Origin of the sequence: Winogradskyella sp. A2 (assembly GCF_046762865.1) — a bacterium.
Taxonomy (GTDB): domain Bacteria; phylum Bacteroidota; class Bacteroidia; order Flavobacteriales; family Flavobacteriaceae; genus Winogradskyella.
The window spans coordinates 86,495-144,165 of record NZ_JBKQXM010000003.1 but is presented as its reverse complement, the minus strand read 5'-3'; the positions used below and the strand labels follow the sequence as shown (position 1 = coordinate 144,165).

59 protein-coding genes (1 of these 59 cut by a window edge) are annotated in these 57,671 nt (G+C 33.2%); 21 read left to right on the top strand and 38 right to left on the bottom strand.

The features are described 5' to 3' along the window. The 3 genes from ACFWV9_RS06590 to hypA form a co-directional block, all read right to left on the bottom strand. Nucleotides 1–184, bottom strand: partial view of a 2Fe-2S iron-sulfur cluster-binding protein gene (locus tag ACFWV9_RS06590; protein WP_411894452.1) — the start only. 1,085 nt of this gene lie to the left of the window's left edge; the window shows 184 of its 1,269 coding nt (coding positions 1–184); it begins with the start codon at nucleotides 182–184; its stop codon lies off the left edge, out of view. Continuing rightward, the gene (locus ACFWV9_RS06585) at nucleotides 177–2,003 is read right to left on the bottom strand and encodes an NAD(P)H-dependent oxidoreductase subunit E (protein ID WP_411894451.1); all 1,827 of its coding nucleotides are present in this window, start codon (nucleotides 2,001–2,003) and stop codon (nucleotides 177–179) included. Before ACFWV9_RS06585 ends, ACFWV9_RS06590 begins: the two co-directional genes overlap by 8 nt. Before the next feature lie 164 nt (nucleotides 2,004–2,167). Then, nucleotides 2,168–2,512: a hydrogenase maturation nickel metallochaperone HypA gene (hypA, locus tag ACFWV9_RS06580; RefSeq protein WP_411894450.1), complete on the bottom strand. Its 345-nt coding sequence runs from the start codon at nucleotides 2,510–2,512 to the stop codon at nucleotides 2,168–2,170. A gap of 166 nt (nucleotides 2,513–2,678) precedes the next feature. On the opposite strand from hypA, the gene hypF reads away from it, so the two are divergent. From hypF to hypE, 3 genes are read left to right on the top strand one after another with little or no spacing between them, the layout of a single operon-like run. Beyond that, complete coding sequence (hypF, locus tag ACFWV9_RS06575) at nucleotides 2,679–4,946, top strand: carbamoyltransferase HypF (RefSeq protein ID WP_411894449.1); 2,268 nt, start codon at nucleotides 2,679–2,681, stop codon at nucleotides 4,944–4,946. Continuing rightward, the gene (gene hypD, locus ACFWV9_RS06570; RefSeq protein ID WP_411894448.1) at nucleotides 4,943–6,034 is read left to right on the top strand and encodes a hydrogenase formation protein HypD; all 1,092 of its coding nucleotides are present in this window, start codon (nucleotides 4,943–4,945) and stop codon (nucleotides 6,032–6,034) included. Before hypF ends, hypD begins: the two co-directional genes overlap by 4 nt. Before the next feature lie 5 nt (nucleotides 6,035–6,039). Next, on the top strand, nucleotides 6,040–7,065 hold the full coding sequence (hypE, locus tag ACFWV9_RS06565) for a hydrogenase expression/formation protein HypE (RefSeq protein WP_411894447.1): 1,026 nt from the start codon (nucleotides 6,040–6,042) through the stop codon (nucleotides 7,063–7,065). Here the strand turns inward: hypE and ACFWV9_RS06560 are convergent. Then, on the bottom strand, nucleotides 7,052–7,765 hold the full coding sequence (locus tag ACFWV9_RS06560; protein ID WP_411894446.1) for a hypothetical protein: 714 nt from the start codon (nucleotides 7,763–7,765) through the stop codon (nucleotides 7,052–7,054). The two genes, hypE and ACFWV9_RS06560, sit on opposite strands and share 14 nt — an antisense overlap. 345 nt (nucleotides 7,766–8,110) lie before the next feature. On the opposite strand from ACFWV9_RS06560, the gene ACFWV9_RS06555 reads away from it, so the two are divergent. Continuing rightward, nucleotides 8,111–8,899, top strand: coding sequence for a glycosyltransferase family A protein (locus tag ACFWV9_RS06555; protein WP_411894445.1), 789 nt, complete (start codon nucleotides 8,111–8,113; stop codon nucleotides 8,897–8,899). 56 nt (nucleotides 8,900–8,955) lie between these two features. On the opposite strand, the gene ACFWV9_RS06550 is transcribed toward ACFWV9_RS06555, so the two are convergent. Then, the gene (locus ACFWV9_RS06550; protein WP_411894444.1) at nucleotides 8,956–9,435 is read right to left on the bottom strand and encodes a hypothetical protein; all 480 of its coding nucleotides are present in this window, start codon (nucleotides 9,433–9,435) and stop codon (nucleotides 8,956–8,958) included. A gap of 160 nt (nucleotides 9,436–9,595) precedes the next feature. Between ACFWV9_RS06550 and trxB the strand changes: the two genes are divergently transcribed. Beyond that, on the top strand, nucleotides 9,596–10,579 hold the full coding sequence (gene trxB, locus ACFWV9_RS06545; RefSeq protein ID WP_411894443.1) for a thioredoxin-disulfide reductase: 984 nt from the start codon (nucleotides 9,596–9,598) through the stop codon (nucleotides 10,577–10,579). A 63-nt stretch (nucleotides 10,580–10,642) separates the two neighbouring features. Here the strand turns inward: trxB and ACFWV9_RS06540 are convergent, their stop codons facing one another. The 5 genes from ACFWV9_RS06540 to ACFWV9_RS06520 all read right to left on the bottom strand — a co-directional run bounded on the left by ACFWV9_RS06540 (nucleotide 10,643) and on the right by ACFWV9_RS06520 (nucleotide 15,153). Continuing rightward, the gene (locus ACFWV9_RS06540) at nucleotides 10,643–11,479 is read right to left on the bottom strand and encodes a GIN domain-containing protein (protein ID WP_411894442.1); all 837 of its coding nucleotides are present in this window, start codon (nucleotides 11,477–11,479) and stop codon (nucleotides 10,643–10,645) included. Nucleotides 11,480–11,668: 189 nt separating this feature from the next. Beyond that, nucleotides 11,669–12,397 (bottom strand): head GIN domain-containing protein, encoded by a 729-nt coding sequence (locus ACFWV9_RS06535; protein WP_411894441.1) that lies wholly within the window; start codon nucleotides 12,395–12,397, stop codon nucleotides 11,669–11,671. A 128-nt stretch (nucleotides 12,398–12,525) separates the two neighbouring features. Then, nucleotides 12,526–14,304 carry a PspC domain-containing protein gene (locus ACFWV9_RS06530; RefSeq protein ID WP_411894440.1) on the bottom strand — a complete coding sequence of 593 codons (1,779 nt, stop codon included), beginning with the start codon at nucleotides 14,302–14,304 and terminating at the stop codon, nucleotides 12,526–12,528. After that, a complete protein-coding gene (locus ACFWV9_RS06525) occupies nucleotides 14,301–14,642 on the bottom strand; it encodes a PadR family transcriptional regulator (RefSeq protein WP_411894439.1) in 342 nt (113 codons plus the stop codon). The genes ACFWV9_RS06530 and ACFWV9_RS06525 overlap by 4 nt, the downstream gene beginning before the upstream one ends. 64 nt (nucleotides 14,643–14,706) lie before the next feature. Beyond that, nucleotides 14,707–15,153: a DUF4870 domain-containing protein gene (locus ACFWV9_RS06520; protein ID WP_411894438.1), complete on the bottom strand. Its 447-nt coding sequence runs from the start codon at nucleotides 15,151–15,153 to the stop codon at nucleotides 14,707–14,709. Nucleotides 15,154–15,298: 145 nt separating this feature from the next. Here ACFWV9_RS06520 and ACFWV9_RS06515 point away from each other — a divergent pair, with 145 nt between their 5' ends. The 3 genes from ACFWV9_RS06515 to ACFWV9_RS06505 all read left to right on the top strand — a co-directional run bounded on the left by ACFWV9_RS06515 (nucleotide 15,299) and on the right by ACFWV9_RS06505 (nucleotide 17,057). Next, nucleotides 15,299–15,754: a DUF4442 domain-containing protein gene (locus ACFWV9_RS06515; protein ID WP_411894437.1), complete on the top strand. Its 456-nt coding sequence runs from the start codon at nucleotides 15,299–15,301 to the stop codon at nucleotides 15,752–15,754. 66 nt (nucleotides 15,755–15,820) lie between these two features. Continuing rightward, entirely contained in the window at nucleotides 15,821–16,648 is an 828-nt protein-coding gene (locus ACFWV9_RS06510; protein ID WP_411894436.1) for a TIGR00266 family protein, read from the top strand. Nucleotides 16,649–16,859: 211 nt separating this feature from the next. Then, a complete protein-coding gene (locus tag ACFWV9_RS06505; RefSeq protein ID WP_411894435.1) occupies nucleotides 16,860–17,057 on the top strand; it encodes a hypothetical protein in 198 nt (65 codons plus the stop codon). Between the two features lie 27 nt (nucleotides 17,058–17,084). Here the strand turns inward: ACFWV9_RS06505 and ACFWV9_RS06500 are convergent, their stop codons facing one another. The 8 genes from ACFWV9_RS06500 to ACFWV9_RS06465 all read right to left on the bottom strand — a co-directional run bounded on the left by ACFWV9_RS06500 (nucleotide 17,085) and on the right by ACFWV9_RS06465 (nucleotide 24,905). Continuing rightward, a complete protein-coding gene (locus tag ACFWV9_RS06500; protein WP_411894434.1) occupies nucleotides 17,085–18,023 on the bottom strand; it encodes a LysR family transcriptional regulator in 939 nt (312 codons plus the stop codon). 134 nt (nucleotides 18,024–18,157) lie between these two features. Beyond that, on the bottom strand, nucleotides 18,158–18,574 hold the full coding sequence (locus ACFWV9_RS06495) for a DUF2141 domain-containing protein (RefSeq protein WP_411894433.1): 417 nt from the start codon (nucleotides 18,572–18,574) through the stop codon (nucleotides 18,158–18,160). A gap of 158 nt (nucleotides 18,575–18,732) precedes the next feature. Further along, nucleotides 18,733–20,064: a DUF58 domain-containing protein gene (locus ACFWV9_RS06490; protein ID WP_411894432.1), complete on the bottom strand. Its 1,332-nt coding sequence runs from the start codon at nucleotides 20,062–20,064 to the stop codon at nucleotides 18,733–18,735. 8 nt (nucleotides 20,065–20,072) lie between these two features. After that, a complete protein-coding gene (locus ACFWV9_RS06485) occupies nucleotides 20,073–21,068 on the bottom strand; it encodes an AAA family ATPase (RefSeq protein ID WP_411894431.1) in 996 nt (331 codons plus the stop codon). Continuing rightward, nucleotides 21,050–22,204 carry a DUF4350 domain-containing protein gene (locus tag ACFWV9_RS06480; RefSeq protein ID WP_411894430.1) on the bottom strand — a complete coding sequence of 385 codons (1,155 nt, stop codon included), beginning with the start codon at nucleotides 22,202–22,204 and terminating at the stop codon, nucleotides 21,050–21,052. The genes ACFWV9_RS06485 and ACFWV9_RS06480 overlap by 19 nt, the downstream gene beginning before the upstream one ends. 65 nt (nucleotides 22,205–22,269) lie before the next feature. Continuing rightward, nucleotides 22,270–23,004, bottom strand: coding sequence for a DUF4129 domain-containing protein (locus tag ACFWV9_RS06475; RefSeq protein ID WP_411894429.1), 735 nt, complete (start codon nucleotides 23,002–23,004; stop codon nucleotides 22,270–22,272). Then, a complete protein-coding gene (locus ACFWV9_RS06470) occupies nucleotides 23,005–23,892 on the bottom strand; it encodes a hypothetical protein (protein ID WP_411894428.1) in 888 nt (295 codons plus the stop codon). Then, complete coding sequence (locus ACFWV9_RS06465) at nucleotides 23,889–24,905, bottom strand: stage II sporulation protein M (RefSeq protein ID WP_411894427.1); 1,017 nt, start codon at nucleotides 24,903–24,905, stop codon at nucleotides 23,889–23,891. The genes ACFWV9_RS06470 and ACFWV9_RS06465 overlap by 4 nt, the downstream gene beginning before the upstream one ends. Nucleotides 24,906–24,940: 35 nt before the next feature. Between ACFWV9_RS06465 and ACFWV9_RS06460 the strand changes: the two genes are divergently transcribed. Together ACFWV9_RS06460 and ACFWV9_RS06455 are read left to right on the top strand one after the other, a co-directional pair. Next, nucleotides 24,941–25,657 carry an RDD family protein gene (locus ACFWV9_RS06460; protein WP_411894426.1) on the top strand — a complete coding sequence of 239 codons (717 nt, stop codon included), beginning with the start codon at nucleotides 24,941–24,943 and terminating at the stop codon, nucleotides 25,655–25,657. Further along, nucleotides 25,657–26,268 (top strand): trimeric intracellular cation channel family protein, encoded by a 612-nt coding sequence (locus ACFWV9_RS06455; protein ID WP_411894784.1) that lies wholly within the window; start codon nucleotides 25,657–25,659, stop codon nucleotides 26,266–26,268. Before ACFWV9_RS06460 ends, ACFWV9_RS06455 begins: the two co-directional genes overlap by 1 nt. An 11-nt stretch (nucleotides 26,269–26,279) precedes the next feature. On the opposite strand, the gene ACFWV9_RS06450 is transcribed toward ACFWV9_RS06455, so the two are convergent. From ACFWV9_RS06450 to ACFWV9_RS06425, 6 genes are all read right to left on the bottom strand, one after another. Next, on the bottom strand, nucleotides 26,280–26,627 hold the full coding sequence (locus ACFWV9_RS06450; protein WP_411894425.1) for a hypothetical protein: 348 nt from the start codon (nucleotides 26,625–26,627) through the stop codon (nucleotides 26,280–26,282). Between the two features lie 14 nt (nucleotides 26,628–26,641). Further along, nucleotides 26,642–27,022 (bottom strand): VOC family protein, encoded by a 381-nt coding sequence (locus tag ACFWV9_RS06445; RefSeq protein ID WP_411894424.1) that lies wholly within the window; start codon nucleotides 27,020–27,022, stop codon nucleotides 26,642–26,644. A gap of 7 nt (nucleotides 27,023–27,029) precedes the next feature. After that, nucleotides 27,030–28,136, bottom strand: a complete 1,107-nt coding sequence (locus ACFWV9_RS06440) for a Gfo/Idh/MocA family protein (protein ID WP_411894423.1) — start codon at nucleotides 28,134–28,136, stop codon at nucleotides 27,030–27,032. Between the two features lie 24 nt (nucleotides 28,137–28,160). Continuing rightward, nucleotides 28,161–28,472 (bottom strand): hypothetical protein, encoded by a 312-nt coding sequence (locus ACFWV9_RS06435; RefSeq protein WP_411894422.1) that lies wholly within the window; start codon nucleotides 28,470–28,472, stop codon nucleotides 28,161–28,163. A 75-nt stretch (nucleotides 28,473–28,547) separates the two neighbouring features. After that, a complete protein-coding gene (locus ACFWV9_RS06430; RefSeq protein WP_411894421.1) occupies nucleotides 28,548–28,967 on the bottom strand; it encodes a hypothetical protein in 420 nt (139 codons plus the stop codon). A 35-nt stretch (nucleotides 28,968–29,002) separates the two neighbouring features. Then, nucleotides 29,003–29,569 (bottom strand): hypothetical protein, encoded by a 567-nt coding sequence (locus ACFWV9_RS06425; protein WP_411894420.1) that lies wholly within the window; start codon nucleotides 29,567–29,569, stop codon nucleotides 29,003–29,005. A gap of 147 nt (nucleotides 29,570–29,716) precedes the next feature. Between ACFWV9_RS06425 and ACFWV9_RS06420 the strand changes: the two genes are divergently transcribed. After that, nucleotides 29,717–30,478, top strand: coding sequence for a DUF481 domain-containing protein (locus ACFWV9_RS06420; RefSeq protein ID WP_411894419.1), 762 nt, complete (start codon nucleotides 29,717–29,719; stop codon nucleotides 30,476–30,478). A gap of 12 nt (nucleotides 30,479–30,490) precedes the next feature. On the opposite strand, the gene ACFWV9_RS06415 is transcribed toward ACFWV9_RS06420, so the two are convergent. The 5 genes from ACFWV9_RS06415 to ACFWV9_RS06395 form a co-directional block, all read right to left on the bottom strand. Next, entirely contained in the window at nucleotides 30,491–30,841 is a 351-nt protein-coding gene (locus ACFWV9_RS06415) for a hypothetical protein (protein WP_411894418.1), read from the bottom strand. A 58-nt stretch (nucleotides 30,842–30,899) separates the two neighbouring features. After that, nucleotides 30,900–32,141, bottom strand: coding sequence for a serine hydrolase domain-containing protein (locus tag ACFWV9_RS06410; RefSeq protein ID WP_411894417.1), 1,242 nt, complete (start codon nucleotides 32,139–32,141; stop codon nucleotides 30,900–30,902). A 39-nt stretch (nucleotides 32,142–32,180) separates the two neighbouring features. Continuing rightward, nucleotides 32,181–34,658, bottom strand: coding sequence for an Ig-like domain-containing protein (locus tag ACFWV9_RS06405; protein ID WP_411894416.1), 2,478 nt, complete (start codon nucleotides 34,656–34,658; stop codon nucleotides 32,181–32,183). A gap of 126 nt (nucleotides 34,659–34,784) precedes the next feature. Further along, nucleotides 34,785–36,929: a M3 family metallopeptidase gene (locus tag ACFWV9_RS06400; RefSeq protein WP_411894415.1), complete on the bottom strand. Its 2,145-nt coding sequence runs from the start codon at nucleotides 36,927–36,929 to the stop codon at nucleotides 34,785–34,787. Between the two features lie 61 nt (nucleotides 36,930–36,990). Then, nucleotides 36,991–37,698 (bottom strand): peptidylprolyl isomerase, encoded by a 708-nt coding sequence (locus ACFWV9_RS06395; RefSeq protein WP_411894414.1) that lies wholly within the window; start codon nucleotides 37,696–37,698, stop codon nucleotides 36,991–36,993. Nucleotides 37,699–37,700: 2 nt separating this feature from the next. Between ACFWV9_RS06395 and ACFWV9_RS06390 the strand changes: the two genes are divergently transcribed. Both ACFWV9_RS06390 and ACFWV9_RS06385 read left to right on the top strand, forming a co-directional pair. After that, nucleotides 37,701–38,342 (top strand): NUDIX hydrolase, encoded by a 642-nt coding sequence (locus ACFWV9_RS06390; protein WP_411894413.1) that lies wholly within the window; start codon nucleotides 37,701–37,703, stop codon nucleotides 38,340–38,342. Nucleotides 38,343–38,390: 48 nt separating this feature from the next. Further along, a complete protein-coding gene (locus tag ACFWV9_RS06385) occupies nucleotides 38,391–39,191 on the top strand; it encodes a lysophospholipid acyltransferase family protein (RefSeq protein WP_411894412.1) in 801 nt (266 codons plus the stop codon). A gap of 2 nt (nucleotides 39,192–39,193) precedes the next feature. Here ACFWV9_RS06385 and ACFWV9_RS06380 read toward each other — a convergent pair whose 3' ends face one another. From ACFWV9_RS06380 to ACFWV9_RS06370, 3 genes are read right to left on the bottom strand one after another with little or no spacing between them, the layout of a single operon-like run. Then, nucleotides 39,194–39,826, bottom strand: coding sequence for a hypothetical protein (locus tag ACFWV9_RS06380; protein WP_411894411.1), 633 nt, complete (start codon nucleotides 39,824–39,826; stop codon nucleotides 39,194–39,196). A 4-nt stretch (nucleotides 39,827–39,830) separates the two neighbouring features. Then, nucleotides 39,831–40,325, bottom strand: coding sequence for an RNA polymerase sigma factor (locus tag ACFWV9_RS06375; RefSeq protein WP_411894410.1), 495 nt, complete (start codon nucleotides 40,323–40,325; stop codon nucleotides 39,831–39,833). Between the two features lie 38 nt (nucleotides 40,326–40,363). Further along, nucleotides 40,364–41,044 carry a lysoplasmalogenase gene (locus tag ACFWV9_RS06370; RefSeq protein ID WP_411894409.1) on the bottom strand — a complete coding sequence of 227 codons (681 nt, stop codon included), beginning with the start codon at nucleotides 41,042–41,044 and terminating at the stop codon, nucleotides 40,364–40,366. 152 nt (nucleotides 41,045–41,196) lie between these two features. Here ACFWV9_RS06370 and ACFWV9_RS06365 point away from each other — a divergent pair, with 152 nt between their 5' ends. Beyond that, entirely contained in the window at nucleotides 41,197–43,347 is a 2,151-nt protein-coding gene (locus ACFWV9_RS06365; protein WP_411894408.1) for a TonB-dependent receptor, read from the top strand. Nucleotides 43,348–43,439: 92 nt separating this feature from the next. Next, nucleotides 43,440–44,165, top strand: a complete 726-nt coding sequence (locus tag ACFWV9_RS06360) for an energy transducer TonB (protein WP_411894407.1) — start codon at nucleotides 43,440–43,442, stop codon at nucleotides 44,163–44,165. 71 nt (nucleotides 44,166–44,236) lie between these two features. Here the strand turns inward: ACFWV9_RS06360 and ACFWV9_RS06355 are convergent, their stop codons facing one another. Then, nucleotides 44,237–44,761, bottom strand: coding sequence for a GNAT family N-acetyltransferase (locus ACFWV9_RS06355; protein WP_411894406.1), 525 nt, complete (start codon nucleotides 44,759–44,761; stop codon nucleotides 44,237–44,239). Beyond that, nucleotides 44,758–45,312, bottom strand: coding sequence for a thioredoxin family protein (locus ACFWV9_RS06350; protein WP_411894405.1), 555 nt, complete (start codon nucleotides 45,310–45,312; stop codon nucleotides 44,758–44,760). Before ACFWV9_RS06350 ends, ACFWV9_RS06355 begins: the two co-directional genes overlap by 4 nt. 36 nt (nucleotides 45,313–45,348) lie before the next feature. Here ACFWV9_RS06350 and ACFWV9_RS06345 point away from each other — a divergent pair, with 36 nt between their 5' ends. Further along, complete coding sequence (locus ACFWV9_RS06345) at nucleotides 45,349–45,684, top strand: tRNA-binding protein (protein WP_411894404.1); 336 nt, start codon at nucleotides 45,349–45,351, stop codon at nucleotides 45,682–45,684. 29 nt (nucleotides 45,685–45,713) lie between these two features. Here ACFWV9_RS06345 and ACFWV9_RS06340 read toward each other — a convergent pair whose 3' ends face one another. The 3 genes from ACFWV9_RS06340 to ACFWV9_RS06330 form a co-directional block, all read right to left on the bottom strand. Next, nucleotides 45,714–48,224, bottom strand: a complete 2,511-nt coding sequence (locus ACFWV9_RS06340; RefSeq protein ID WP_411894403.1) for a M14 family zinc carboxypeptidase — start codon at nucleotides 48,222–48,224, stop codon at nucleotides 45,714–45,716. An 85-nt stretch (nucleotides 48,225–48,309) separates the two neighbouring features. Next, nucleotides 48,310–48,702 (bottom strand): PUR family DNA/RNA-binding protein, encoded by a 393-nt coding sequence (locus tag ACFWV9_RS06335; RefSeq protein WP_411894402.1) that lies wholly within the window; start codon nucleotides 48,700–48,702, stop codon nucleotides 48,310–48,312. A 58-nt stretch (nucleotides 48,703–48,760) separates the two neighbouring features. Further along, nucleotides 48,761–50,518, bottom strand: coding sequence for an ABC transporter ATP-binding protein (locus ACFWV9_RS06330; protein WP_411894401.1), 1,758 nt, complete (start codon nucleotides 50,516–50,518; stop codon nucleotides 48,761–48,763). Nucleotides 50,519–50,653: 135 nt separating this feature from the next. On the opposite strand from ACFWV9_RS06330, the gene ACFWV9_RS06325 reads away from it, so the two are divergent. From ACFWV9_RS06325 to yajC, 4 genes are all read left to right on the top strand, one after another. Next, the gene (locus ACFWV9_RS06325) at nucleotides 50,654–51,757 is read left to right on the top strand and encodes a Glu/Leu/Phe/Val family dehydrogenase (protein WP_411894400.1); all 1,104 of its coding nucleotides are present in this window, start codon (nucleotides 50,654–50,656) and stop codon (nucleotides 51,755–51,757) included. An 89-nt stretch (nucleotides 51,758–51,846) separates the two neighbouring features. Further along, the gene (gene nusB, locus ACFWV9_RS06320; protein ID WP_411894399.1) at nucleotides 51,847–52,791 is read left to right on the top strand and encodes a transcription antitermination factor NusB; all 945 of its coding nucleotides are present in this window, start codon (nucleotides 51,847–51,849) and stop codon (nucleotides 52,789–52,791) included. A 109-nt stretch (nucleotides 52,792–52,900) separates the two neighbouring features. After that, nucleotides 52,901–53,449 carry a DUF1573 domain-containing protein gene (locus ACFWV9_RS06315; RefSeq protein ID WP_411894398.1) on the top strand — a complete coding sequence of 183 codons (549 nt, stop codon included), beginning with the start codon at nucleotides 52,901–52,903 and terminating at the stop codon, nucleotides 53,447–53,449. Between the two features lie 10 nt (nucleotides 53,450–53,459). After that, entirely contained in the window at nucleotides 53,460–53,753 is a 294-nt protein-coding gene (gene yajC / locus ACFWV9_RS06310; protein ID WP_411894397.1) for a preprotein translocase subunit YajC, read from the top strand. 48 nt (nucleotides 53,754–53,801) lie between these two features. On the opposite strand, the gene ACFWV9_RS06305 is transcribed toward yajC, so the two are convergent. Then, nucleotides 53,802–54,401 (bottom strand): YdeI/OmpD-associated family protein, encoded by a 600-nt coding sequence (locus tag ACFWV9_RS06305; RefSeq protein WP_411894396.1) that lies wholly within the window; start codon nucleotides 54,399–54,401, stop codon nucleotides 53,802–53,804. Nucleotides 54,402–54,802: 401 nt separating this feature from the next. Between ACFWV9_RS06305 and ACFWV9_RS06300 the strand changes: the two genes are divergently transcribed. Then, nucleotides 54,803–57,671 (top strand): hypothetical protein (locus ACFWV9_RS06300; protein ID WP_411894395.1); only part of this gene is annotated, 2,869 nt, incomplete at its 3' end.

Below are 57,671 nucleotides of genomic sequence, written 5' to 3'. Positions count from 1 at the left end.
AGGTTGTTTTTCCATCTACTGATACAGTACAAATTCTGCAAGTACCTAGAGGTGGATTAACTTCACGAAAATGACACAGTGTAGGAATAAACAATCCGTTTTCCTTTGCAGCATCAACAAGGTTTTTGCCTGGTTTTACCTCATATTGTTTTCCGTCAATAGTAATATTTACTAGCTTATTCATAGGTGCTTTCTATTTCTTGGATGATGTTTTCGTACTCTTTAGTTGCGGTTTCAATGTTAAATTCACATTTGAAATTACCTTCCTCTTGAATATGTTTATTAAATTCGTCAGGAAACTTCAAGATAGCGGTCAATAAACAGTTAGTTGAAGTTTTTCCCAATCCACAACGACTAGATTGTTTGATGATTTGGCTCCATTCTTTAATTTCTTCTAAGTCTTTTCTACAGCCATTATTACTCATTATTTTAACCATCTTTCTAGATAACAAAAAGTTACCATTTCTGCATGGAATACAAATACCACAAGATTCTGCTACGAAAAACTGGATAATATTATTTAGTATAGAAATGATATCGCGATCTTTATTAAAAACCATAAATGAACCACCACTTCTTAAACCAATACCACTCATTTTTTGAGAATATTCTATAGGATCTTTAAATGAAAATTGAATATGTTCAGCCAATAAATTTTCACCAGAAATTTCTCGATTAAAATCGGCAGGGGAGAGACATTCTCCAGCAAAACCATTGTACAAAACTAGAAATGGATTTTTAGCGCCTACAAGGTCTAGGAAATCCTTCAATTTCATTCCCCATTCTATTTCGTAAATACCTGGTTTATCACAATCTCCAGAAACACTAAACATTTTTGTGCCAGGTGTTGCCTCTGTGCCAATAGAAAGATATTGCTGTAAATTCATAGTTAAAATTCTTGGCACAGCACAAAGGGTTTCTACATTGTTTACGATAGTTGGTTTGCCTAGATAACCTTTTTCAACAGGAAAATATTCTTTAGTTGTTGGTTCTCCTCTTTTTCCTTCCATGGAGGCAATAAGTGCTGTTTCTTCACCACAAACATAGGCGCCTGCACCCATGAAAAGATGCACTTTAAAATTGAATCCTTTTATACCTAAAATATTGGATCCCAGTAATTCTGCTTGTTCAAATCTTTTAATAGTATCTATTAATTTTTCTTTGAGATAGGTGTATTCTGCTCGTAAATAAATATAGCCTTCTGTGGCACCTACAGCATAGCCAGCAATTGTCATGCCCTCAATCAACAATTCTGGTTGTGTGTTTAGCAACACACGATCTTTGAAAGTTCCAGGTTCACCTTCATCCGCATTACAAATAATATATTTTTGATCTGATGCATTGTTGCGACAAAATTCCCATTTCGACCCTGTTGGAAAAAAGGCACCACCTCTACCTGATAATTTAGAGTCTTTTATTTTTTGAATGACATCTTCAGGTTTAAGTAAGGTTAGAGTTTTTAGTGCTTCCCCTTTGTTAAAGGGTTTGAAGAAAATTGTTTTATCCTCCGCTTTTGGCCTATATTGGATGTTGTCTTTTGGGTAATTGCAGAGCGATTTAAGAGAATGGCCTTCTTTAATTTTGTTAATAAGTAGCTTAACTTTTTCACCTGTTAAATTGGTAAAAGGATAAAAGTTTATGAGCGCAGAAGTCTCTTGGTCACTTAGTCCAATACAAGAAGTTTCAAATAAACCGAACATTTTGTCATTTGTGACATTACCTATTTTAATGTCCAATACGTCTTCAAGAGCTTCCTTTACTTCATCATACTTATGAAGTTTGGAAATTATTGAATTGTTAAGATAAATAGTGTATTTACCTGCGTCTTTTCTGTGGAAAAAATGATAAAAGGAAATAATACCCTCTAGTTCAATTTTAGACATGTTAAAAGCAGTTGCAATTTTTGTGATGTCATCATCACTTATGAATCTTCGCTTTTTTTGAATATCCCAAAGTACATTCATTAACGAAGTCCTTACCTTAATGTTATTATTGATTGTCATAAGCCAGACTTATAAAATAATTTACGAAGCTATTGGACAAAGCAGAAGCAGGCAATGACCACGGTCATTTTATGATAAAATATTAAGCTATTTTAAGGACTGTAATCTTTTTCGCTGAATACAGTTTACACTAAGTTTTAGTATCTAAATAGAATATATTTTATCTAATAAGACAATTCCATTGATTTTACCAGCATTTCTTTGCCTTTGACTATTGTTTTTAAATAACCATTACAAACTGGGCAAGCATCGTACATTTGGTTCAATTCAAAAAGATGTTTACAATCCTTACACTTCGCTTCACCATTTATTGTAATTATTTTTTTTAAAGCATCTTGAAGCACTGTGCCCTTAACTGCAGATGACCAAACAAAATTTAGGGCATCAATTTCAATACCGGATAAAGTGCCTATTTCAAGTTCGATTTTTTCAACCTTTTGAGCATTTACTTTCGCGCTTTCGTTTTCAGCGATTCGTACAATTCCCATAGCTATGGATAATTCGTGCATTATAGAATTGTTTAATTTCCTAATTCAATTTTAGTTCTATTTTTTGATTTTTTGTATGATAAAAGTCATTTATAAATTCAGAATACTAGTTTTAATTTACACTTATATTAGTAATGCTAACCGTTTAAAGTGTGCTTAAGCTAATATTGTATATTAAAGTATGATTTTGAAAACCTATAAAATAGTGATTACTGGTCAGGTTCAGGGTGTAGGTTTTCGTCCTTATGTGTATACATTGGCCAAGCAATTTAATCTTAAAGGTACAGTTTCCAACAATGAGGAAGGCGTTATTATCTGCGCTCATGGCTCTAAAGATGCAGTTAATGAGTTTTATGATACGCTTATAAATCATCCACCCAAAGTTTCTAAAATAGATGAGCATTACATAGTGGAATCTGAATCTATGATTTTTCAAGATTTTAGAATTATTCCTTCAAAAGTAGAGAGCAAACTCAACCTGCAGTTAACACCAGATTTTGCAATTTGTGAGAGTTGTCAACAAGATATAAGTGATCCTAAAAATAGAAGGTATAATTATCCATATACTACATGTGTAGATTGCGGACCTCGTTGGGCTATAACCAAAACTTTCCCTTTTGAACGACATCATACCAGTATGAAGGAATTTGACATGTGTAACCACTGCCAAGAAGAATATTCTAATCCTGAAAATCGCAGATTTCACTCCCAAACTAATTCATGTAGTACTTGTGGTATAGAAATGTATTTGATTGATATCACAGGAAAAAAATTAGAAATCGATAAAAATTCAATATTTAATAGCGTAAAAGAATTCTTATTGAATGGTAGTATTCTAGCCATAAAAAACACAAGTGGCTACTTGTTATGTTGTGATGCTAGAAATGAAGCTGTGGTCAAAAACCTTAGACTTAAAAAAAATCGACCTCAAAAACCTTTTGCTTTATTATATCCTTCTTTAAAATTACTAAAATCTCATTTTCAAATTACCAATAGTCAAGAATCTTCGCTTGTATCTCCTGAACGACCGATTGTCATTCTGCCAAAATTAGGTTCTGGTCATTCGGAAATTGCATCCTCAGTGGCACCAAATCTAAACCAATTGGGTATTATGCTTCCAAATTCAAGCTTATTGCAATTGATCGCTAATGAAATTGATTTTCCAATTGTTGGAACCAGTGGCAATATTAGCGGTTCTCCAATTCTTAGAGACAATGATGAAGCTTTCGAAAAGCTTAAATCCATTGCTGATTATTTTGTACAACATGATTTAGATATTATACATCCTCAAGATGATTCGGTTTTAAAGTTTAGTCAAAAATATAGTGAGAGGGTTTTATTTAGACGTTCAAGAGGCTATGCACCAAACTATTTTAATTTCAAGAATGATAGCGATAAAATTATTATGGCTGTGGGTGCTCATTTAAAAAGTACCATTGCATTTTTGCCTAATGATTATTTATATGTAAGCCAGTATCTTGGACATCTGGATAATTATGATAGTTACCAACGTTTCGTAGAAATAGCCTGTGATTTTATTAGCATTTTTAGAGAGGACCCACAGGTTATTTTGGTAGATAAACATCCAGCATATCAAAGCACATTATATGGTAAATCCTTTAGCAAGAAATTTAACGCTGAGGTGTATGAAATTCAACACCACAAAGCACATTTTGCATCAGTTTTGGCTGAGCATAAGCTATTTGAAGACTCACATGATATTTTAGGTGTGGTCTGGGATGGTACTGGTTTTGGCGATGACCAACAAATATGGGGTGGTGAATTTTTTAGATATCATAATCGAGGCATGCAACGGGTCGCACACTTTGAATATTATAATTGGTTGGCGAACGATAAGATGGCCAAAAATCCTAAACTGTCATTATTATCACTAATGGACAATCAAGATGAATCCGTGTTATCTAAAAAATTCACCACTAATGAACTGGATATTTATGAAACCTTAAAGGAGCGTAATAATTTGGAAACGTCTTCTGTGGGCAGACTTTTTGATGCTGTTGCCTCTTTGTTAGATATATGTGATTACAATAGTTATGAAGGGGAAGCGGCTATAAAACTTGAAAATTTAGTAACTCAATATGATTTGAAGAATTGTAAAGCTTATGTCTCTGTTTTGGAAGATGGAAGTATTCCAACCAAAATAATAATTAATAAAATCAAAGATGATGTTGAAGAAGGTATAGAAAATTCAAAAATCATTATTAATTTCTTGTACACATTGGCTTCTATAATTTTACAAATTGCAAAACAGCAACATATTACCAAAATAGCTTGTAGTGGTGGTGTTTTTCAGAACACCATGCTCATAGATATGCTAAAAGAACTCGCTAGGGATGATTTTGAATTATTTTTTAATCGTAACTTAAGTCCCAATGATGAAAATATTTCGCTAGGACAGATGATGTATTATTTACACGGTATAGATACTAAATGAAATACTTAAAAGAATATAGAAATTTAGAGGCTACAAAGCGTTATTTGCAACAAATAGAAAAAACCATAACTAAGCGTTGGAATATCATGGAAATTTGTGGTGGTCAAACCCATGGTTTAGTTAAAAATGGCATTTTGGACCTATTGCCTGAAAAAGTGCAGATGATTCATGGTCCAGGTTGTCCGGTTTGTGTAACGCCATTAAACCTTATTGACAAGTCTATTGAATTACTTGAAAATGGGATAATTGTTTGCTCATTCGGTGATATGATTCGTGTACCTGGAAGTAAGAAAAGCCTTTTAGAGGCTAAGGCAGATGGTGGTGATTTAAGAATTTTATACTCACCATTGGAAGCCGTAAATATTGCTAAAAATAATCCAGACAGAGAAGTAGTGTTTTTTGCTGTAGGATTCGAAACTACAGCACCTGCCAATGCCTTGTCCGTCTTGCATGCCGAAAAAGAAGGTCTTAAGAATTATTCAATTTTAGTCTCTCATGTATTAGTGCCACCAGCTATGGAAGCCATATTAGATGATGAGTTTTGTACTATTGATGCTTTTTTAGGCGCTGGTCATGTCTGTACAATAATGGGTTATCAAAACTATCATAAGTTAGCAGAAACTTATAAAATACCTATTGTAATTACTGGTTTTGAACCATTGGATTTAGTTGAAGGAATTTTTATGGCTGTTAAACAACTTGAAAATGAAACCTATAAAGTCGAAAATCAATATGCTAGAGCTGTAAAAGAAGAGGGAAATCTAGCGGCTATAAGTGTTATTGATCAGGTGTTTGAAATTGCAGATCGTGAGTGGCGTGGTATTGGAAAGATTTCGAATAGTGGTTATAGACTCACCAAATGTTATAAGCCTTTTGATGCCGAACTTAAGTTTGGAATTCAGAATATTGAGGTGCCTGAAAACCCAGCATGTATTGCTGGTGATATTTTAAAAGGCATAAAAAAACCACACCAATGCAAACAGTTTGGCATTACATGTAACCCTTCCAATCCGTTAGGAGCACCCATGGTATCGTCCGAAGGAGCTTGTGCTGCATATTATCATTTTTCTAATTGTCTTATTAATTAATCCTTATGAATGAAATAAATTTAGGATCTGACACCATTAATTTAGGTCACGGAAGTGGAGGTCTTATGACAAGAGCACTTCTTGATACTATTATTTTTAAAGCTTTTGATAATCCTATTTTAAACGAAAAGCATGATGGTTCTATAGTGAACATTGAAGGTAAAATAGCCATATCTACAGATAGTTTTGTGGTTTCACCAATTTTTTTCAAGGGTGGAAATATTGGTGAATTGGCCGTACACGGCACTGTTAATGATGTTGCGATGTGTGGCGCTATTCCTAAATATCTTTCTTTGGCATTTATTGTTGAGGAAGGTCTTAAAGTTGAAGAATTTGTAACTATAGTAAATTCTATAAGAAAAGCAGCAGAAGCAAGTGGTGTATCTGTTATAACAGGAGACACAAAGGTGGTAGAACGCGGTAAAGGGGATAAAATATTTATTAATACTACAGGGTTTGGTGCGGTACATCCCAAGGCATGTATAGCTTCACGCGAGATAAAAGTTGGCGATAAAATCATAATCAATGGTAACATTGCCCAGCATGGCATGGCCATAATGTCCCAACGCGAAGGTTTAGAATTTGATTCTACTATAGAAAGTGATTCTACAAATTTAAATTTTATGGTTGAAGCACTCTTAGACAAATTCGGTCATAAAATTCGACTATTTAGAGATCCAACGCGTGGCGGTTTAGCAAGTGCATTATCTGAAATTGCTACTGATATTGAAAAAGGAATTGTTATTCATGAAAATCAGTTACCACTGGAGAAGCAAGTTGCTGCAGCATGTGAAATTTTAGGTTTAGACCCTTTGTATGTTGCCAATGAAGGGGTTTTAATAGCTATTGTGGATGCTACAATTGAAGCTGAAGTAATTGCGTTAATGCAAAAAGATACCAAAGGAAAAAATGCAGTTTGTATAGGAGAATTTACCGCAGAGCACCCTAGTAAAGTTGTTATGCATAGTCTAGTTGGTGGTAAACGGATTGTGACCCCTTTGATTGGTGAGCAGTTACCTAGAATATGTTAGTCGTAAAAATCCAATAAAAACCAATAATAATAGCAAATAATCCAGCTGCTAAATTGATGCCTTTAAAGAAAATAGGATTGTGCTCATTTTTTGATAGAGTGGCTACTTTTCCAATTACAAAGGCAAATGCAGTCATAGCTATTATGATTCCTATGCAAGACCCGACAACATAAAGAATGGAATCTAAATGTTTGTCAAAACTAAAAACAGGCAGAAATAATAGAAAATGAGCAACTCCAGCTAAACCATGTAAAAAACCAATAGAAAATGATGCAAAATGACTTTGTTTCAAATCCTTTGCATGGCTGTGCTCATGATTGTTTTCTACTCTATGTGCATGCTTATGACTATGTATAATAGGTTTGTTATTACTATGTACATGTAAATGTTTATGGGTCTTATTAGTGTAGAAAATTTTATATAGTGCCCATATTCCTATACCAACAAGGACCACTCCTACGAGTTGTTCACTGTAATTAGAAATCCTTTCAACTGGAATAAGAGTTTTAAAAAACATAAATAAAACTCCTATGGTTGTCATCCCAACAATGTGGCCTATGCCCCAGGCTAATCCTATTTTCCAGGCTTTCTTCTTAGATTTAATTACAAATGGCGTAACTGCCGCCAGATGGTCTGGCCCTGTTAAAACATGAAGTGCTGATGAAAGTATACCGGCTACTAAAGAAAATTCGGCAATCATAGGTTCGCTTTGTACAGCGTTAAACAAAAATATTTTTGATATTTCATATTTTGAACGCCTCTTTAAGAAGGCTAAATTGCCACTTTTTATATTAATAAATTATGATGGAAGTCATAATAGAGCTAAATTATTTTTATTCTATCCTTACATAATTTTTAGAGTAAACACGGTTATCTTCCTCATCAATTTTTATTTGTTCAAATCGGTCTGGTTCAGGCTCAAATTGAGATATAAAACTTTAATGTTCTGACTAATGGTAGATAATCAATTATTGAAAGCTCTTTATCGAATATATTAAATACGTGTGAATAATATTACTAGTTTTAAATTTCAAGCTATTAATTTATGTTGTCATTTATTGTTCCTGTTAAAAGTAAGAGAGTATCCCGTGATTGGCCAAGTTTTTGTAAGTTATTTGAAGGTACATTAAAATCTATTTGTAAACAAACAGACGAAGATTTTAAGGTTATAGTGGTGTGCCATGAAATGCCAGAAATAAATTTTACTCACAAAAATATTCATTTTGTTCAAGTTGAATTTGAACCTCCTATAAGGGAAGAAAATGAAAGTAATAATAGTATAAACAAACGCAGGGAAATTGATAAGGGTAAAAAGCTTAAGATCGGTACGGCTTATGCATTAGAAAATTTCAATACGGACTATGTTATGACTGTTGATTCAGATGATTTTATAAGCAATCGTATTGCTGCTCACGTTAATCAAAGCGCAGGAGATGTACCTGGTTGGTACGTAAAGCATGGTTATATTCATATGGATGGTAAAAAATTTTTAATATCAACACGTAAGTTTAGTTATTTATGTGGGAGTTCTGTAATCGTAAAACCTAATTATTTAAAGTATTTCTTTGAAGTAGATCCAATTTTATATTTTGATCATAGATTAACTGTACTTAATAATGAAATTAGTCTATCAATCCTCCCGTTCTATGCAGGAATTTATAGCATTGCTAATGGAGAAAATCATCTTATGACTGTTTCTAACGTAAAGAAATCTAATAATCATAAGGGTTGGTTAGGTATGAGTGGAATAAAAAGAATAATTCATAGAATTAGCACCTACAGATTTAAGTTTATTACTAAAAAAATAAGAAACGAATTTAGTTTTAATATCTAGTCCAAGTTACTTTTCACCTTTTTTAATTGAAATCTTCAGTGAAAATTGCGTTTTTTCTATTCTATTCTAATATAGTTTTCAGAGTAAATACGGTTACCATCCTCATCAATTTCTATTTGTTCAAATCGGTCTGGTCCAAGTTCAAACTGAAAAACAAATTCTTGTTGTTCGGCAATAACATCGTTCATAAAAGCAGATCCAAATTCTAAAGTTTCAGTTAAAATACCGTCCTCATATTTGTAAGAGCCATAACCAAAAAACTCAATCGAATCTATTTTTAAAAGTTTACACCACATAACTTTAGTGTCTGTGTACATCTTAATCTGCCTAGAAAGCGTGTTATTTTCAAATGAGTCTACAATTACATTATCTTGATAATTATAAAACCCTTTAAGCTCCCATGCACCTTTAAGTTGGTTTAATTTAGTTGCAACCGCTTCAACCTCCTTAGAGCTGTCCATTGTAGATTCTGCAGTATCCTTACATGAAGATATAAACACAAAAGCGAGGCAAATAATAATAAATTTAATTTTCATGATTTTGATGATTTAGCTGTTAAACCCTTATAAATTACAAAAATAAATGCAGATATATATAGTATTTACCAAATTTATAATGTCATAACCAGTGTTAATAACTTCTCTGTAAGGATTTGGACAAAAATCCTACTTTTGCTACACAATAAAAAAGGAATATATGTCTGAAATGATTGAAAAAGTTAAATGCTTAATTATAGGTTCTGGACCTGCAGGTTATACTGCCGCGATTTATGCTGCAAGGGCGAATATGGCTCCTGTTTTATATCAAGGTGAGCAACCAGGTGGACAATTAACAACCACTAACGATGTAGAGAATTTTCCGGGTTATCCTGATGGAATAACTGGACCTGAAATGATGATACAACTTCAAAAGCAGTCTGAACGCTTTGGTACAGATGTTCGTCACGGTTGGATAACGAAAGTTGATTTTTCTGGGGATGTCCATAAGGTTTGGGTAAATGAAGAAAAAGAGATACATGCTTCTACAATTATTATATCTACTGGTGCTTCAGCCAAATATTTAGGTTTACCATCTGAGCAGAAATATCTACAATTGGGTGGTGGAGTTTCGGCATGCGCTGTTTGTGATGGATTCTTTTACAGGAACCAAGAAGTTGTAATAGTTGGCGCAGGAGATTCTGCATGTGAAGAGGCGCATTATTTATCTAAGCTATGTAAAAAAGTAACAATGCTTGTGAGGCGAGATGAATTTAGAGCTTCTAAAATAATGCAAGCTCGTGTTAGAAATACAGAGAACATTGAGATTTTATTAAATACTGAGACTATTGAAGTTCTAGGCGATGGGCAAGTTGTAACTGGAGTGCGTGCAAAAAACAAAGTTTCTGGTGAAGTATTTGATATTCCTTCTACAGGATTCTTTGTTGCTATTGGCCACAAACCAAATACGGATATTTTCAAGGATTATTTGGATTTAGACGAAACCGGCTATATAATCAATGCAGAACCTGGTACAAGCAAAACTAATGTTGACGGTGTTTTTGTTAGTGGTGATGCTGCAGATCATGTTTATAGACAAGCAATAACAGCTGCTGGTACAGGTTGTATGGCAGCTTTAGATGCTGAACGTTATCTCGCAGCGAAAGAAGCTGATTTTGAAGTTTCTACTTCGACTTATAATTAGAAAGAGTATTATAGAAAATAAAAAAGCTGAAGGTTAAACTTCGGCTTTTTTATTCAATAATATTTAGCGTTTCTTCTTCTGAAGTTTAGATGTACCCTCAAATTTGGTTATTGTTATGGTAGGATTGCCATATAAATAAACCTCACTGTTTCCGGATGCATTAATTGAAATATTATCCTCAACAGAAATGGTAATATCACTGTTGTCTTCTAGAGTTGCATCAACATTTTTAACATTAAATTTTGCACCAGTAAAATTTGAAGAGTTATCGACTCTGATTACTGAACTATCAGAAACTCCTTCAATGGCAGCATCAGAGCGCTGATATAAATCAAAATCAGCAACTTTACTTTTAATTAAGGCATCTAGTTTACTTGTATCACTTAACTCAACCATAGTAGAATCGGTTGTTAGATTTAATCTTGTTTTTGATTTACCATAACTCTTATAATCGAAAGTTCTTGCATTGATATTTAAATATGCTCTTGAATTATCCGAAGTTTTTAAGGTGACATCTCCCAGCTCCATTGAAGTTAATGATCTAATCTCACCATTACCCTTAACTTCAATATTCTTCAGCATATCACCATAATTTACTGTAATACTAAGTTTCTTTTTTGAAGTAATTCTTATTGTTTGTACAAATGAAAGCACACCATCCACAACTGAAAATTGAATTACTTCATGTAGATTGTCATCGGCTTCAACTTCTACTGAAGGTTTACTGTTGTAAACTACTTCAATGGTAAAATCTCCATCAATAATTAAAGTTTCAAAATCATCAATATATGTCTGTTTAATAGTGACATTTCTATCACCTTTAATTTTTTCAGTCGATTGAGATAATACCGTTGGTACTGTCGCAATCAAAAGCATAAAAAATAGTATTTGTTTTTTCATGTAATCTAAATTATTATACACTATTAAGACCCAAAGATAGTTTCAGGTCACTTTTATAGTGTTTAACAAATATATACAAAAACCATCCCAAACTCTATTAGTGAGTCTGAAATGGCTTTTAACTGATTGGTTATGAAAGGGTTAAGTATTTAAAAAACTAAGGAATTTAAACACTTTTAATTGATTGATTTATTGTTTTATAACACTACCTGATGAACTATCTGATTTATCGACTCTTTCTGGATTGCCAGAATATCTAATATCTGCACCACTTGTCGCTCTAGCAGTCAGTTCTTTAGAAGTATTTACTGAGATATCTGCACCACTTGTTGCCTTAACTTTGGATGTTACAGCTCTAAGGTTGGATGCTCTAATATCACTTCCACTTGTTGCTTCTGCAATAAGAATATTAGTTGAGCCACTTAGTCTTATATCACTACCGCTTGTAGAATGGCAGTTTAAGGATTCTGTTTTTACATCTAGTCTTATATCAGATCCACTTGTAGAATTTAATTCTAATTCGTCAACTTCAATAATATTTGTAGATCTTACGTCACTACCGCTTGTCGCTTTAATAGCCTCAATATCTGTAATGCCGAGTAGAATTTTTCTTGAAGATGCACGCCTTATATTTTCAGTGGTGTAAATTTTAAGAACATTGTTTTCTACCTCTGTCATAATCAGTTCGTGCAGATTTTCATCGGCTTCAACAGTTAAGTCAACGGAATTACCTTGTGTAATGTATAGATCTAATCCTTGACTTACCTTAATGGTCTTAAAGTCATCTGAGATATTTCTATCCGAACTCATAACTTTACCATTCCCATCGACTCCTATGCCGAAGTTTGTGTCCATGATACAGGAAACCATTAATAAACTAATGATGCTTGTAATAATAATTCTTACTAATGTGCTCATGATTTCTTTTTTTGATTGAAAATTGATTTAGTTAAAATCGTTTTTTGATTGATTGATTGATAATTCAAATTTATATTGATGGTTCTTTAGATTGAATTAAATAAGACCGAATTGTCAATATTTGTGTCTCAATTGTCATTTACCTCAATATTAACTCCATCTTCTTCATTGATTTGAATACTTACTTCTGGTTTTTCTTCTGTTATGATTTGGTCATTATCAGGGTTAACATCATCTGAATTTTCCTCTTCTTCGATATCACAATCTAAGCATTCAGTATCATCTTCTATTATTCTCAAATATTGCTCTTCCATTCCGTTATCCAATATATCGTTGTAATAGCTAGAGTTTCTATGGAAACTGTAAGTGTTATCGTCTGCATATATAACTGCACCTTCAGGAACATATAATATCACCATGATCTCTTGGTCACTAAATTTGTTTTCAATATCTGTTGTTAAATATGAACCTAAATCTAATTTACCATTACTCAAACTAAAGTCATAGTTGATATTTTCAGCTCTATTTCTAGCAATCTCATAGCTACTTCCTCTGGCTTGCTTTTCAATAACAATAGAACCCAGTGAATCTTTTGTAGATCGCACTACTAATCTAATATCAGATGACTTTATGGTTCGACCATTGTCGTCCTCAATTAATCTGTAATTATTATTTCGTCTATAATAGTAGCCATCATAATTACTATCACTGATCATATTAATTTTCAAGGTATCGTTAGCGGTAACATCTAATTGTTCTTTTACTATAAATTTAGCATCAAAAGCATGTTCTGTAGCCTGTTTTACTCCAGTTATAAATAATCCAATAATAGCCATTAGCCAGATACCAAGCAAGGTGAATTTTGCAACATTCCCTATAGACTTTAGATTGTTTACCAAGATTTTAAGACCTAAGTAGAACACGAAAAAGAATGGAATACCAACCGCAAAGAAAATGAGCATTGACATTAACCATAATGGTATATTGGCAGCGTTTGCAGCATCAATAAAGTCCATACCTGGGAAATGTACTGCATCTGTTATACCAACAGTGAAAAAAGCAACTATTAGACTAATTAGAGTGCTTATTCCTATAATGATTAAAATAACTCCAATGAACTTGGCAATTACTTTTAAGAAAAACATAATAATAGTACCTAGCGTATCGAAGAAATTCTGAGAACTTGATTTTAGTTTATTACCTTGTTTTTGAAAATCTACATTCTTAACTGATTCTGAAATATTGTCTGATACAGAATCAATTCCTTCTTTAAGTTTTTCGCCATGTTTCTTGAGATCTACATTTCTTACTTTTTCAGAAACGGTATCAATACCATCTTTAATTTTTTTTTCAATGTTGGTGATATTTACAGGATCACCAGTCATTGTTAGTTTTTCGGCCGTCGTAAAGGCTTCTGGCACTAAAGCCCAAAAAATTAAATATATGAGTATGAATGTACCACCAGAACCAATGGTTAAAAGAATCCAAAGTAAACGCATCCAAATGGTATCTATGCCAAAATAGTGGCTTAAACCAGCAGCTACACCACCAATGTATGAGTTATCAGTATCTCTGAATAATTTTTTTGTAGGTCTAGAGCTGTAAGATTGTCTTGGTTGAGGTTCGTCTTCAAAAATTTCGTCATCTACCAAATAATCTTCTGGTTGTCCCATGATGGTAATAACCTCATCAACTAGTTTTATTCCTACTACTTGCTTTTCGTTTTGTATACGTTCTGAAAATAATTCGGCAATGCGTGCCTCAATATCTGAGATTATTTCTGAACGTCCTTGAGAGTCTGTAAATGAACGTTTTATAGCCTCAAGATAGCGTGATAATTTAAGATATGCATCTTCGTCTATGTGGAAGAATATACCTGCTAAATTTATATTGACTGTTTTATTCATTTTTTTGGTGTTTTTGTACTTGTTACTAGGTTAACTGCATTTTTTAATTCACTCCAAGTAGTGTTTAATTCATTGAGAAACAATTTGCCTGTTTCTGTTAGACCATAATATTTTCTTGGTGGTCCAGATGTGGATTCTTCCCAACGATAATTGAGTAATCCAGCATTTTTCAATCTTGTAAGTAGAGGGTAAATTGTTCCTTCTACCACAAGCATTTTTGCGTCTTTGAGTGTGCCAAGAATCTCTGCAACATAAGCATCTTCATCCTTTAAAATAGATAAGATGCAATATTCTAGGACACCTTTACGCATTTGTGCTTTTGTGTTTTCTATCTTCATATTAATAGTATCTTAAATTCGATTAAACTGTTCATTTTTTGATTGATTATGATGATTTTATATGCTATTTTAAAAAGTTGATTGTTAGAGGATAATTGTACAATTTTCCATCTCTAGCTGAAATGCTAGCTTTAACTATAAGTGCGAGTTCAATAATAAAAGCAATTACTGCCAATACTCCTAAACCACCTCCTATATATAGCAGAGGAGAAGGTTCGCCTACGTTAATATGAAAATTGTTGAATCCACGAAAATCTAATACATTCATTCCTTCAAATAATTTAAAAATAAAAAATGGGACACTGATTGTGCCAATAATTATTGCATACAAAAGTATGCTGATCTGGAAGTTAATAGCTTGTTTACCATGCTTATCTACAAACTCAGATTTGTTCTTGTTCGCGGCCCATAAAACTATTGGACCAATAAAGTTTCCAAATGGAATAATAAACCTTGAAAATGTTGAAAGGTGTATGAAAGTTGCTAAATTTTTATAGTGATTATCTATCATTTTTAAAAGTATATAATAGTTGCTTATACAAATATATGTCTTTAAAAAGGTATTATGTTACGCATAGTACTAAAAATTAACATATTTTTAACATTAGCAGAGCTTATAAATTTATTTTATTTTAGTCCATATATAAATATGATACATGAATATAACACCGTCTAAACTCAATAAATTCCTAATGTTTAAGTTACCGGCAGCATATTTTACTGGTGTAAGAACAAAGCATTTAGATGATAAAACTTGTGTGGTTACAGTAAAACATCGTTGGATAAATCAAAACCCTTTTAAATCCATGTTTTGGGCAGTGCAAGGCATGGCAGCAGAGTTAACAACAGGTGCTTTGGTAATGAGAAAGATAAAGCAAAGTGGTAAAAATATATCAATGTTGGTAGCCAACAATAACGCATCTTTTACTAAAAAGGCGACAGGTAGAATAAGATTTACTTGCGAAGAAGGATTAAAAATTAATGAAGCCATATCTAAGGCTATTGAAACAGGTGAGGGGCAAACCGTGTGGTTAAATGCCAGTGGTGTTAATGAAGAAGGTATCCAAGTGTCAACTTTTAATTTTGAATGGACGCTTAAGATTAAATCTTAAGTTTAATGTAACAAAATTGATTTGCTTTCAACATATTAATAGAATCAACCTTTAAATAAAAACATTATGGAAAAATTACCAGATTTTAGTAATAGAAATGCCCATGAAATTGATTACCGTATATATGGTGAAGAAATGCAATATGTAGAAATAGAACTAGATCCCCAAGAAGCGGTTATAGCAGAATCGGGAAGCTTTATGATGATGGATGATGGTATAAAAATGGATACTATTTTTGGCGATGGCTCTGAAAAGGATAAAGGTTTTTTAGGAAAAATATTAGGAGCTGGTAAACGTATACTTACTGGTGAAAGTTTATTTATGACAGCCTTTTATAATGATCTTACTGGCAAGCGTAACGTATCTTTTGCGTCTCCTTATCCAGGTAAAATTGTTCCTATAGATTTAACGGAGTTTGGAGGTAAGTTTATCTGTCAAAAGGACGCTTTTTTATGTGCAGCAAAAGGCGTTAGTGTAGGTATTGAATTTTCAAAGAAATTAGGTAGAGGCTTATTTGGCGGTGAAGGTTTTATAATGCAAAAATTAGAAGGTGATGGTATGGCATTTGTTCATGCTGGTGGCACCATGGCAGAAAAAACCTTGCAGCCAGGAGAAACCCTAAGAGTAGATACAGGATGCATAGTTGGCTTTACACAAGATGTGGATTATGATATTGAATTTGTCGGTGGCATTAAGAACTCAATTTTTGGCGGAGAAGGTTTATTCTTTGCCAAATTGCAAGGACCTGGTAAAGTATATGTTCAATCCTTACCTTTTAGTAGGTTAGCTAATAGAATAATTGCTTCTGCGCCACGTACTGGTGGTAAGGACAGAGGTGAGGGTAGTATCCTAGGAGGACTGGGAGATATTTTAGATGGAGATAATAGATTTTAGACGAATGTAATATTATGGTAGCCATAAGGTTATGATGTAAGAATTCTCTTTTTGCAAAAAAGATTATTATCGAATAAATATAACATTTAACATAAAAAGCTGTTAAACACTTATAATCGATAATTTTTTTTTCTAACTTTAGAATATAATTTGAAACAATAGCCTATAGAAGAAATCTACATTTTGTTAAACCTAAAACCAAAAGTAAAATATGGCAAGAGCAATGTACGAGTACACCAAAACTGTACTTAATAAGGTGAGTTTTGATGCCGCATTATTCTGTAAGGAAGTGGAAAAAGCAGTGAGAAGATTATTGCCACATGAGTTGGAAGATCTCAGAATATTTATTCAGTCCCTGATTAATCAAAACCCAGAATTAAATCAATGTTTAATTTATTTAAAAGCATAAAAAAAAGCGACTCGTAAGTCGCTTTTTTTATTTAGGTAATGGACTGATTATTTCTACATTATGAAATGCAATTGCTCCTCTTATAATACCTGAAATCACACTATGCAAAGCATCTATAATTTGCATTTTCAATTCACTCTTATGATATATTATACTGACCTCTCGTGCAGGAGATGGTTCTTTAAAGTGTCTTAGGTTTGGGTTGAGTTTTTCTTTTACATCTAAGGTATGCAAATAAGGTAGAAGCGTCATGCCAAGCCCTTCATTAGAAAGCTTAATTAAAGTTTCAATGCTTCCGCTCTCTAACTGAAAACTATCGTCCAAGTGATCTTTAAATGATTTACATAGATTTATTACTCCATCTCTAAAGCAATGACCGTCTTCTAATAGTAGCATATCATCAATATCGAGATCTGAAATTTCGATTGTTTTCTTGTCTCTCAATCTATGATTTGTAGGCACGTAAGCTACAAAAGGCTCATAATATAAAACACGTTCTTTAATGTTATCACTCTCTAAAGGCGTTGCAGCGATTGCTGCATCTAAATGGCCATCACTTATTCTGGTTAGAATTTCTTCAGTGGTAAGCTCTTCAATTTTTAACTTTACTTTTGGGTACTTTTTAATGAAGTTTTGTAAAAACATTGGAAGTAAGGTTGGCATTACCGTTGGTATAATTCCAAGTCTAAATTCTCCACCGATAAAACCTTTTTGTTGGTCTACTATATCCTGGATACGATCTGCTTCATTAACTATATTTCTTGCCTGAAAAACAATTTTTCTTCCAACATCTGTAAGTTCAATTGGTTTTTTACCTCTATCAAAAATAATTACATCCAATTCATCTTCTAATTTCTGTATTTGAGTACTTAGTGTAGGTTGAGTAACAAAGCATTTTTGGGCTGCTTTAGTGAAATTTTTGTGCTCTGCTATGGCTAATGCGTATTTTAATTGCGTAATAGTCATTGATATAAATTTAGACTATAAAATTACAAAAAGTATTATCAAAAACTATAGTTGAAAATTCAAATAAAAAAGACTGTCGGTTAGGACAGTCTTTTATTTTTTTGATTGATTGCGTTTTTTGATTAATGATATTTTTAGAAGCGTATGTTAAACTCTAGATCCTTATTTTCAACTACGAATTTTGAATCTTCGTATTGTGGAGGACCAAATGACATAACATTGTTTGAGGTACCAAATCCTTCTAAAGGCATTCCATTTTCTCTATAGTCCATTCTCCCGTTTTCATTGGCATCGTGCAAGCCAATAATTGCGTATTCACCCGGTTTTACATTTTCGAATTTTACGGTTACTTTTCCTTCTTTTATTGTGCTATCTACACTCAGTACACCGTCACCTTTCATAAAGGTGTCTTTGGTATGAAGTGCAAAAGCAGCTATACCCTTGTCACTAGTTAAATTGTCTACCGTTACTGTAATTGTTATGCCATTATCTTGAGCAAAGCTTAAAAATGTGGTTAATGTAAATACGATTGTTAAGAATAGATTCTTCATAATATTAGTGTTTAATGGTTAATGATTGATGATTCAAATATCCAACAAAAGAATAGTGTATGATAAATGTATTTACCGAATTGTAAAATAAGGCTGACGAATTGTAAAATAGATTGAAAAACGAAAATTAGCAAAGTCTTAGATGATCCTTTTAATATTTAAAGAAGTCCTCTTGCTTTAATTTCTAAATACTTATTGATAGTATTTATTGTAAGGTTTTCAGGAGGTGTAAGAATGGTCTGGATACCATGCTTCTGTAATTCTTTCACCATTAAGCGTTTTTCAAAGGCAAATTTCTCAGCAATAGTCTTATGGTAAATGGATTGTAAATCCTCGGCGTTTTCTTTAATGATAGTCTCTAATTCCGTATTCTCAAATAACACAACAACTAGCATGTGTTTTTTTGAAATAGCTTGTAAATAGGGCATTTGTCGCTTTAAGGCACTTAAATGTTCAAAGTTAGTATAGAGTAAGATTAAGCTACGATGTGTAACTTTTCGTTTTAACTGTGCATATAATAGGCCAAAATCACTGTCATTAAACTGGGTATCTATATTATATAATGTTTCGAGTATACGGTTTAAATAGGTAATCTTGTGAAGAGCTGGTAGGAAAGATTCTATTTTTTTAGAAAACGAAAGCATTCCTACTTTATCATGCTTCTTTAGTGCAACATTACTAAAGGCCAAAGTAGAATTTATGGCATAGTCTAATAGTTTTAATCCGTCAAATGGCATTTTCATTACCCTGCCTGTATCTATTACTGAATAAATGGGTTGGGATTTTTCATCTTGATACTGATTTACCATTAATTCTCCATGCTTGGCAGTAGCTTTCCAGTTAACTGTTCTAAAGTCATCTCCAAGAACATATTCTTTAATCTGCTCGAATTCTGAAGTATGACCGATGCGTCTAATTTTTTTAAGTCCTATTTGAGTAAGTGAATTGCTAATAGCTAAGAAATCATATTTCTGCATTTGTATTATAGACGGGTATACCATTACCATCTGTTCGTTCTGAAACCTATACCTGCGCTTAATTATTTTAAGTAATGAAGATGCAAAAATGTTGAGATGCCCAAAATAGTATTCGCCTCTATCAACTGGCCTTACCGCATATTCGAAATTATGTGTTTCATTAGGGTTGAGACTTATCTTATATGAAAAGTCACGTTTTTGGAACTGTACTGGTAACTCATCAATTACTTCTATATAAGTTTTAAATTTGTATAAATTACTTAGTGTAATTGGTACCGGATTGTTATCACTATTTGAGAATTTATCTGGAAGTAATCGTCTTGCATCAACTCCATTTTTCGAACCATAGAGTAGCGTTAAGTCTATAAACAATAGAACAATAATTACAGTGGTTAAGATCCATGCGATTGAATATAAACCGTCAAACCAATAAGACATTAAAAAGCACACAGAAACAACAGCTAAATAGATATATAGTTGTTTGTGTATGTATAATGACTTAATAAAATTCATACTAATTTTTATCTTGGTACTTCAACGGATTGAACAATCATTTCAATAACATTCTCTGTTGACATACCTTCCATTTCGCGCTCAGGTGTTAGTATAACCCTATGATTAAGTACAGGATTTAATGCACGTTTTATGTCTTCTGGGATAACAAAATCTCTTCCGTTTATCGCAGCAAATGCTTTAGAAGTATTTAATATAGCAATAGAAGCTCTAGGAGACCCACCTAAATAAAGGTGTGGGTGGTTTCGCGTTTTTGAAACAATCTCCGCGATGTACTTTATAATCTTTTTCTCAACAACAATAGCTTGAGTTTTATTCTTATAATCTTCTAATGATTTTGTATCTAAAATTGCATTTATCCTAGATTGCGGCGCATCTCCTTTACGCTCGTGATGTGATGCGATAATTTTAATTTCATCTTCTAAGGATGGATAATCTACTTTGATTTTGAAAATGAATCGGTCTAATTGTGCTTCTGGTAGAGCGTATGTTCCTTCTTGTTCAATTGGATTTTGAGTTGCTAAAACCATAAAGGGATTTTCAAACTTATAAGTAATCCCATCAATAGTGGCTTGTCGTTCCTCCATTGTTTCAAATAAAGCAGCTTGAGTTTTGGCAGGTGCTCTGTTTATCTCGTCAATTAAAACGATATTAGAAAAAATAGGTCCTTTCTTAAATTCGAATTCAGAGGTTTTCATATTTAAAACAGAGGTTCCTAAAACATCACTAGGCATTAAATCTGGTGTGAATTGAATACGACTAAAATCAGTTTTTAGTACTTTGGCAAATAGTTTTGCGGTTACTGTTTTTGCAATTCCTGGTACGCCTTCAATTAAAACATGACCATCAGCAAGAAGAGCCACAATGAGTAGTTCTACAAAATTATCCTGGCCTATTATTACATTTCTAAGTTCAGATTTTATTTGCTCTACGGACTCTTTTAATCCATCTAACTGAATTCTATTGTCAAAATTTAAGTCGCCATTTACTTCTTCGTTTTCCATTGGTTATTGGATTTAAAATTTTCTATTAGGGTATTTAACCTTTCTAATTCTATATTATTAATCTGTGTTTTTGCATTCAATCTTTTAATGTAACCGAATAGCATTTCTGTGTCTTCTATGCTATTATTGCTTCTTGCCGCTAAGTTTTTAATGAACATATCATTAATTTCTGAAGTGTTCAGATACATCGTATTTCTAATATGCTCTAGAAAGTGCTGCACCTTATGGTTAGCAATGTCTTTATGCTTACCATTTTCATAGTACATATTAGCAATTGTCCTAGTGAATTCTAGGGTTTGGTTTTTAAGCTGTTTTAAAACAGGTATAGCGCGTTGTTTACGTTTACCTTCAAAAATTATATAAACTAAAACACCAATTAACACAATGTAATAAGCCCATTTTAAGGATTTGGTATTTAATAACAAATACATTGGTGATGTGTAATACTTCTTACCGTTTTTATAATATTTATCTAAGTATATGGGTCTGCTCGTATCTAAATAGGAGAGAAGCCCAGCCGTGTAATTTTGATTTGGTGAATTGAGTATAAAGTAGTTGGTGTATGCCTGAGGAAATGTGCTGAGTATTATTTCACCATCACCAAATGGTTGTTTTATAATATTAACAAGCGAATCTTCTACGGTTTTATTTTCACCTCTATATTTATCAATAAAACTAACAACACTAGTATTTAAGGTATCTATTTCATGAAAATGAAAGAATGTATTTGGTCTGTCATATTTGTAAGAAACTGTATTGTCTAGACGTGGATTTACCAGCTGTACTTGATATTCATTATTAAAATTACCAACTATATTTACTGATTTTGTATTTAGATTTAATGTATCTAACAAAGTCTCCTCAAAATCTACCGCAGAAACCATCAATGTATTGCCTAAATCAACCCAATCAAGAAGTGCATTTAATTCTTCTTCACCAAAATTAATTCCACCATTATAAAATAGATAGGTACCATTAATATCATTTTCCAATAAATACTCAAAAGGTGGCCTATCCACTAGATTTACACTATCTGCAATACGCTGTATTTGCTCATTAAAAACATAGGATCCAAATGGAATTTTGTGGTGTGTGGCATAGGAAGGAAACCAATTTAATTCCTTGGGTTTGTTCATTTCTAGAACCACTATAGATAAAATAGTTAAGAGAACAAGGGTGATATATATTTTGCCTTTTTTACTCAAGGTTTGGTTATTCTAGTATTAAGGTTTTCGAAAGGTTGTCTTAACGCCTCAAATTTTAGTGCATCTACACCAAACTCACCGTACCATACATAATCATAAATACGCGTGATGTTAATGAAACTGTCTTTTAAAGAAATGGCATTTATTTCTTTAATATAATCCTCATTGGTTTTTTGCGGTTGCCAATCTATGTTGTCATTGTCAGTTAAATATTTTAGAGAAAGAAGATAGTAATAGCGAATTGCTAATCTGTAATTTTTGTGATTGATGGCTTCTTTAATTAATGCAGGAATATCTTCATTCTTAATAATCTGTTCTTCCTCTGTAATTGTGATATTTCCTTGTGCTTTGACGTTCATAACCAATCTATTAGAATTCACTTTTAGAAAAAACCGTATTAAAAGAAAAATTAGAAACCCAAGGAGTATATAAGGTAAAATTCTAAAAATGAAGTATAAGAATCCGGATGCCGTACCTACACCAAATATAGCTTCCCAGAATTTTCTTAAGATGTTTTGTAACCAACGGTATGCTCGATCTAAAAATGTTTCTTCAGCTTCAAATTCAACGTAATTAAAATCTTCATCTGCCTTATAGGTTTCAAGATCTTTTTCAGATATTTCTTTTTTTTCGATTGTACTTTCATCAAATATAACCGATTGCTCATTTTGTTGTGCAACTGAAAACTGTACCAAGCAAATAAAACAAAGTAAATACCTGAATAGTTGCATTTACTCTTCTATTTTGCCTATTTCACCAATACGCTCGTAAGTACCTGTAAAATTTGTTTTTTCATGCAAGTGAAAATATATAGCAGCACCGCCTACAACTAAAATTACATTCAGAAATACTTGAACGAATGCTTGTATAACACTCAATACTATTAATATAGGGTCTCTTGAAAAATTCTCTAAGTTGGCAGGATCAACTTCACCAGTAAATATTCCTGTACTAATCATGGCATAAATTGAACTAGGTAATGCAAAAACAACGATGATGATGTAGTAAATAATAAATATAACAATGTATGAGCCCCATGCTGTCCAGAAATCTACATTAACAAGATTAAAACTTTTACTATAAGCATCGACTACAGAATTTCTAGATTCAAAAACAAAAAGACTAAAAACCACAGCCATTGGTACCATTGCATATAGCACAGGTAATACACAAAGCATAGTTGCAAAGAACAATGTGATTCCTTTAAGAATACCAAGTCCGAAAAATGAACCAATAAACTTATATGTGTTTCTTTTTATTTCATCGTAGTCCGTCAAGCCTTTATTATCAATATATGATTTAATATAGAATAAAACCGTTCCTCCAAGTAGAATATAAGTAGCAATTGCCGCAATGAAATAAACAAAGAACGCCAGCAATGATAATACTAGACTACCAGAATTTAAGGAGGAATCTCCAAATGCTGTGATATCAAAAATATCACCGGCTACATAGTTATAAACTGCCAATGAAAGCAGATAAACTAATACAGCTGGCCCTGCAATATTTATTATCATTTTCATGAGAGGCTTAAATTCATTTCTAATAAAACCGAAAGTATCTGTTAGTATACCACTGAAGTCACTTTGTTTTCTAAATTCTATATACGGTCTGTTCATATTGGGTTGGTTTGTGGTATTGGGTTAACGTCTTGAGTTTTTGAATGCTCTTTGTTGAGTTTTAATTTTTTGTGCAATTTAATAGGATAATAGACATAGTAAAATAATATAAGCGATAGTGAACTACTTATTATTAAAATAGCGAGCCAATCAGGCATTTTTGTGTGTCTTGTTACAAATCCTTCTAAAAAACCGGCGATGATAAAAAATGGAATTGTACTCATTAATATTTTTAATCCGTTAATAACACCTCGTTTAAAAGATTCTAGTCGTGGTAAGGTGCCGGTGAATATCATTCCATTGCCCATAACAAGACCAGCACAGCCAGCAATGATAATTACTGATATTTCTATCGTACCATGTATCCAAATCGTTCTAGCAGATTCCCATAGTAGTCCTTTTTCATAGAAGAAATATTGAAAACTACCTAACATAATTCCATTTTGCATCATAATATACAATGTGCCTACACCAAACATAATTCCATAACCAAAAGCAAAAAGTGCTACTCTAATATTGTTAAGCGTGATCCCTAAAAACATATTAAATTCTCCTTGCTCTTTATAAACTGCCATAGGATCTCCTTTCTCAATATTATCTAAGGTCATATTAACATAGGCGTCACCAAGAAATGATCTAACAAAATCACCTTCGTTCGCAGCAGAAAAAGCACCGGCCAAAACAAAAAATGCAAATGTTAAAAAGGCAATTAATAGTTCTCTATGGTGTTTGTAAAACATTAAAGGAAATTCAGTTTTAAAAAAAGAAATCAATCTGTTTTTTGGTTCCTTTTTTGTTTTGTAAATCTTTTGATGCGCCTGTGAAGCTAATTGGTTTAAATACCGTTCAGTATTACTGTTTTTATAAAAGGTTTTGGCGTAGCTGAGATGATCTGTAACTTCAATGTAAAGGTCTGAAAGTAAATCGGGATCTATTGAGGTTTTATTTATTAGAATGCTTTCAAATTCTAACCATTTATCTTTATTTTGCTTCACAAAAGCTGCCTCGCGCATATACTAAAACCTTTAGCTTCCAAAGAAAAGAAAATATGGATGAATTTCAAATAGAAACTGCCCAAAATGTAGGGATAAAGCAAAACGTTGCGAACATTGGAGATCGTATGCTTGGATACCTTATAGATAGTGCAGTTATACTATTCTATGTGATCGCGTCGATATTGCTTTTAGTTGCTTTAGATCTCGATATGGGTGACGCATGGTCTATATATCTTTTGGTAAACTTACCTGCCTTTTTATACTATGTTTTATTAGAGACCTTTTGGGATGGTAAAACGATTGGTAAAAGTGCTATGAATACACGTGTTGTCAAATTAGATGGATCTAAACCTAGTTTTGCTAATTATTTTGTGCGTTGGATTTTAAGAATTGTTGATGTGGCCTTAACTTCTGGTGGTGCAGCAGTACTAACAATATTGATTAAAGGCAATGGCCAACGTATTGGAGATATTGCGGCAGGAACAACTGTAATAAGTGAGAAAAAAAAGGTAACTATCAATGATACGATATTAAAAGAAATACCAGTTGGATATGTACCCACTTATAGCCAAGTAACAGTGCTCAATGATGCTGATATGCAAAAAGTGAAAAACCTGTATGATGATGCTGTATTAAAAGGCAATCATAACATAATACTTAATCTTCACCATAGGCTTATAAAGGTTATGGCTGTGGATCCAAAAGAAAAGCCTGTAGATTTTATTGCTAAGGTTATAAAAGATTATAATTACTATACTCAGAATATGTGATGTTTTTTCAAGTTGTAGATATATTAGGAACGGTTGCCTTTGCTATTTCAGGAGTATTGGTGGCAATGAACAAACGTATGGATGCCTTTGGTGTAATTATTATTGCATTTGTCACAGCAGTAGGTGGAGGGACGTTGAGAGATATAATGGTAGGTGTTGAACCTGTAGCTTGGATGCGAGATATTACCTATGTATATGTCATTGTTGGTGCTACAGTATTTGCAGTTGTTTTTAGGAATCAGCTAAAACATTTAAGACGATCTTTATTTTTATTTGATACCATTGGTATTGGATTATATACTGTTGTTGGTATTGAAACTGGATTGGTTGCAGGGTTGCACCCATTAATCTGCATTGCTTTAGGTACTATGACAGCATGTTTTGGTGGTGTTATCAGAGACATCCTTTGTAATGATATCCCTGTGATTTTTAGAAAAGAAATCTACGCAACCGCATGCATATTAGGCGGATTTACATATTTCTTACTTAGGGAGTTTTTAGAAGATAGAAACTATTTGTTTGTAATAGCTGGTGTAGTAGTTATTGTTTTGAGGCTAATTGCTGTAAGGTTTAAAATTAGTTTACCCAGTCTATACAAAGATGAAAAGTGAGAGTTTTGGTTTTAATTTGGTTTTTCTTCAAAATCAATTTTCGCTTTGCTTTTTTCATTAGTATCAAAATAAAGCTCTTGACCCTTTAAGAGTAAAATTTTCTTTTTCTCACTAGATTTAATGGTGATTATCTTAATAAGTTCACCTTTTTTCTGAATTCTAATCTCAAAATAACTAGTTCCAATATTTTCAACTATGGCATAGGAATCTTTGTTTATATAGGGATTGATAGCGCCATCCTGACCAGGTCCTTTACCGGTTATACACATACTTTGAGAAGCATCTAATTCTAAAACTTCTTGGGCTGTAATAGTATTAAAGCTTAATAAGCAAAGAACAATTAATAGAAGTGATTTCATGATTTATAATGATGTTATTTATTAAGTCGCCATGGTGGATGGAGTCTATTTTCTCCTGCAAAATACAATATTAGCTGATTTCCGTCTAAGTCTTTGAGTCTTGCTTCTCGCCATAACCAGTTTTGGTCAGTATGTTCTAAATCAAAAACAATTCCATTTTGTTTTAAAGACATAACGTGCTCATCAAGATTATCACATTCAAAATAAATGGAAACACCTTCAATGTTAGTTAATTTATCGGTTTTATGAATAGAAAACGTTGAAGTTCCATTAGGACATTCAAACCTGGCGTAATGCGGAAGTGCCTTAACTATTAACTTAAGTCCCAATAATTCATAAAATGAGATTGCTTTTTCAACGTCTAAGGAAGGAACAGTAACTTGATTTAGATTCATTATATTTTTATTCCTTTAATTGAATGGTCTTATTCAGTTTTGCGCTTTTTATAGCAGCATCTAAAATTTCCATCACTACCATATTATTTTTTAGAGAGGATAAATCGTATTCAGGAACATCTATTTCTCCTTTTATCACAGAAGAAAAATAAACAAAAGGATCGTTATAAGGTTTTTCTCGTTCCTTTAATGTTATGCTTTGTTCTTCAAAATCATCATAACCAGAGCCAATTCTGATCCTAAAATCATTTCTATTATCTGCATAGAGGACGCCCTTTAAGCCATACACTTCCATATCTTTTCTTCCTATGGGCCAATTCCAAGACGCTTGAATAATGCCTATTAAATTATCATACCTCAATACTATTATAGCTTCGTCATCTACCCTTGGATTATTTTCAGGTTGCTGTTGCATGGTAATAGCTGTGACGCTATTTGGTCTTTTACCATCCAATATCCAAGTTAGTAAATTGGCACCATAACACCCAAAATCTGTAATTGCACCACCACCATTTAATACAGGATCAGTAAGCCATTCTAAAAACTCCTTATCTACACCTATTTTTTTTGGTCCTTTGTGACCATCTCTGACAATTATTTTCCTCAGCTCACCAATTACAGTGTCCTGTTTAATCGTTTTATAAACTTTATGGTTGGTTGGATACCAAGTTGTTTCATAATTGGTTAGTAAATGAATTTTATGCTTATTAGCAAGGGCGTTCATACGTTGTGCATGATCTAAACTTACTGCTAATGGTTTTTCGACCATAACGTGGATGCCCTTTGGGGCACAGGTTTCAACGATCTTTAAATGATCATAAACGGTCCCAAAAGCTGTCACTGCTAGTGGCTGTTTTGAAGCTATTAGCTCGTCTAATGTATCATAAACCAATTCCATAGAGAATTGATATTGATCTGCATATCGTTTTGCCAATTCTTTGTTTGGTTCTACAATACCAACAATTTCAAATTCCTCATTTGTATTGCTATTAAATATCCAATGAACGTGAGTATGAGTTAATCCCACAACACCAATTTTCACCGGTTTATTTTGACAACTTATGTTTGTTGTAATTATACTAATTAAGATAAAGCAGATAATATTATACTTCATTGAAAGATGTAATTGAGTATTATTCTATTCTGTATTTAGGTTGATACCTCCATACCATTTAGAAGACAAATTAAAAAGAAAGGCTTGGATAATACCAAATATATAACCTGCAATCACACCAATTAATGGCATACCTATTAATGCACCAAAAGCCAATACGGTTCCATAACTGAGGCCAGGTGTTTCATTTGAAGTAATCCATTCTAATGTGACAAGACTGTCAATTATTAGTCCTCCAATTGAATAAATGACACCGAATACCAAACCAATTAATAATCCCATAAATGCTTGAAATTTTGCAAATGAGAAAACCCCAATTTTTTTAATTTTTTCCATGTTTACTGCTTTTATAGATTCAACAGAATAGTGCAGTATGTGCAAAAGATGCAACTATGTTTTTAAAGTTACGAATTAATCAATTATCCTATCGTAAGTATTGTAAACAAATTCAGTTAAGGTAGAGTCTTTTCTAACATCAAACTTAAGATTAGTAAACTCTGCATTAAAACGACCAGAACCTTTATTATCCCTAACATTTTCAAGTTTTATCCAATGTTCCATTTTTAAATGTAGACTTGCACAGAGACCATCACCTTGTATATAAAAATAAAGATATTCGTTCCCGTTTATATTTTCGTAATCTTGTAACCAGTAAGTTAGTTCTGTTTTGTCTATCAATGATAATTGATTAACTAATTCGTCCTTATAAATCTTTGAATCAGGAGTATTTTCTTCAAATACTGGGTTGTTGTTGGCGCATTTTGGTCTATCACAAGAAATTTGAATTAGTAGAACCAAGAATAGTATAATGTAGAAGTATTTGTGCTTCATGCACTTATAACGTGATATAATAAATATTATTTTTATTAATTAAGGTTTAAAACTTCAATACACTTTTCTCTAATTTCCCAAATGTGTTCAAAGGTGTATTTAGATTTTGATTGCTGCAACCAATCCTTAATAAATGTTTTGTGATATATAACCTTAAATTCAACAACTTCTTCAGGAGATATTTTGATTTCATTTATAATATCATTTTCAATAGACTCAAACTTAGAATTAGAATTTGTGAAATCAAATCGTACTCCATCAATCAGCAAGTAACAATGAGCTTCTGGAATGTAATCGATTGAATTTTTTGATAATACCTTTCCTATTTTGGGAGTATTAGTTGGATTCATTTTATATATACCCAGTATAAGCTTAACACTAGATAATTCATTCAATTCAGCAACCTTTTTTAATAAAGCATGTTTAGAACTGCAGGTGCCTTTGTTTTCTTTAATTACAAGATCAAAGTCGTATCTATTACTATTTCTGCCATATGGTAAATTCTTAACATGAGTAATTAGATCGTCCCAGGTGTAGATATTAACGCTATGCAAATATCTTGAAAGACTATCTTTTGATGTTAGTTTTATATTGTTAAGCACTATTATAAATCTTATTAAAACTAAGTTAATGAATTGAAAATGATGTCTTTGGTTTTGGTAGATAAAAATTTGAAATTATAGTAGCCTATTATCATTAATATTTATATTTGCGGCTTCATTTGAAATAATAATTTACAGTTAAACGTCATGAAAAAGATTCTGTATTATTTCTTCTTGTTTCCCATTTTTATTTTTGGTCAAGTAAAAGATGCTGATTCTATAAAGGTTAAAGCAGATCTCTCATTAACGGGCTTTATACAGGCTGGTAATGTAGAGACAGTTATTTTTAGAGCCACGTCTAATGTTAGCTTTAAACCATGGGACAAAGGACTTTTTGAAACCAAAAACTCTTATGTCTATCAAGAATTTGGCAAGGAAAAAGCTGATGAGGATATTTTAAGTCTTAACTTTTTACGGTTTACTCCAGAACGCAAAATTTCACCTTTGGTATTAGGTTTTATAAGTACTAATTTTAGAAGAGAAATAGACCTACGCTATCTCTTTGGTGCAGGAGCAACGTTTCAAATCTTTAAGAAGGATAAAAATTCACTCAAGTTTGCCCTTACCTGTGAGTATGAAAATACAGACTTCAAGAAATCAACCTTCAACCGATCAGAATATGATGGAAATAATTCCATAGATGCGTTACGTGGTACCTTATGGGTACAAGGTGAATACCATTTGTTTAAGAAAAAGCTGATCGTAAAACACGAAAGTTTTTTTCAGCCTTCCTTAGAGGAAAGTAATAATTATAGATGGCGCGCAGACGTAAGTTTAGAATTCCCAGTATGGAAGTTTCTGAATTTTAATATTAATTATCTTGATACGTTTGAAAGTGTTGTAATACAGGACCAAAAACAAGATGATAGTGTATTAACATTTGGTTTCACATTAAAAAATTACCTATAGGTGCATTTAGGGTTATTTAATTTTGGTTTTCAAATATTTCCAGAACATAAATACACCAAAAATTAGATTTAACCCTAAAAAAAGAGATCCGAATATTAATAGCTTGTTATAATTTTCACTGGGCTCTGTAAACTCAGACAATTCTGAAATTAATGCAAATACCATATAAAGGTTTAGTAATATGAAAATGGATGCGATCATAATTCCTGATGCGAATTTTTTATAGATCAATTGAAACAGTAATACTATTAGCAATAATATAGCTATAGGGTTAAAAATATTTGCTGTTAATGTCCAATAATATATAGTTGCTAAGATGAGGTAGAATTCTGGAGTTAAAGCAATGAGTTGTTTAGTTTTCATTGAAATGGAATTAATTAAAAATATGATATTATAGTTAACGACAACTAGATTAAAATATTTAATTTTCAGTTAGCTTTTCCTGATAGTCTCCTAATTTGTCCCAAATTGAAAATAGTCGTTGTACATCGGCGTCGCTATTTAAATCAGTATTAATTATCATTAGTCTACCAATTTTTGTTTTTGTGTTAAAAAACATAAACGTTGTAACACCAGGATCTCCACCTGTATGACCAATGTTGTCTTGAGCTGATTGCCCTATGAAAACTCCAAAATTATATTCGTCATTATATGGATTTTCAGCATCGCGTTCTTCGAAATGAGAATCATTAAGATGTGGTTTAAAATATTCTTTAAAGCTGTCTTTATTTAAAATGGTTCCTTCGCCAGAGAACCCCTTAATCAGTTCAATTAAGAATTTGCTTAGATCATTAGCAGATGTTATTAAACCACCATCTGGATAAGTAATTAAGGTATAAAATGGAAATTCAGTTTCCTTATTTGAATATAATTTTGAGTGATTGTCCATATTCACATCTTCAAATGTCCATCCTGAGGTGTTCATTTTTAAGGGCTTTAGAATATGCTTTTTTGTGAAATCCCGATAATCTTCTCCAGATGCCGACTCAACGACCAAAGCAGCCAAGGTGGCTCCTATGTTTGTGTATTCAAAGTATGTTCCTGGTGCCTTATTTATATAATTATCGGCTGAATAATAATTACCGCTCTTATTTAATACATCATATAAAAATGATTTCATGGACGTATTTTCTGATGGTGGATTAAATTCCTCAGGTATTTCAATATTTGACTTACTTTGTGAATCTTTAGGAGCTTTAAGCACATAAGATTTCTCATCATAAATATCACCATCTATTATTGATGAGGTATGTGTGGTCAGATGTCTAATAGTAATTGTTTCTTCAGGAAAATATGGATTAATTACTTCAAAACCCAAGTGTTTAGTGACGGGATCATCAAGCAATAACAGTCCTTGTTCTTGCGCCTTTAATAAAGCAATACCAATTAGTGTTTTTGAAATTGACGCAATGTTTTGAATAGTATTGGCTGTATAAGGTTTATTGGCTGAAACATCTGCTAAACCAAACCCTTTACTGTACAAAAGACTATCTTCATTTACTATTGAAACTGAAAATCCATTGAGATTTCCGCTTGATTGAATTTGTTTTAACTCTTCAGATAGGGTAATCTGTAATTCATCAGATTTTATATTAGTTTCTGATTTTTTTTGACTACAGTTTAAAAGGTTAAAAGCTAAGATGAGCACTATTATTTTCTTCATCAATTGAGTTTTGTTCTATTGTTATTTGGTTTTAATTATCTAATTCTTCAACAGACTTAGATTTAAATCATTTAACCCCTTCATATTACGTTGCAATACATTTTTAACATCCTCTGTTTTAATATGGCCCAAAATTCCCCATGGCCCCTTATAACCTTCATCAATTAGAGCTTTAATCATGTTGAGTTCATATTCGCCTTCACCTAAAGTGAGAATTTGAGGGCCTCTTTTTTTCATACCGTTTAAATTCACGTATGACAGAAATGGTGTGATTTTTTTGGCTATTTGCGGAAACTCGTCAATATAATCATGAGCATGATGGAAATTGTACACCATTGTTATAGAGCCATCTCCAATTCTGTTGATTATTTCAACTTGATTATGAGGATTTCCAAACCAGCCATGATGGTTATATAAGGCTAGTTTACAGCCTAATTCATTTGCTTTACCTTTAATGAACTCTATCATTTTAAAGGAAAGCTCTATGGATTGTTGTTGGTCAAGATCTTTAAAGAAATTATCACTAAGGCTAACCCATATTGTTGGTTTATCATCTATCTTTTTTAAGTTGTTAAGCAATTCTTTGTTCGATGGGCTCAATTCACCAATGCTGTCTCTATCTGCATTTAACCATAAAAAAACAGAGATAATTTCAATATTATTTTCTTTAGATAATTTAAATTCTTCAATCATAGTACTAAGGTCTCCCTTTCCACGATTGTAGCCATATTTTTTAAAGCCCATTTCATTAAGTAATGCTATTCTTTGGCCTGGTGTTCTGTCTTGGGAATCAAAACCAATAATACACCATGGTGAAACTTCGTCTATCAGACTTTTCCCGTCCACCATATTTAAATATTCTTCTAGCCAAGTATAACCACTTGGTGCAATTTCGTTATGTCCCTGCCCTGGTGGAACATTTGCTTGAAACCAAATTTCAGGTATATGTGGATTGCTAATATAAAAGCCTTCTGGCCTGACATTATTTGGCACGCCAGTTGCCTGTTTTCCATACTCTGAGTCATAATTTAACAAACTGACGTTAGCATCATTTTCGAAATACCCTAAATAAGTCGATTGTAAATCATCTAAATATTCTCCTACGCTACCATCCGCGTTTAAATAATGTCTTGCACCTACATTTTCTAATAAATGAGGTTTAATGTCATTGCTCGATAATACAGGGACAGCTACACCGTTAAGGTGAAAAGCTTTATCAATAAAAACAGATGAGTTTATTGATCTACTGTCGACATAATTAGACCAACCTAAAGTATTATCACTTTCATAATGTGATATTCCTAAAGCTGATGCATGACTGCTCTCCAAGAAATTACCACTTGTATGAATTCTGTAGGTATTTACATTAGTTCTTACTTTATTTAACCCATCAGCAGTATTTATGGAAGTTGTAGAGTTCGTTCCACTTTGATAGTAGTTACCAATTTCATTGAGTTCAAAGGCAAAACCATCAAAACGCATTGTTCTAAACCTCCAGTTATGAACACCGTTATTAATGACATCAACCCTGGCCTCACCAGCATATTTTGGAAACCGATGTGAAACATTAACAAACATATTCCTAATCACGGAAACGGGCCCGTAACTTGGATTACTTGCGTCATTTTCTGCAATTCCCATGATAAGCCCAGTCTTGTTTTCGCAGAACAGACTATTTTGAACTGTTATATTACCGTCTTTAGGGCCTGTTTTATCACTAGTGTCCAGTCCTTCATCTGTACCGTACCAGAAATCACAGTGGTCTATTATATAGTTGTCTGACTGAAAAATCCTTAAAGAATCCCATTCATCTCTAGCTGAACCACCGCGACATTTAATGTACCTTATTATTAAGTTACTCATATTTTGAAGCACAAAAGTCCCGTTAACCAAAGTAATACCACCTTCAGGTGCTGTTTGACCCGCAATAGTCAAATCTCCATATTGTGAACCATTTATAAATTCTCTAGAACCGGCTAAATCAATAGTTCCAGACACATCAAAGACTATTATCCTTGGATATGCTTGTTTCAAAGCCCATCTTAAAGAACCGGGACTATTGTCGTTAGATAAGTTGGTTACATGAAGAACTGTTCCTCCTCTACCACCAGTGATATCAGCTCCTGCTCCGTACGCATTGGGAAAGGCAGGTAAAATCTCCTGAGATACCTTAACCCTTACTACGCAACTGTCTGTTTTAAAACCGTTATTTGATGTAAATTTTATACTACAAATTCCATTATTAATACCAGTTACCAAACCACTAGAATTAACCATTGCAATACTTTCATTAGTTGAATTCCAGACACCAGTTTTATCTGATGTATTGGCCGGTATTATTTTATGTGTTAATTGTTGGATGCCACCCACTGCCATATTTGTAGTGTCTGGCATAACAATTACAGCCATAGCATTAGTATTTTCAATTTTATTAAGTTCTTTATTCTTTTCTTGGCATGAAAACACCAATAAAAAAGTAAGAATCAAAATGTTCAATATCTTATAATTAGTTGTCATATTTGGCGGCGTGAAAATTATTTGATTTTAGTTTCAATAAGGAATTAAAGATAGAGTTTTCAAATTAAAAAACGCTCAATCTAAAGATTTAGAATTGAGCGTTTTAAAGTCTAATATAAGGTTTTTCTAATCTTGTGGTACAGGAAACCCTCTATCTCTCATTAAGGCCTCTATTTTTGCATCGCGCCCTCTAAATTTTCTATAAGCTTCTGCTGGATCCATGGCGTTTCGCGGTGTAAATAAATACTTAACTAATTTATCTGCAACCTCCTTGTCGTAGAATCCACCTGGAGCATCCTTAAAGGCCTCAGAAGCATCACTTGTTAGTACGTCTGCCCACATATATCCATAATATGCTGTAGCATAACCTTCACCTGAGAATACGTGACCAAAGTGTGGTGTTCTATGACGCATTGGCAATTCTTTTGGCATTCCAAGTTCATCGAGTGTTTCACGTTCAAATTTATCTATATCTATGTCTGTAGGATCGGCTAAATGGAGTTTCATATCCATTAAAGCAGATGCTAAATATTCGGTAGTTCCAAATCCTTGATTAAATGTGGAAGCTTTCTTTATTTTTTCTACTAATGAAGCCGGAATTGGTTCTCCTGTTTCATAATGAACCAAAAATTGATTAATTACTTTATCGGTAGATAACCAACGCTCCAATAACTGCGATTGAAACTCCGTATAATCACGTACGCCTCCATTTAAAGTTGGGTATTTTACATTAGATGAGAAGAAATGTAATGCATGTCCAAACTCATGGAAAAAGGTTGTAGCATCATCCCAAGAGATCAGTACAGCTTCTCCAGGAGCAGGTTTTACAAAATTATTATTGTTAGAGGCCAAAACTGTTTTTTCACCCTCAAAAGAGGTGAAGCTTCTGTAAGTTGTTGCCCAAGCACCAGAACGTTTTCCTTGGCGTGCGAAGGTATCTAAATACCATAGTCCTATATGTTTGCCTGACATTTTATCTTTAACTTCCCATACTTTTACATCCTCTTGGAAAACTGGTACTTTACCTTCTTCGATTGGAGTAAATTCGAAATTAAATAGTTCGCCAGCTACAAAAAACATAGCTTCCCTTAGTTTATCTAATTGTAAATACTGCTTTACTTCGTCGCTATCTAAATCATATTTCTTTTTACGCACCTTTTCTGCATAGTAACGATAATCCCATGGCTCTATGGTAATATTATCACCAAGTTCGTCTGCAACGGCTTGCATGTCTGCTACCTCTTCTTTTACTCTACCAATTGCTGCTGGCCATACGGCCGTCATTAATTCCATTGCATTTTCTGGTGTTTTCGCCATACGATCTTGTAAGCGCCATTGCGCATAGTTGTCATAACCCAATAAACCAACACGTTCCTTTCGCAGTTTCAAAATTTCAGCGATTATCCCATTATTGTCATATTCATCACCATTATCACCACGAGAATAATAGTTGGTCCAAACTTGCTTGCGCAATTCTCTGTTTGTGGAGTATTTAAGAAATGGATCCATTGACGAGCGAGTATTTGTTATAGCATACGTTCCGTCTTTGCCTTTATCGGTTGCAATTTTTGCAGCAGATTTTATAAATGCCTCGGATAGTCCATCTAATTGATCTTCATTTAAATAGGTAACATAGTTTTCTTCGTCGTGCAACACATTATTGGCAAACGTAGTATACAGTGATGAAAGCTCTTTGTTTATCTCAGCATATCGTTTTTTCTTTTCAGCATCAAGATTGGCACCACTCATTTCAAATTGTTTGTAGGTTAGTTCTACAACACGTTGTGCTTCTGCTTCAAGAGCTGTTTCTTGTGATGCATCATAAACTGCTTTAATACGTTGAAATAGCTTTTCATTTTGAGAAATTTTAGATCTAAATTCTGATAATTTAGGTGCTAATTCGGTCTGAATCTCTCTGAACTCAGGAGAGGATACATTACTTGACATAATACCGTAGTACGCAAAAACACGGTCTAGGACTTTTCCAGAACTTTCCATTGCTTTAATAGTATTGTCAAAAGTTGGATCATCAGAGTTATTAGCAATAGCTTCAATCTCTTTTAAACTTAATTCCATACCTTTTTCAATAGCTTCTTTAACGTCACTTACCTTCATTTTATCAAAAGCAGGTACACCTTCATATGGTCCTGTCCACTCCTGGAGCAATAAATTATCTGTCATTAATTCTTCGTTTACTTTGTTGTCATTTTTACAACTTGCAAATAGTATAATACCGCTAAGTATTGCCACTTTAATTGATTTATGTATCATAGTTGTTAGTTTTCTTATTAGTGTTAGCAAGGTATTAAAAATAGAGCATAAGAATTCTTGATTAATCTATAATTTCTACCTTTCTGATATATACATTTTGAAGAGGCCATTCGCCTTCATCAGTTTCAACTTTATTAATTTTGTCTACTATATCCATACCGTTGATTACTTCACCAAAAACGGTATATCCTTTATCTAAATAGTCGGCTCCACCTGGTCTTTGGACAATAAAAAACTGATAGGGTGAAGCCAATTTATAAGCATTCTCAATTTCACTACTAGGCATAGAAACTGCACCACGTTTGTGCGTGTATCCTCTTTTTGTGTCTGGTGGTAATAGATATTTACCAATTATTCTTCGTCTTTTAGCAATATTATAATCGTCACTGCTACCACCTTGAATAATAAAATTTTCTACTACACGGTAAAATTGAGTACCGTCGAAATATTTGAGTTTTGTGAGGTATATAAAATTGGCTCTGTGGAATTTTGTTTTATTGTATAACTTAATATCAATTGTACCAAAATCTGTTGTAATTCTTACTTTATCTTCTTTGTGTTCCTTTTCATACTCAAGGAAGAATTCCATAGCATTTGCATCTGAAAGTACAGGGAATTCTTTTTCGATTTTTTCTTGAGATTCTATGGCATTTGGGACTTGAGTTGAAGTAGAATCTTTTACAACACTAGTCTCATTTTGTTTTGAAGTTTGCTTATCTTCACAACTAAATAAAATGAGTGCTAAACTTGCTAATAAAAGAATTCTCATAAATGGTATTTAATTCGTTTTTAGATGCTGTAGTAAAAATAAAACATCTTGAGCTTTTTGGCGAAATTTCTCATGCTAAAATGTCTCCTCCATATCGTCAGGAGTTAGCAAAGAGAATGCAAGCTAATGCTAAGTCTGCAAAGAAAGCGGGTGTATTGGCTTTGTTTTATCCCAATGCTGATTTTGAAACTAATTTTGTTTTAATTCTGCGTAAAACCTATGAAGGTGTTCATTCTGCTCAAGTTGGTTTTCCAGGCGGGAAATTTGAAGAGGGCGATAATAATTTAATGACAACTGCAAAAAGAGAGACAGAGGAGGAGGTGGGTGTTCCAATTTCAAAGCTTAATATTATTAAACCAATGTCACCCTTATATATACCTCCAAGTAATTTTTTGGTACATCCATTTTTGGCAGTAGCACAAGATATACCTCGATTTAAAAAACAAGAGGATGAGGTAGAGGATATTATTGAAGTAGCTTTAATTGATTTCTTAAATGAGAAGAATACACTAACAACCAGAGTACCTACATCTTATAATGTTGAAGTAGAAGTTCCAGCATTTAAACTCAATGATCATATAGTCTGGGGAGCAACTGCAATGATGCTTAGCGAATTAAAAGACTTGTTAAAACAAGTTTTATAGCTGGTCTTATTTGTTACATTTGTAGTTCAGTTTAATTGAAAAAATAATATGGGTTTATTTAAAACCAATCCTTTTGGACATATTCTTTGGGTAAAAAAATGGTTGATAAGAGTCCTAGGTGCCCTAACACATCAGCGCTTTAGAGGATTTAATGATTTACAAATTGAAGGTTCAGAAATTATTAAAAACCTTCCTGACAACAATGTATTATTTATATCTAACCACCAAACCTATTTTGCGGATGTTATTGCCATGTTTCACGTATTTAATGCTAGCTTAAGTAATCGTGACGATTCTATTAAGAACATAGGATATTTATGGAATCCAAAACTCAATATCTATTATGTTGCTGCAAAAGAAACCATGAAATCTGGGTTACTGCCTAAAATTTTGGCATATGTTGGTTCAATAAGTATTGAACGTACATGGAGGTCAGAAGGAAAGGATGTTAATCGTCAAGTTAAGATGAGTGATATATCTAGTATAGGGAAAGCGCTAGATGATGGTTGGGTAATCACATTTCCACAAGGAACAACGACACCTTTTAAGCCTATTAGAAAAGGGACAGCACATATTATAAAGCGTTATAAACCAATAGTTGTACCAATTGTTATTGATGGTTTTAGAAGGTCGTTTGATAAAAAAGGATTAAGGATTAAAAAGAAAAATATCTATCAATCATTTGAAATTAAAAAACCATTGGAGATCGATTACGACAATGAATCTATAGATGAGATTGTCGAAAAAATTGAATATGCCATTGAGCAACATCCTTCATTTTTAAAGGTTATATCTCGTGAAGAATTAGAAGAAAAGGAACGCTTAAATAAAGAGCTAAGAGATTGGTGAGTCTAAACTTCTAGTTTCTTTAATTCGTCATAGTTTCTATTAAGACGCTTCAATAGAATTCCGTATATCAATCTATAGAATAACCAGAATATTAATATTATTACACCTGTTACAACGGTGGTAATAAGATAAAGTACTAACATTTGTCCAGAATCCATGGATGCAACCTGATCATGAAACTCAGGATTTTGATTAAACTCAAAATAAAGTGACAATGGAATAGAAATGAAAATCATAACCAAGTTAAAGATAACATAGTACTTAATAACCTTACGGGTTTTTAATATGCTTTCCATTAATTTTTTGGCATTGTCAGTAATTGATATGGATTTATAAGAATTATAGAGTAGGTATATAAATAGTATAATGACTCCAAAGCTTAAAAGTGAAAGCCCAACAAATAAAGGGTTTTCATAACTGGCATCAAGTTTATCACGATAAGAATCTGATAAAAAATACGGCAACGTATTTACCAGAATCCAAAAGGCAAATTCTGCTATACTTATATAAAATAAAGTTTTTATTATCGATGATGACTTCTTGTGCAGCATCGGATATATTTCCGAATCTTCAAAGTTGTTAAACTCATGTTGTTCCTTATTCCAGTCCTTTTTTAATAATTCTAATTCATCCATATATTTACGGATTTAAGATTGTTCTCAATTTCTTCTTTACACGATTCATTTTGACACGTGCGTTCACTTCAGTAATACCTAAAGTCTCACTTATTTCTCTATAGTCTTTGTCTTCTAAATACAAGAAAACTAAAGCCTTTTCAATGTCGTTTAATTGATGAATTGCATTATACAAGAGCTTTAATTGCTCTTCTTGCGTATCATCATATTCTTCAGCTTTGATTCTAAACTGAACGCTATCAAATTGCTGTGTACTTATTCTACGTTTAGATTTTCTGTATAATGTAATGGCAGTATTTAATCCAACACGATACATCCATGTACTAAACTTAGAATCACCTCTAAATTTTGGGTAAGCACGCCATAACTGTATTGTTATTTCTTGAAACAAATCGTTATGAGCATCTACATTGTTAGTATACAAACGGCATACCTTATGCACAATGTTTTGGTGCTTTTGCAACTGTTCAACAAAACTATGTTCGAGCTCTTTGTTCAATTGATGATATTGGTTAGTTACACCATTAGTAGTTATACCTAGGTGTTTGTTACATTTATTTTTAAAATTCCTAGAACAATAAAATATTGTGCTAATGCATAAGTAAGCATTACAATAATATTGGATAATGGCAATTCAGCATAGAACTTATTGATCGCCAGCGCACTATCAGAAACCAAGAATAAAATCGCACCAACAAAAACTAGTACATAACTAATTTGAGGTACCATGTTTTTTCTCAGATATGCAGTAGTAGCCATACTAAGTATAACAATCATATATATAAATACAGGTATAAGCATTTCGCCTAAACCGTCCCTTAGCAAATAAAATAAACCACTTGCATAGAGTAGAAGTAGAGCTATAAATCCAAGAGGTGAACTTTTTTGGTTTCGATGTTTTAAAAAGACAATAATATACAGTACATGTGCAATTAAAAATGCAATTAAACCAAATGTAAAAAAGTGAGCATTTTGCTCAACAAACATTAATAAAATATCACCTAACACAGAGAATCCTAATGCTAAAATCGTCACTTTTCTAATACTAGGAGGTAAGTTGCGGCAACTATTAAAGAATAGTACTATAAGGCTCACAACGATAGCTGGTTTTGCTATATAATGTGCATAAGTTAATTCAGGCACTGAACCTGTAATTAATTCAAAAAGAACTATTATCAAGAAAAGTATGGTAAACTGCCTTTCAGTATATGTCAGCATGCGTATAAGTTAGCGTTTAGTTTAGTACGTTCAATCAAAGATATTCAATTCATCCTGCTTTTATAACAGTTCGGTTAAAATGAATTCATTAACGCCTCAATATGCCCCAAATTTGTATCACAATCAAAAAATCGAACTTTATATATCAATCAATGAAAACGCTAATCACATTATTAACTTTCTTAGTTGGAAGTTGTATTTTCAGCCAAACCACAATATCTGGTAGGGTAACAGATAACAAGGATCAACCTATACAGGGAGCAAATGTATATTTAGATGGTACCTATGATGGCGCTACTACCAATACTAATGGAGAATTTCTCTTCAAAACAGACGAGGAAGGTCAACAATCTCTCGTGATTTCTTTCTTATCCTTTGAAACTAAAACACTATTTGAAGATGTTTCAAAACTAAATAAATTAAAAATTAAATTGAGAGAAGATGTTGAAACTCTTGATGCTGTGGTCTTAAGTGCAGGTACATTTGAAGCCAGTGATAATAGTAAAGTTTCAGTTTTAAAACCACTAGACGTAGTTACTACGGCGAGTGCTCTGGGAGATTTTGTTGGTGCATTGCAAACCTTACCTGGCACCTCAAATGTAGCTGAAGACGGAAGATTATTTGTAAGGGGTGGTAGTGCAGATGAGACTCAAATTTTTATTGATGGTATAAGAGTATTTACACCTTACTCACCAACTACTAATAATATACCTACTCGTGGTAGATATTCACCTTTTCTTTTTGATGGAATTACATTTTCTACAGGAGGGTATTCATCTGAGTTTGGCCAAGCATTATCTAGTGTACTTTTATTAAATACAATTGATGAACCTGTACAAGAGAAAACCGATATTGGTATAATGACCGTAGGTGCATCATTAGGAAACACACAGAAATGGGAAAAGTCTTCTTTAAGTTTTAATGCTACATATATTAATCTTGCACCTTATTTAGAGATTTTTGAAGATAGAAACGATTGGGAAACTCCGTATACAGGCGCACAAGGAGAAATGGTTTATAGACAGCGTTTAAACAATGGTATATTGAAGTTTTATGCGGCTTTTGATACAGCTAAATTCAAATTAACGCAAGAAGATATCAATTTGGAAGATGGATTAGAATTTGCCTTAAACAATAATAACTTCTATTTAAACACATCATATAAGGGTGTGCTGACTGATACTTGGACACTAACATCAGGCTTGAGCTATACTTTTGCTAATAATGATATTGGAGTTGAAACTAGTGATATTTCAAATACAGAAAACTCCGCACACATTAAATTAAAGCTTAAAAAGCGTTTCAATAGTAGATTTAAAGTAAGTTTTGGTGTTGAGCAGTTTTTAACCGATTTTGATGAGACATTCGAAGAGAGTACAATATCTGAAAACTATGGGTTTAAGAACAATATAACTGCTGGTTTTGCCGAAGCAGACATTATCTTCTCTAAAGATTTAGCGCTCAAAGCTGGTATAAGAGCAGACTATAGCTCAATCTTTAAACAAACCGATATAGCACCTAGATTAGCGCTTGCATATAAGGTTTCTAATAACGGACAATTTTCTTTGGCCTATGGTAATTTCTTTCAAAACCCAAATAATGACATTCTGAAATTTGAACAGGACTTAAATGCACGGCAAACAACACATTATATACTTAATTACCAGTATGTAAATGATGGCAGGATATTTAGAGCAGAAGCTTATAGAAAGGAATATGATAACCTCGTAAAATTTGATACTGAGTTTGAAGGATTTGATAGTAACTTTAATTCTAATGGTTTTGGTTATGCTCAAGGCGTAGATGTTTTCTGGCGAGATAATACAAGTATCAAAAACTTAGACTACTGGATAAGCTATTCTTATTTAGATACAGAACGAGATTATAGAAATTTTGAATATGCAGCCCAACCAAACTTTGCAACGAATCACAATCTTTCTGTTGTAGGCAAGTATTGGGTAGATAGCTGGAAAAGTCAAATAGGATTGGCATATAGTTATTCTTCAGGTAGACCTTATACAGACCCTAACACCAATGATTTTTTAAGCGAACGCACAAAACCTTTTAATAGTTTAAGTTTTAATTGGGCTTATTTATTAGATCAACAAAAAATATTGTATTTCTCAGTAAATAATGTATTAGGATTTAATAATGTAAACGGATACCAATATTCAAATACACCAGATATGAATGGTCAATTTGATAGACTTGCCTTAAAACCAGCAGCGGATCAATTCTTCTTTGTAGGCTTCTTTTGGACCATAAGTGAAGATGGTACAGATAACCAATTAGACAATCTCTAGTGGTTTAAAATGAGGTCTTTCGTCCAAATATGACTTTTATCATAATTCTTACGCCATATGATGATTAACTTTATATTATAAAATTAAACGTCATGGAACTCAAAAAGAACCCAAAAGCCAATGTAGGTCGAAACAGCAGTTTATATTTTGCTGTTGGCTTAAACGTAATGTTAGTTTTAACGTATTTAGGACTAGAACATAAGACTTACGACAAATCGAGTACTAAGATTGATATCTTAATGTTAACAGATCAATTAGAAGAAGATATTCCAATTACTACTATTAACATCCCACCACCTCCTCCTCCTCCAAAGGCCATAGTTTCAGAATCTATTAAAGTCGTTGATGATGTTGATGATGTTGAGGAAACTGTGGTAGAAAGTACAGAAATTGGACAAGATGATATTATAGAAGATGTTGTTGAAGTAGAGGATGTTGAGGTAGAAGAAGTAGAAGAAGATATAGAAGTACCTTTTGCAGTAATAGAAAAAGTACCAAGATTCCCTGGTTGTAAAGGTAATAATGACCAATTAAAGGCTTGTTTCCAGAAAAAAATGCAAGAACACCTACACAAGCATTTTAGATACCCAGTAGTAGCATCAGAGTTAAATATACAAGGTAGAGTATTTGTATTCTTCCTAATAGATAAAAACGGTAACGTTACTAAAATAAAAAGTAGAGGTCCTGATAAGTTGTTAGAAACTGAAGCTGAAAGAATTATAGGATTACTACCTAAAATGGAACCTGGTAAACAACGTAATAAGGCAGTAGGCGTGCCATACAGTATACCAATTAACTTTAAACTACAACAACAATAAACTAAATTATAACACTTGGTTTAGAATAATTTGATTGATGACAGAACCCCTTGAAAAAGGGGTTTTGTTATTTATTGATTTTTGTTTTTAGCCCAATACCAATTGATAAGCGAACCCTCAAAAGTGAAAGTGCCGTCAAGTACCATCCCAATTTTTTTAAGTATATGGTTTGAGACTGTGTGACCAGTTTCTGCACAGGCATTAATTTCTTTTAGTTTTAATTTATTAAATCCAAAATTTAATGAAGCAGTGGCAGCTTCCGTTGCATAGCCTTTACCCCAGAATTGTTCTTTCAGTCTGTAACCTAAATCATAATAATCAAATTCCTTACGTACCTGACGCTCAAATTTTAAGCCAGACCAGCCAATGAATTCATTTGTAGATTTAGAAATCACTACCAACCTACCCAATCCGAAATCTTCATATTGTTGCAATACATTAGCAATTTGCTTTTGACTTTCCTGTATTGATTTAACAGGATTATTTCCTAAAAACCTATGAACTTTAGGATTGGAGTCTAATTCAAAAAAATCCTTGTCGTCAGATTGTTGTATTGGCCTTAAGATTAGGCGTTCAGTTTCAATCCTAATATTCATTTCCACTTAATATTACAACCCATACTTGGTCTTTGATTTTCTCTAATAGGTGTATTGTTAACTAATCCGTCAATTGCAGATCGCAAATCTTCTCCTGTTACTGGAATACCATTACCTGGTCTAGAACCATCTAATTGGCCTGCATAAACAAGATTTAATTCACCATTAAATAAAAAGAAATCAGGTGTGCAAGCCGCATCATACGCCTTGGCTACGTCTTGAGTTTCATCATATAGATATGGAAATGGATAGTGGTTATCAATAGCATGTTGTTTCATTTTGTCTGGTCCATCTTGAGGATAATTAACAACATCATTGCTAGAAATTGCAATACAGTTAAGACCCTTACAGGAATAATCATTTGCAAGTCTTACGAGTTCTTCATTAACGTGTATAACAAATGGACAGTGATTGCAAATAAACATAACCAAAGTACCTGACGCACCCTTTAATTCGTGCAATGTTTTTACAATGTTGTCTTTTGTGTCAACTAATTTAAAATTAGGTGCTTTTGTGCCTAAGGGCATCATATTAGAAGGTGTTAACGCCATTATTTTAATATAAGTTTTATTTATTACATTTAGTGAATGGATAATATAATAACATTTGAAGACTTTACAAAAGTAGATTTAAGAGTTGGTACAATTACTGAGGTTAAAGATTTTCCTAGTGCTCGTAAGCCGGCTTATCAATTAACCATAGATTTTGGAGACTTAGGAATTAGAAGATCGTCTGCACAGATCACAACACTTTACAAGAAAGAAGATTTACTGAATCGGCAGGTTGTAGCTGTAGTTAACTTTCCTAAAAAACAAATAGCGAATTTCATGAGCGAATGCCTCGTAATGGGTGCTGTAAAGGAAGATGATGTTTTTCTTCTAAATCCTGAGACCAAGGTAAAAAATGGTATGCAAGTCACTTAGAAAAGTTAAAAATTATCTAAGCAATAATCTTACATCTCGTCTCTAAAGAAAATAGCGTTCATTAATAATCTATTTGTACCGTACCAAAACGCCCTAAAGTTGGTGTTATCCGTAAAAGCAATAATATTACCGCGTCCTAAACCTCCAATTTTTAAAGGTACGCTAAGACTAAGACTATCAAGGTTTTCCTCTGATATATAACCGCTCAGCAGTGGTTTTTTTGTGTATTGTATTGGATTATTGTAGCTGTTTTTATCTGCATTTATAAACAACGTTGTATTTCTAAACATTGGCAATTCATTACTGGTTATTCCAAAATTTATGGGGTGTGATCTATCAATTTTAGTATTGAAAATGGCACCACCGATGACTTGAGCACCTCTAAAGTCACTGCGTTGTTCAAAACTTATATTTTCTGCTTTTATGTTATTTCTCTTTTTAAAATCAATTTTCATTAATTCTTTACTATTTAACCAACGAAGTGTACTTCTATAGGCTACAAGTGTACCACCATTTTCAATCCAAGTTTTCATTTTTTTGGTGTTATTATCATTTAAACCTGAATTTGAATTAACCATGATAATAGTATTGTACCTACTTAAATCGGCACGACTGAATCTTTTGGTATCTAATTTTGTAGCTATAATGTCATAACGTGTGTCAAGCAAATGCCAAATTTCACCAGCATCGTATGATGACATACCATCACCTACTAATAAAGCAACTTTAGGCTGTTTAACTGATCTGAAGTTTCGACTACCTAAATCTATACCATCATTTAAGCCTGTTGAAACAGCGTCAATTGTTACATAGTTTTCTTGGGCTAAATCATTCAAAAATGTAAAAAGCTCTGAAGTCGTAAGATTCTGATTTTTGACTGGTACTAATATAGTACCATAGTCATAAGACTTTCCGTTAGCCTTAAATTGTTTCATGCTTACTTTAGCTCTAATCCCTTTTTTAAGGATAGTATTTAAAAGCTTTGGAGTGTAGTATTCATGCCACTCAAATAAATAGGCATACTCACTTTTTGAGGTAACTCCGCCAATAGCATGTTGCAATTCAATAACAACATCATCAGCATTTGCAGTTGTAGTTTCAGCGTAATCTAAGTTAAAGGCTAAAGGGAACGTCCAAGCTGAAATATCATAGAACAAGCTGTCTTTAAATGTGGTGCGTTTTTCAAACATTGCATTTAACAGTCTTGTGTTTTTTTGGTTTTTAGGTACAACAAATGCATTTCCTTTTTTGAATTGTTTTCCATCTTTAGAAAAATCTGACTTTAAGCTATGAAACTTAATCTTATGCCTAATTAAAATTTCTGCTAGGTGATAGGTTCTTGCTGCATCTTTATAGTTACCAAATACAATAGCTTTATTACCTTCTTTACTTGCTTCGTTTCTTGCATTTTTAAAGAAGTTGTATTGATATTGCAAAATATCCGTTCGCATGTTTTTAGCGGCCTTTAGAGTTGAAAGTGCAGCTGTGAATTGATTTCGTATCGTAAACGGAAAAGTAAGAATACCATTGTCACTTTCTTGGATATGGCCACGAGAACTCGCTTGTTCAAACAAAATGCCAATACCTCCATTAATGTCTGGGAAGGTAGAACCTTTGCCATAATAGAAGTCGTCAAAACTCTCTTCAGAATAGTATAAAGATCCTATTTTGTCTAACTCCTTTGCATGGTATGTTGCTATTTCTTTTGTTAATTCTTGATTTAATTTTGGAGTTAATGGGTGTGTTCTTGAAGGTATACCTGGCTGAAAGAAAAATGTTGCATTTGTACCCATCTCATGATGATCCGTTAAGATATTAGGCAACCAATTATGAAACGACTTTATGCGTGCTCTAGATTCTGGTAATTGCACTGGTAACCAGTCTCTATTCATATCAAACCAATAATGATTGGTGCGTCCTCCTGGCCAAACTTCAGAATATTCTCTGTCATTTGGGTCTGGATTAAGATTCATGTTTCTATTTGTATTTGCCCAATAGGCAAATCGTTGTAAACCATCAGGATTATATGAAGGGTCAAATAAAATAACAGTGTTATCTAGTAACTCATTAATTTCAGAACCTTCTGCTGCCGCTAAATAGTATGCAGCTAATAGAGATGCATTGGCACCACTTGGTTCATTACCATGGATTGAAAACCCTTGGTAAACTACTATAGGTCTATTTTCAATATTGGCATTATTGGACTCAGTTGCATTTATATGATCCTTTTGTATTTGATCTATTTTACTATGGTTATTAGGAGCAGTTATAGTTAATAAGAGTAATGGTCTATCTTCAAAAGTGTTCCCTCTATTTTCTATGGTTATTCTGTCTGATGCTTCTGCAAGAGCATACATGTATTGTACCAACTTATCATGCGTAATATGCCATTCACCAACTTCATGACCTACAACACTCTTAGGTGTCGGGATACTTGGGTTGTAAGAAATATTTTGCGGTAAATAATATGATAAATCAGTTTGGGACTGTGAGAATAGTAAAGTAGAGGTTAAGAAAAACAATAAAAAACTTCGTAGCATAGTTATTTAGTTGGTTAGAAGCTAAAAATAAAAAAACCGCTACTATCAGTAACGGTTTTTTATTTTAATTTAACAAAAGTGCCTACTAAATATCGTCAAAACTGATATCTGTAAAACTTTCAGCAGTTGGTTCAGTATCTTGAGGAGTTTTGGCTTCTTGATTTGTAAAGTCATCTTCTCTTTTGAAATCTTTTTGATGTCTTTCGCTAATTACTTCTTCCCCTTTTTCATTAATGATGTAATCCGTCATTTCACCTAAAATATCTCTAAACTCAGCAAAGTCTTCCTTGTATAGATAGATTTTGTGTTTTTTATAATGAAACGAACCATCGTCATTAGTGAATTTTTTACTTTCCGTAATAGTTAAATAATAGTCTCCAGCTTTAGTAGCTCTTACATCAAAGAAATATGTACGTCTTCCAGCGCGAAGCACTTTAGAAAATATTTCTTCTTTGTCCATCATTCCATAATCACTCATATATCGTTTGTTTAAATTCTATCCAAAAATCTAAAAAAAATGTAAACTAACAAACAATTTAACGCATTTCTTTTTCGGAGAGTTGTTTTGAATATAGCTCCTTGTAATAACCATCTGTATTTACTAAGGACTCATGATTTCCTGTCTGAATTACCTTACCATCTTCTAATACTATGATAGAATCGGCATTTTTAGCGGAAGAAACGCGATGGCTCACTATTATTGTAGTTTTATCCTTTGTAAGTTTAACCAAGTTGTTAAGTATCTTTTCTTCGGTTTCAGTATCTACCGCGGAAAGGCAATCATCAAACAACAAGATATCTGGCTTTTTAATAATTGCTCTTGCTATAGAAACACGTTGTTTTTGTCCACCAGATAAGGTAATACCTCGTTCACCTAATATAGTATCATAACCTTTGTTAAACCCTTCAATGTTTCTATGAACTCGGGCATTTTTAGCAGCTTCTATAACCTCCTCATCAGTTGCATCCTCTTTGCCAAACTTAATATTGTTTTTTATGGTATCTGAAAATAGAAATGCATCTTGTGGTACATATCCAATACTTTCTCTTAAGTTATTGAGATGTAGCTCTTTTATAGGTTTCTGGTCCACAAGAACATTACCATTATCTACATCATACAAGCGGCCAATTAAGTCTAAAATTGTTGATTTCCCTGAACCCGTTTTACCCAATATTGCCAAGGTTTTACCAGAATCAATTTTAAAACTCACATCCTTAAGCGCTTCAATATTGGTATCTGGATATACAAATGATACATTTTTAAATTCAATATCACCTTTAATAGGCGTTTCAATTTCAGAAAAATTCTTTATATCTGGTTCCGTATTTAAGAACTCATTAATGCGCTCTTGTGATGCTTCTGCTTGTTGCACTAAGGAAGTTACCCAACCCACCGTTGCAACTGGCCATGTAAGCATATTAACATAAATAATAAACTCTGCAATGGTACCAATATTTTCTATTTCACCACTCATATATTGCAAGCCACCAATATAGATTACAATTAAATTGCTCAGACCAATCAATAGAATCATTAATGGAAAAAACAAGGCCTGTACTTTGGTTAAATTGATTTGTTTTTGTCTGTTTTCTGATGATAGACCTTCAAACTCTATATTAGTTCTAGTTTCAATCCCGTAGGACTTTATAACCGATATACCACTAAAGGTCTCTTGTGTATAGGTAGAAAGTGTTGAAAGCGATTCTTGCACTATTGTACTTCTCTTATTTATAAGACGGCTCAGCTTATAAATAGAAATAGAAAGTATTGGTAAAGGCAATAACGTGTACAGTGTTAATTTTGGAGCTGTACTGAACATGTAAATTAAAGCCACGCAAAAGAGTGTAATAGTATTCATGGTGTACATAATCGCCGGACCAACATACATTCTCACTTTGCCAACATCTTCACTAATGCGATTCATTAAATCTCCAGTTCTATTAGATTTGTAAAAGTTTAAAGATAGTACTTGATAATGCTGGTATATTTCGTTCTTTAGATCATACTCAATATACCGCGAAACATTAATAATGGTTTGGCGCATTAGAAATGTGAACATACCAGCAATAACAGCAGCTCCTGCTAACAGTAAAATATTAGTTATTAGCTCTGACTTAAAAATTTCATATGAAATTTTACCATAATATCTATCGGAAACTACATTGATTGAGGCACCTACCAATCTAGGTGTAAAAAGCGCAAATATTTTGGCTAGAATGGTAATTATTATACCAATAATTAAACGGTATCTATACTTGTAAAAATACTTGTTAAGGTGCTTTAGTGCTTTCATATTGCATTTGGTCGGTCAAAAGTATTACGTTAATCCTATTTAATAGTTAATATTTTGCTAATCCTACGGTATTGCTTTATTTTTGCATGTTGTTTTTACACATTTTTCAAAACGTCTTAAATCTAAATTTTCAATATGACTTCAGAAGTTATGGATTCGAAAGATTTGTCAAAAGTCGATCCTGTTTTTGGTCAAGCATCTTTTGATAATCATGAGCAAATAATCTTTTGCAATGACAAAGATACTGGTTTAAAAGCTATAATTGGTATTCATAATACCGTTTTGGGCCCTGCTCTTGGTGGTACTAGAATGATGCAATATGGTAGCGAGTGGGAAGCCTTAAATGATGTTTTACGCCTTTCTCGAGGTATGACCTATAAATCTGCCATTACGGGTTTAAATCTTGGCGGAGGTAAAGCTGTTATTATCGGTGATTCCAAAACTCAAAAGACGCCAGAACTTATGAGACGTTTTGGTGAATTCGTACATTCTCTTAGCGGAAAATATATTACAGCCGAGGATGTAGGAATGCATACTGAGGATATGGATATTGTAAGAGAAGTGACACCATACGTCACAGGAATTTCTGAAAGTAAAGGAGGAGCAGGTAGTCCATCCCCAATTACCGCCTATGGTGTGTTTATGGGAATGAAGGCTGCGGCTAAATTTAAGTATGGATCAGACATTTTAGAAGATAAAAAAGTGTTTGTTCAAGGTATAGGTAGTGTAGGTGAGGCTCTAGTTGAAAATTTGGTAAATGAAGGCGCTGATGTTAGTATAGTAGATATAAATCAAGAACGATTAGAAATTGTTCGTTCCAAATACGGAGTTAGCATTTATGAAGGTGATGATTTATACAATGAAGAAATGGATATCTATGCACCATGCGCTTTAGGAGCCACAATTAATGACGATACCATTTATAGATTAAAAGCAGATATTGTGGCAGGTGCAGCGAACAATCAATTGGTTGAGGAAAATAAGCATGGCAGAATATTACAGGAAAGAGGTATAGTATATGCACCAGATTTTTTAATTAATGCAGGTGGAATTATCAATGTTTATGCAGAGTTAGAAGACTATGATAGACAGGAGATTATTAGGAAAACTGAGAATATTTACAATACTACTTTAGAGATCTTAGATAATGCGAAAAAGAATAATCTCACAACTTTTAATGCAGCGTACAATATAGCTAGTGAACGCATCGAAACAAGAAAAAGAGAAAATTCTAAATAATTTTTTTCAGAATTAAATAATAGTATTTTTGCAAGGTGAATCATATTTTGGTTCACCTTTTTTAAACACCATATAAGAAGTTCTTAAACATGCTAAACAGAAGACACATCAGAATTAAAGTAATGCAATCAATGTACGCCTTTAATGGTAATGAAAGTGATGATCTTTCAAAAGATGAAAAGTTTTTACTTCATAGTATAGATAGCATGTACGACTTGTATTTATCAATTTTAGCCTTACTTACAGCAATTCACAAAAAAAGTAAGGATTATCACCAAAAACTTCAGAATAAGCATTTGGTATCTGATAGTATCGAGCAAAACAGTTCAAAATTCGCAGAGAACCAGTTTTTAGCTTTGATTAGCGGTAATAAAATGTTGCAGGATGCTATTGTTAAAAGAAAATTAAACTATTGGGATTTAGATTCTGAATATGTTGATATTCTTTTTAAGGCCATTCTTAAGAGCAAAATTTACAGTGATTATGTTGAAAAAAATCCAAATGATTTTAAATCAGATAAACAATTTATTTTAGATATCTACACAGAAACTATCGCACCAAACGACAAGCTGTATGATTATTTTGAAGATAAGCGTATAACTTGGGTTGACGATTTACCAGTTGTGAATACAACTTTGGTTAAAGTGTTTAGAAAACTGAAAAACAATTCTCCCGAAACTGCATTATTACCAGAGCTTTACAGGGATTTAGATGATAAAAAATTCGCTACTGATTTATTAAAGAAAACGGTATTAAATGCTACGAGCTTTGGTGAAGAAATTGCTAAGAAAACAACCAATTGGGATTCAGAGCGATTAGCAAGTTTAGATGGCGTACTACTTAAAATGGCACTTTGCGAATTCCAAAAGTTTCCTTCAATACCACATAAGGTAACTATCAATGAATATTTGGAAATCGCTAAAGAGTATTCTACTCCAAAAAGTAGTTTATTTATCAATGGTATTTTAGACAAAATTGTAAAAGAATACCAGTCAAATAATCAATATCTTAAATCTGGTCGCGGCCTTATGTAGCAAGTGTTTTCTTACAATAAGACTAGAAGGAGCTTTAAAAGTTTTAATTGGTTGAAATAATTATTAACTTCGCAACCCACAAAGAATCATAAATTTAAATAATAAAGTGATGAAAAAAGTAATCTTAGGATTTAGCGCATTATGTATGGTAGCCTTCACGTCTTGTAAGGAAGATGCAGCGAGTAAAGTAAAAACAGAAAATGTTGCGGTAGCAGCAGAGAGAGATGCAAACGCAGGTAATTTTCCTGTTATTACATTAGACAAAACAACACACGATTTTGGCAGTATAATGGATGGTACTCCAGTTGAAACTGTATTTAAGTATACAAATACTGGTAATTCAATGTTAGTTGTTAGTAATATAAAAAGTACATGTGGATGTACTGTACCAAACAACTGGACTAAAGAAGTTGCTCCAGGTGAAACAGGTGAGTTTACAGTAAAGTTTAATGGTAAAGGAAACGGTAAAGTATCTAAGTCATTAACCATGACTACAAATACTGAGAAAGGTCAAGAAGTTGTAAAAATTACTGCTATGGTTCAGAAAGATCCAAATGCTCCAGTAAAACCAGCTGGTACTGCAACAGTCAACCCATTATCTACTACACCAACAAAGACTTCTACACAACCAGGTCACGAAGGTCATAACCACAACTAATTTATAATTAATGGAAGGAATAGGATCTTTTTTACCATTCATTGCAATTTTTGCTGTGATGTATTTCTTTATGATTGCACCACAAATGAAACGTGCAAAACAAGAAAAGAAATTTGCAAGCGCATTAAAACGCGGTGATCGCGTAATTACCAAAAGTGGCATGCACGGAAAAGTTGTTGACTTAAATGATAAGGACAACAGTTGTGTCATTGAAACTTTAGCCGGTAAAATTAAATTTGACCGCTCTGCAATTTCAATGGAAATGAGTAAAAAACTAAATACACCTGCTGTTGCAAAGAAATAGTAGTCGTAATAAGAAAATTGAAAACCCGCTATTTAGCGGGTTTTTTTATTAGCAATTTTTGTATTTATCGTTAAGGCCAACGCCTTGTAATATCATTGGTGTAATCTTTTCTAAGCGTGATAGTTTTGTGGCCTCCCGTTTAGCGGTAGATATATATTGGCAATACTCACGCTGTTTTCCAGGCGTAAGAGCCTTAAAAGCAACATTTAAATCTTCATTGGCTTTAAAAACACGTTTTAATTCTGTTGGAACTTCTACTGCCTTTGTATTTCTGGTTGGTTTAATTTCTTTACCTAATCGTTGATTTTCAATGGCTTCTTTTACGTAGGCCAAAATAATGGTTTCATTAATTTGATCTTTACTTGTAAACCGCATTTGCCTTAGGGCTTTGGTTTTATTCTCTTGGGCATTGATTAGTAGTCCATGTTCATCTTTCAGAAAAACGCCATTAAAAAACCATAGGCCAAAATGGTTTTTAAAAGCAGAAAAACCAACCACATTCTTTCCATTAAGCGTGTAGGTAGGGGCACTCCATTTTATGGTTTCTACCAACTCGGTTTGGTTAATAATATTTCGGATAATATTTAACTCCTCACAGTAATGCGGATTCACCTCTATATATTCTTCTACGGAATTGACTTTTTTCAATGTGTAAAATCCATTTAGTTGAGTACACTTTTTAAAGATAAGTTTCTAAAATTACTCTTTTTTTAAAATATATCATATCAGCAGTTCATAGTAATATAATGGTAATTGAACGATTAACAAGTTACCGCTCTAAAAAAGTAAGAATAATTTTACTAGCTTTAAACTGCTATTAATCAACATTCAACTACCAATTGATTCAACAATTACTCATTTCACTTTATTTTTTTATTGTAATAGGTGGCTTTAAAGAGCTATGCTATTTTTTTTGATTGGTTCATTTTTATTTGGTTAAGGTAAATACAATTACGTTTTACCCTATCTACCTATATTATCTGTTGCAGCATTTTTAATGTGTGGATATGGTATGTTATTAAGTAAAACCAACTAATTAACCAATTATTATGAAAAGAGCTACATGTCTTTTAGCCTTCCTATTTTTTATCTCAATTTCCTTTTCAAATGTATTTGCCCAAGGCACAGAAAATTTTGAAAATGAGACTGCAGGTTCAACTACATTTACTGAAAATGGCCAAGGATTTACAATTACAAATGGGCCAGGTGAGACAACCTACGATATTGAGTTGGTTTCAGGAGCTGGCTGGAATGGGTCAGCACCGGATAATAAATTTATAGATAATTCTTCAGGTTTGCCCATTCAAAATGATGGGACATCATTCACAATTTCCACGTCTAATGGAGCAGATATTAGTATGACAAGTGTTTACTTGTTTATTTCAACAAGAGCTCTTGCAAACCCAACAACAACGCTTACGATTACAGGAAAAAAAGATGGTGCAGTTGTATATACAATAACAAAGACTTCTGGATTTTCAAACGTTCAGACATTTACACCTAATAATGGTTTTACGTTTATTAATTTTGCAAGCGAAGGTGGAGTAGATAATTCAACAACTAAAGTTGATGAAATCATTTTTTCTACTACCAACAATGCGGATTATATTGCCCTGGATAACTTCATTTACGACTTTGAAGTCGTAGAAGCTGATCCACCAGAGGTATTATCTATTGCAGTTGTAGGTACACCACCAACAACGGCTACTGCTGTTAACTTTTCAGTGACATTTAATGAAGATGCATTTAATGTAACTACGACAGATTTTAGTCTCAATACGTCAGGAACTACAGGAACCATTTCAGGAATTTCTGGCTCAGGATCTGCATATACAGTGGCTGTTTCTGGTATTTCTGGAGAAGGTACTATACGTTTAGATTTGCTTGGCGGTACAGATATTGAAGATGCTGTTGGCAATTCACCACCTCCTGCCTTTTCAGCTGGTGAGGTACATACCGTGTCCCGATGTTTTCAAGAAACATACGAAACTATTTCTACAGGCGCTAGCACATGGAGTAGCAATGGTGTTTTATTTGCAATGTCACCAACGACTTTGAATATTGAAAATTTTGCCAATGCCGGAGCTAATGATTCGGATCGGTTTTTATCAAATGCAACAGATTTAGGTACAGGTAAGATGTATACCATTTCAACACCTGGACCAGAATTATTTACCGTTGAATCTTTGGAAGTATTTCTGTCCTCTAATGGCGGTACAAGTCCTACCAATGATGGTTCAATAGTTTTTGAAGGTAAACTTTCAGGATCTACATTATATACTATTACAAAAAATTCAGGGTTCCCAACAACAGCTGCAGGTATAGATAATGGGTTTTCAGTAATAGATTTTGCAACAGCAGGTGCAACAGATCACAGTTTAACCAATATTGACGAATTAAAAATTACAATGGGAGGCGCATTTAACTATATCGCCTTTGATAATTTTGAACATTGTGAAGAGGTAACGGCAGCAGCGCCGCCTATTGTACAATCAATAAACTTGGTTGGAAATCCAGTAGCAGTATCCACAGCAGTAAGTTTCGATGTTGTTTTTAATGAAGTCGCCCTTAACGTTTCTTCAGATGATTTTATTTTAACCACCACAGGATCAGCCGTAGGGACTATTGCCTCATTAACAGGCTCTGGTAATGCATATACCGTAAATATCAATACCATTTCTGGTGAAGGGTCTCTGCGTTTAGACCTTAAGGGCTTTACCAATATTCAAGATATATCGGGCAATACACCACCCGATCCATTTACTTCAGGTGAAGTGCATATCGTTTCAACCTGCGATGTTGAAACTTTCGAATCTTTAAGTGACGATACTTTTGCCTGGACAACCAATATAACACCTTTTACAACCGGTTCTGCCAATCTTAGTGTGGTTGAGTTTACAGGGGCAGGAGCAGGCGCATCAGATCGGTTTTTAGACAATGTTAATGACCAAGGTACTGGTAAAGTCTATTCAATTTCTATAACCGACACAAGTTTTATGTTTTTAGGCAGTATGGCATTCTATGTGTCGTCCATTTTAGATGGTACAGATCCTACTAACGATGGCACATTAACAGTTCGTGGAAAACTCGATGGCGTACAACAATTCGAGGTTATAAAAAGCTCTGGATTTCCAACGTTCATAGGTCCAGAGAAAGGCTTTTTTACTTGGGATGCCACTACCGAAGGTGGTACGGATTACTCACTAACTGTTATTGATGAATTAGAAATTGAGCTAGGAGGTGCATTTCAATATTTGGCTATTGACAACTTTAAATTTTGCGACTGTCCTATCCTTGATCTTCCCATATCAGGTGGAGACCAAGTGGAATGTAATTCAGGTCAGACATTAACAACAACGGCTACGGTTAATACAGGAGAAACTGTAGATTGGTACTCTGAGGCTACAGATGGTGTTTTAGTGGCAGATCCTAGCCTTACTGGAGCAGGTAACATTACCTATTATGCTGAAACCAGAAACACAGCCACTGGTTGTACGAGCAGTGCAAGAACCGCTGTGTCTTTAACTATTAATGCATTACCAACTGTAACCTTTACAGCATTAGCAGATTTACCTTCAGATACTGGCATACAAACTTCACAAGGAGGAGGTACGCCCTCTGGTGGAGTTTATTCTGGTACTGGAGTAACCGATGACGGTAATGGTACAACTTATAGTTTTGACCCTGCTTTAGCTGGTGTCGGAACTTATACCATTACATATGCTTTTACAGATAGTAATGGATGTACAGCATCCGCAATAGATGATGTTAATGTCACACTACCCCAATCACCCTTCATCACAACCTGGCAAACTGGTGCATCTAATGTGAGTATTACCATCCCCACCAACCCTGGATATGTTTACGATTACAGCATAGACTGGGGAGATGGTACCGTTGAGAACAACGTTACGGGGG

Bases quoted from the DNA above. Each gene is read 5' to 3' on its own strand.
- ACFWV9_RS06395 (WP_411894414.1), bottom strand. From the start codon at position 37,698: ATGAGAATTCTTTTATTAGCAAGTTTAGCACTCATTTTATTTAGTTGT.
- ACFWV9_RS06370 (WP_411894409.1), bottom strand. From the start codon at position 41,044: ATGCTGACATATACTGAAAGGCAGTTTACCATACTTTTCTTGATAATA.
- nusB (WP_411894399.1), top strand. From the start codon at position 51,847: ATGCTAAACAGAAGACACATCAGAATTAAAGTAATGCAATCAATGTAC.
- ACFWV9_RS06475 (WP_411894429.1), bottom strand. From the start codon at position 23,004: ATGCAACTATTCAGGTATTTACTTTGTTTTATTTGCTTGGTACAGTTT.
- ACFWV9_RS06345 (WP_411894404.1), top strand. From the start codon at position 45,349: ATGGATAATATAATAACATTTGAAGACTTTACAAAAGTAGATTTAAGA.
- ACFWV9_RS06525 (WP_411894439.1), bottom strand. From the start codon at position 14,642: ATGAAGATAGAAAACACAAAAGCACAAATGCGTAAAGGTGTCCTAGAA.
- ACFWV9_RS06315 (WP_411894398.1), top strand. From the start codon at position 52,901: ATGAAAAAAGTAATCTTAGGATTTAGCGCATTATGTATGGTAGCCTTC.
- ACFWV9_RS06515 (WP_411894437.1), top strand. From the start codon at position 15,299: ATGAATATAACACCGTCTAAACTCAATAAATTCCTAATGTTTAAGTTA.
- ACFWV9_RS06400 (WP_411894415.1), bottom strand. From the start codon at position 36,929: ATGATACATAAATCAATTAAAGTGGCAATACTTAGCGGTATTATACTA.
- ACFWV9_RS06380 (WP_411894411.1), bottom strand. From the start codon at position 39,826: ATGGATGAATTAGAATTATTAAAAAAGGACTGGAATAAGGAACAACAT.
- ACFWV9_RS06490 (WP_411894432.1), bottom strand. From the start codon at position 20,064: ATGAATTTTATTAAGTCATTATACATACACAAACAACTATATATCTAT.
- ACFWV9_RS06390 (WP_411894413.1), top strand. From the start codon at position 37,701: ATGGTATTTAATTCGTTTTTAGATGCTGTAGTAAAAATAAAACATCTT.
- ACFWV9_RS06385 (WP_411894412.1), top strand. From the start codon at position 38,391: ATGGGTTTATTTAAAACCAATCCTTTTGGACATATTCTTTGGGTAAAA.
- ACFWV9_RS06465 (WP_411894427.1), bottom strand. From the start codon at position 24,905: ATGCGCGAGGCAGCTTTTGTGAAGCAAAATAAAGATAAATGGTTAGAA.
- ACFWV9_RS06530 (WP_411894440.1), bottom strand. From the start codon at position 14,304: ATGAATAAAACAGTCAATATAAATTTAGCAGGTATATTCTTCCACATA.
- ACFWV9_RS06435 (WP_411894422.1), bottom strand. From the start codon at position 28,472: ATGGAAAAAATTAAAAAAATTGGGGTTTTCTCATTTGCAAAATTTCAA.
- ACFWV9_RS06550 (WP_411894444.1), bottom strand. From the start codon at position 9,435: ATGAAAATTAAATTTATTATTATTTGCCTCGCTTTTGTGTTTATATCT.
- ACFWV9_RS06410 (WP_411894417.1), bottom strand. From the start codon at position 32,141: ATGAAGAAAATAATAGTGCTCATCTTAGCTTTTAACCTTTTAAACTGT.
- ACFWV9_RS06555 (WP_411894445.1), top strand. From the start codon at position 8,111: ATGTTGTCATTTATTGTTCCTGTTAAAAGTAAGAGAGTATCCCGTGAT.
- ACFWV9_RS06340 (WP_411894403.1), bottom strand. From the start codon at position 48,224: ATGCTACGAAGTTTTTTATTGTTTTTCTTAACCTCTACTTTACTATTC.
- ACFWV9_RS06535 (WP_411894441.1), bottom strand. From the start codon at position 12,397: ATGAGCACATTAGTAAGAATTATTATTACAAGCATCATTAGTTTATTA.
- ACFWV9_RS06510 (WP_411894436.1), top strand. From the start codon at position 15,821: ATGGAAAAATTACCAGATTTTAGTAATAGAAATGCCCATGAAATTGAT.
- ACFWV9_RS06450 (WP_411894425.1), bottom strand. From the start codon at position 26,627: ATGAAATCACTTCTATTAATTGTTCTTTGCTTATTAAGCTTTAATACT.
- ACFWV9_RS06495 (WP_411894433.1), bottom strand. From the start codon at position 18,574: ATGAAGAATCTATTCTTAACAATCGTATTTACATTAACCACATTTTTA.
- ACFWV9_RS06480 (WP_411894430.1), bottom strand. From the start codon at position 22,204: ATGAACAAACCCAAGGAATTAAATTGGTTTCCTTCCTATGCCACACAC.
- ACFWV9_RS06440 (WP_411894423.1), bottom strand. From the start codon at position 28,136: ATGAAGTATAATATTATCTGCTTTATCTTAATTAGTATAATTACAACA.
- ACFWV9_RS06540 (WP_411894442.1), bottom strand. From the start codon at position 11,479: ATGAAAAAACAAATACTATTTTTTATGCTTTTGATTGCGACAGTACCA.
- hypA (WP_411894450.1), bottom strand. From the start codon at position 2,512: ATGCACGAATTATCCATAGCTATGGGAATTGTACGAATCGCTGAAAAC.
- hypE (WP_411894447.1), top strand. From the start codon at position 6,040: ATGAATGAAATAAATTTAGGATCTGACACCATTAATTTAGGTCACGGA.
- ACFWV9_RS06520 (WP_411894438.1), bottom strand. From the start codon at position 15,153: ATGATAGATAATCACTATAAAAATTTAGCAACTTTCATACACCTTTCA.
- ACFWV9_RS06455 (WP_411894784.1), top strand. From the start codon at position 25,657: ATGTTTTTTCAAGTTGTAGATATATTAGGAACGGTTGCCTTTGCTATT.
- ACFWV9_RS06460 (WP_411894426.1), top strand. From the start codon at position 24,941: ATGGATGAATTTCAAATAGAAACTGCCCAAAATGTAGGGATAAAGCAA.
- ACFWV9_RS06365 (WP_411894408.1), top strand. From the start codon at position 41,197: ATGAAAACGCTAATCACATTATTAACTTTCTTAGTTGGAAGTTGTATT.
- ACFWV9_RS06335 (WP_411894402.1), bottom strand. From the start codon at position 48,702: ATGAGTGATTATGGAATGATGGACAAAGAAGAAATATTTTCTAAAGTG.
- ACFWV9_RS06470 (WP_411894428.1), bottom strand. From the start codon at position 23,892: ATGAACAGACCGTATATAGAATTTAGAAAACAAAGTGACTTCAGTGGT.
- yajC (WP_411894397.1), top strand. From the start codon at position 53,460: ATGGAAGGAATAGGATCTTTTTTACCATTCATTGCAATTTTTGCTGTG.
- ACFWV9_RS06505 (WP_411894435.1), top strand. From the start codon at position 16,860: ATGGCAAGAGCAATGTACGAGTACACCAAAACTGTACTTAATAAGGTG.
- ACFWV9_RS06430 (WP_411894421.1), bottom strand. From the start codon at position 28,967: ATGAAGCACAAATACTTCTACATTATACTATTCTTGGTTCTACTAATT.
- ACFWV9_RS06445 (WP_411894424.1), bottom strand. From the start codon at position 27,022: ATGAATCTAAATCAAGTTACTGTTCCTTCCTTAGACGTTGAAAAAGCA.
- ACFWV9_RS06330 (WP_411894401.1), bottom strand. From the start codon at position 50,518: ATGAAAGCACTAAAGCACCTTAACAAGTATTTTTACAAGTATAGATAC.
- ACFWV9_RS06325 (WP_411894400.1), top strand. From the start codon at position 50,654: ATGACTTCAGAAGTTATGGATTCGAAAGATTTGTCAAAAGTCGATCCT.
- ACFWV9_RS06500 (WP_411894434.1), bottom strand. From the start codon at position 18,023: ATGACTATTACGCAATTAAAATACGCATTAGCCATAGCAGAGCACAAA.
- ACFWV9_RS06485 (WP_411894431.1), bottom strand. From the start codon at position 21,068: ATGGAAAACGAAGAAGTAAATGGCGACTTAAATTTTGACAATAGAATT.
- hypD (WP_411894448.1), top strand. From the start codon at position 4,943: ATGAAATACTTAAAAGAATATAGAAATTTAGAGGCTACAAAGCGTTAT.
- ACFWV9_RS06350 (WP_411894405.1), bottom strand. From the start codon at position 45,312: ATGGCGTTAACACCTTCTAATATGATGCCCTTAGGCACAAAAGCACCT.
- ACFWV9_RS06585 (WP_411894451.1), bottom strand. From the start codon at position 2,003: ATGACAATCAATAATAACATTAAGGTAAGGACTTCGTTAATGAATGTA.
- trxB (WP_411894443.1), top strand. From the start codon at position 9,596: ATGTCTGAAATGATTGAAAAAGTTAAATGCTTAATTATAGGTTCTGGA.
- ACFWV9_RS06355 (WP_411894406.1), bottom strand. From the start codon at position 44,761: ATGAATATTAGGATTGAAACTGAACGCCTAATCTTAAGGCCAATACAA.
- ACFWV9_RS06560 (WP_411894446.1), bottom strand. From the start codon at position 7,765: ATGATTGCCGAATTTTCTTTAGTAGCCGGTATACTTTCATCAGCACTT.
- ACFWV9_RS06415 (WP_411894418.1), bottom strand. From the start codon at position 30,841: ATGAAAACTAAACAACTCATTGCTTTAACTCCAGAATTCTACCTCATC.
- ACFWV9_RS06405 (WP_411894416.1), bottom strand. From the start codon at position 34,658: ATGACAACTAATTATAAGATATTGAACATTTTGATTCTTACTTTTTTA.
- ACFWV9_RS06420 (WP_411894419.1), top strand. From the start codon at position 29,717: ATGAAAAAGATTCTGTATTATTTCTTCTTGTTTCCCATTTTTATTTTT.
- ACFWV9_RS06360 (WP_411894407.1), top strand. From the start codon at position 43,440: ATGGAACTCAAAAAGAACCCAAAAGCCAATGTAGGTCGAAACAGCAGT.